Here is a 48,565-nt window from a genome sequence, read left to right on the forward strand (position 1 = left end):
GCACATAAGAAGGAGAACAAAGAAAATATCAAGGAGAGACTTTTTAGTCAGCCCCCGAACCAGATACGGACCGGACCCGGTCTTGATAAGATGATATCCTACTCAACGAAAAAAAGAAAAAGAAGTAAATTATACCTCTGTAGGGGACTTCCCGAAGTACTTTTTAAACACTGTACTAAAGTAACTGATACTAGAATAACCACAAAGTTCGCTAACTTCCGTAATAGTGTGTTTACGTGATTGTAATAACTCTAACGCCCGATTTAATCGAATTGATTTAATGAAGTCGGTAGGTGACAGACCTGTCAACGCCTTTATCTTCTTATATAGAAGTGAAGAACTCACATGCATTTCCATAGCAAAACTTTCTTTATCAAAATTCAAGTTCTGTATATTACTATGAATAATCCCAACTGCTTTCTTCACAAAGAGATCATTGAGTTCATTGGATAGAATAACCTGTTTAGAGTCATTTTCTTGCTTATCCAACTTCAATGCTTTTTCTCTGACGATTTCCCTGTTCCGCACAAGCGACTTCATGCGCTGTTCTAGAAGAGAAACATCAAAAGGTTTTGTGATATAATCCTCTGCTCCTAAACCCAGACCTTCCAATTGATCGCTTTTATCGCAAAGTGAAGTTAACAAGATCACCGGAATATGTGAAGTTTCAAAAGTTGATTTAATCAATTTGCATAATTCAAAGCCATCCATGCCGGGCATCATTACATCAGAAATAATTAGCTCAGGAGATTCTTTCTGCAATAATTCCCATGCTTCAACTCCATCCTTAGCTTCTAATACACTATATTGATCCTCAAAAGAACACTTCAGGAAGTTGCGCAGATCTTTATTATCATCAACTATTAATATGGATTTTTTCTTTTCAGCTTGTTCATCTTCCTTTGTATTATTGGACTGATGCTCCGGACAGTCTTCAAATACAGCATTTTCTATATTCTCATGCTCAATTAGTCCGCTTTCTGCTTCCTCTTTATAAGGAATGGTTATTTTAAATGAAGATCCTTCATTCTCTTTACTATTCAGAGAAACCTCTCCACCATGCATTATAACATAGCTCTTTACCAGCAACAAACCTATCCCGGAACCTACCATACGGGAATTAATCTTATTATCCCCTCTATAAAACTCCTTGAATAGCTTCTTTTGAGCATTATCCGAAATACCTAATCCATAGTCTTTTACTTCTAAATTCCAATATTCTTCACCACAGTCAAGTATAAGTTCTACCTTACCATTGGCATGAGAATATTTTATAGCATTAGAAATCAGGTTATCAACTACTTTTTCGATTTTCAATTCATCAACCGCTGACATGTAGGATTCTTTATTAGAAGAAAATTCTAATATGATATTCCTTTTTCCGGCTGTCGATTTAAACATTGTTTTCCGTCTATATACTAAATTGACGATATCCGTCATCACCAAGAACAGTTGGCCTTTCCCCATATCAACCTTTTGAAAATCCAATAACTGAGTGGCAACATTAGATAAACGCTCGGACTGTTCTGTAGCCAGATTCAGATAATAATGCCCTTTCTCCGACAATTCTTTTTCTTTATTCAACTCCTGAATAGGTGCATTTATCAATGTAATCGATGTACGCAGATCATGGGCTGTATTTGTAAAAAAGCGAATTTTATCCTCTGCATGGCGCTGCTTCAAACGGTTTATATAGAATTTCAGTACAAAAGATATAATACTTATTATTATGATAGATATAATTAAACGGAACCACCATGTCTGCCAGTAAAGAGGAATAATGTGTATATCCAATGTACGTTCATCAACTACTTGAGAAAGTGAATTATCGTACATTCTGATTCTCAATTTAAAATCCCCGTTTGGAATATTAGTATAGGTTATGATCTGCTGATTGGATGGATGAGACCAATCTGTATCGAGCCCTTCCATTTTCCATGAAAACTTAATTTCTTTAGAAGAAACGCCAATAGGTAGTATCTCAAGTGCCAAGGTATTCTGGTCATACCTGAATGTGAGTTTCTTTTGTTCATTTACAGGTATTTCATGCAATAAGTCAGGATCTTCTTTAATAGAACGACCGGAAATATTGATATTCTGGAAAAATATTCGCCCATTAAGCTGAGAGCTATATAATTTATTGGGATCAAACATCACTGCTCCATTATTTGTACCCCACATTAATTCTCCGTTGTTTAATTTACAACCAGCATTTATATTAAACGAAACGCTGGAAAGAGCCAAAGTAGAATAATAAGTATGTACGGTACTATCAGCGGGATTATATCGGCATAATCCACTTTCGGTTCCTAACCATAAATAACCATTATCATACATGACACTATTTATATAATTAGAAGGGAGTCCTGATTCTGTAGTGATTTTCTGAATTTTACGAGTTTCATAATTACAATGTAAAAGACCATCGCCACAGGTTCCTACCCAAATATCATTACCCAGTACTAAAACATCTTGTGCAAGACATTCACCCAAATAACTGATCTTTTCAGTTTCCTTGTCCAACAAAAGCAGTCCGTATGTACAAGCCAGTAATATTTTACCTGGAGATAATTCCATAAATGTACGAACAGGTTGTGCTACATATGAGCGGAAACGTTTTTCTTTTGTCAAATAGCAAATCACATCCTGAATTCCTCCAATCCAGATATCACCTTCACTATCCTTATATATATTCATTATAAACTTACCATTAGACTTCAAATCGGCAGAATATTGAGGATAATGCGCCAATTCCCTGCCCGTATTTCGATCTAACACATAAAATCCCGAAGAAAAAGATCCAGCCCAGATATTACCTTCGTTATCTTCACACAAAGCCAGAAACACTTGAGCTTGTTCTTGCTTATTTTGATAGTAAACGTCCCATTCATTAGCAGTTACCCGCCATCTGCTTATACCATTATTAGTGGCAAACCATATATCACCCTTGCTGTCTTCTAATATCTTATTTACATTGTCATTCCCTAAAGAATTGGCATTATTCACCTGATGGGTAATTTGATTGATTAAGGGAGATTTACGATCAAAAAAAGAAAGCCCACCTGTATATGTAGCGACCCAAACTCTCTTATCACCATCGCAAAATATATCATAAACCCCATCACCACGAAGAGATGACGGATTATCAACATCTTCCTTAAAAATATTCAAAACAGATTTCTTATATTTATCCAGTTCCCATACTCCTTGCCCATCAATTCCAATAAATAGTGTTGAATCGGAACCTTGTTCTATAACTTCAATAGGCTGTTTGGGAAAGTTCCTTATAGGAAATGATAACAACTGATTCCTCTTCATATCATAACAAAATAGTCCATTAGTAGAAGTACCTATCCACAAAATGTTCATTCTTTCATCATAAAAAGTATTATTGATTTGAAGGGAGCCATTAATCTCATACAGGTTTTTACGTTCCAGTGTGTTGATATCCAATAAATCAATATAATCCCGGGTAGCAACAAACAAATGAGTTTCATTATAAAACTCTATAGATTGCATGTGTTTATCTTGTTTATCTATTTTTTCAAACTTCCCATCTTTATATCTACACAAACCAACAGATGTAGGTATCCACAAGGTTTGCTGATTATCAATAACAATTTTGCCAATACTCAAAAAGTTATTATTCAATGTAACCCTAAGATCGAAAAGTAAATCAAATCTATCATATACCTCATTATAACGAAACAATTGTCCATTATTTGCATAGGCGATTAAAAGTGAAGCATTGTATGTGAGCCTGACTGTCAGAATATTTGCGGTCTTATAAGGTAATGAATAGATTCGATAGTCACTTTCCGTTACTCTCAATACTCCTGTTTTTGATGATGACCAAATAAAGCCATTCCCATCTTTACAAACAGAAGCCATTTCTCTCATAGAAACTCCATATATAGAATTGATATTATAAAATTTGACATCTGAAGAATATACATTCAGAATCCAAATAAAAAGGAATGATATGATTAGTCGTGATTTCATAGAATCAATGGTTAATGACTGCAAATATAGCATATTTAGTCAAGAGTATACTAAATAGTAAGACTTTTCATTGCGAGTTTTACAACGAAAAATATAAAATGTAAAGCATATATGTTATATGTGCATTATTTTGTCTAATTTTGCACCTCGTTTTTTAAATTATTCAGATATAAGTAATGAAGGCGTTCGAATTCAAACCAAAGCTATATACAGCTTTGAAAAACTACTCGAAAGAATTATTCATGGCAGACCTGATGGCCGGTATCATTGTGGGTATCGTTGCTCTTCCGCTTGCCATTGCGTTTGGTATTGCATCCGGTGTATCACCCGAAAAAGGTATTATCACAGCTATCATTGCCGGATTCATCATCTCCATGTTGGGAGGTAGTAAAGTTCAGATAGGAGGTCCGACGGGAGCTTTTATCGTTATCATTTATGGTATCATCCAGCAATATGGAGAGGCAGGATTGATTGTTGCTACACTGATGGCAGGAGTTATTCTTATCCTCTTAGGGGTATTCAAGTTGGGAGCTGTTATTAAGTTCATCCCCTATCCTATTATCGTAGGGTTCACCAGCGGTATTGCCGTCACCATTTTTACAACACAAATTGCCGATATCTTCGGGCTGAATTTCGGTGGAGAGAAGGTGCCGGGAGATTTCGTCGGGAAATGGATGATTTATTTCCAGCATTTCGACACCATTAATTGGTGGAATACCATTGTCAGCATTGTCAGTATTGCAATTATTGCCATAACACCGAAGTTCTCGAAAAAGATACCCGGTTCGCTGATTGCCATTATTGTAGTGACGGTAGCGGTGTATCTGATGAAGACATACGGTGGTATTACTTGTATCGATACTATTGGCGACCGTTTCAGCATCAAAGCCGAACTTCCTGATGCAGTGATGCCTTCCTTAAATTGGGAAGCCATTAAAAATCTATTTCCTGTTGCCATTACCATTGCCGTATTGGGAGCTATTGAGTCATTGCTTTCTGCTACGGTAGCGGATGGTGTCATTGGCGACAAACATGATTCCAATACGGAATTGATTGCACAAGGAGCGGCCAATTTGGTTACACCTTTATTCGGCGGTATTCCTGCTACAGGTGCTATTGCACGCACGATGGCAAATATCAATAACGGTGGTAAGACGCCCGTGGCCGGTATGGTTCATGCAGTTGTGTTGTTACTTATCCTTCTGTTCCTTATGCCACTGGCACAATATATTCCAATGGCGTGTCTGGCAGGTGTATTGGTGATTGTCTCTTACAATATGAGCGGCTGGCGCACATTCAAGGCGTTACTGAAGAACCCGAAATCAGATGTGACCGTTCTGTTAATTACTTTCTTCCTGACAGTTATCTTCGATTTGACGATTGCCATTGAAGTTGGCCTGGTCATTGCTTGTGTACTCTTTATGCACCGTGTAATGGAAACTACCGAAATCTCTGTTATCAAAGATGAGATAAATTTGAATGCCGAATCAGATATTCAGGTAAATGAAGAAAATCTGATTATCCCGGAAGGGGTGGAAGTATACGAAATCAATGGTCCGTACTTTTTCGGCATGGCTACCAAGTTCGAAGAAATCATGTCCAGACTGGGCGACCGCCCCAAAGTACGCATTATCCGTATGAGGAAGGTGCCTTTCATTGATTCCACAGGTATTCACAACCTGACAAGCCTTTGTCAGATGGCTCAACGTGAGAAAACGACAATCGTACTTTCCGGAGTAAATGAGAAGGTGCACAAGGTATTGGAAAAGTCCGGTTTCTATGAGCTTTTGGGCGAAAAGAATATTTGTCCGAATATCAATGTAGCGCTGGAAAGGGCAAAGGAATTGATTGAATGAATGAGTGTATCAAAATAAAGATTAGCACACAAATTACCCGAATTACACAAATAAGGCGGTTTTTATACTTCTGATAATCAGAATTTATCTGGTTTATTATTTGTGTAATTCGGGTAATTTGCGTGCTTTTTTTCAGTTTTAATACATCATCCTCTTATCCATGCTCCGGTAATTTCCGCAACATAAATATGGTGCAAGCCGCCGTGAGCACCACCATACCATTGTTTGCATATAGCAGGATCTATGAAGCAATCTTCTTTCATCACATCCGTATAGAGCTTGCGGCATTCCAAGCTAAGGCGTCCCTGTTCAAAAAGAATATTTCCTTTCTCCGTAACAAGAGGTTTCAGCCCTGTTGCTTTCACCTTGTCTACTTCCCTACCCGACTTGCTTCCACAAATCTTATGAATAGCTTTGTTTTCTTCTCCCAGGAAAGAAAGTGTGAAGTACTCACTCCGTTCTATAAATTCAAATGTATAACGTTCCGGACGGATAAAAACATAAACCACCGGTTTATTCCACAGGAAGCCTATGCCGCCCCAACTGGCAGTCATAGTATTAAAACTCTCCTTTGTACCTGCCGTCACCAGCATCCATTCTTTACCGATAATCTCAAAAAAGTTGTCTGAAAGGTCTTTAATTGCAATAGGTTTCATATTACTACACTCATTTAATAATTGCTATATACTATTTTTTTAGTAGGAAACACTTACCGGAATATCCGTTTTTTTAATTAAAGCCGCAATACGGTCCAGTTCCTCATGAGTGGCTTTGCACAAATCATGATCAGGTGTTTCACGGTCGATGGTATAAATCATCACCTGACGGGGCTTTATTTCTTTCACAGCTTCCAGCCAGGGAAGCACATATTTATCTGAAATATTATCCACATCTTTTCCCTGATAACTGCCTTTCATAAACATAGTCTGAATGATGCAATTACCTTTAAAGGCTTTCATGTGTTCAATGATTTCAGATACCGAATAATGTGCATTAGGACGATCTACAGTACGAATGTATTCCTCATCTACCGTATCGAGTTTCAGAATATTGTTATCTATTTTATTCAATGCATCGAATACTGCGGGACGATAAATAAAAGTAGAATTACTCAATACGCTGACTTTGGCATTCGGAAAATACTTATCGCGAAGCATCAACGTATCTTCTATGATTTCAGGGAAATGCGGATGAGCCGTCGGTTCACCATTTCCGGCAAAGGTAAGCACATCGGGTTTGGGTCCGTTTTGCTGCATATCCAGAAGTCTGGCTTCAAGGGCAGTGCGAACTTCCTCACGGGTGGGAAGCGGCTTTTTGGCACGATGGTCGGCATTGAAGCCACATTCGCAATAAATACAGTCGAAAGAACACACTTTACCATCTTCCGGTAATAAGTTAATCCCTAAAGAAACTCCCAAACGGCGGGAATGAACAGGACCGAAGATGGGAGACGGATAAATAACAGTCATAATTCTCAAGGTTTATAACGGCAAAGTTAACTAAATCTTTATACGAAGCTGCATCTGCAAGTCAGCTTTTTTATTTCCTTTTATCAGATCATTACCCGAACCAATGGTTTCACGGTCCTGATAGATAGTTTGTCCGAACTTAACAAGAAGCATAAAAGCTTTGTTCATATCGTAACGGGCACAAGCTGAAAAGCGAAATCCCTGCCCGTAGAAAGACGGAGTATAAAAGGTGTAAAGCAATCCCTTTTCGGAAGCATAGACGCGGGAATCGTAATCGTCCGTATGGAAATAAGTACCTTGTAAATAGAGCTTTAACGGAAATGGAAAAGCGTAAGAACAGGATTGGGTAAACTGGTAGCCCTGACTCCCCTTCCGCCCTCGGGAATGAAAATGATTGTAATCCACTGTTGTTCGTAACTGAAGGTTATCCGGTGAATAAGTCAGCCGATAACGAAAACGATGATGATAGGTAGGAAGGATGACTTTCCCGTTTGTACCCGCTACGTCTCTTTCTTTCCGTTTATAGCGATAATTGATGTACATGAATAAATTCCGTTTGGGAGAATAGAGAGACTGAAACAGGGCATCTACTCCCTGGGACGGTTTACTGATACGGTATTTCCACCAGGGAAAGGAGAATAAATCCAGTGAAGCAAAGAATCTCCAATGGGCAAAGGGGACTGCTTCGGCAGCCAGATACCAACCGTTTTCATTCTGCGGCGTACTGCTTTCACCAAAGGAACGGGCAAACATAGCCCAATAATCGTGGGTATAATATCTATGAACAATTGATAGTTGATAACCGGTTAATATACTATATTTCAATTGATTTAGCAGTGCATAACCTTGCTTTCCCATAGCTGCTTCACCCGTCAGAGTAAAGCGATTCAAGCGGTATTTATAATCTATGCCTGCATTATAGAAGTTATTTCCCTGTATATTATACTTGGCATAGGTTCGTAACTCCGGTTGATAAGTATAGCTGAAAAAGTAGTAAATCCCTGTTAATCCTACTTTTAGGTTGTTCATTTCGTAGTTAATATTACCGCCCATCAGTTGTAAAGCAAAAGCGTTCATCTTTTCCGCTTCTTTCTCCGTACGATGCAGCCCGGTCTTATAAATGGAGGTAATTTCACCTTGTTCCACCACCCCATCCATGGAACGATGGGAATAGAAACCGGATATTTGAAACGCAGGGATAATCTCCACTGTTACCGCAACTCCCCGGAAATAGTTATATTCATCGGTGGAACTGTGTTTCCGGATACCACTACTACGATTATCAACCGTCGAAAGTGAATAAGTCTTTCCCAAACGGAAATCCGTACTAACTACCAGTCCTTGGCCGAAACTCAGTTTGTAATTGCCTACGGCCAACGTTTTTAACCTACCCAGATTATGGAGTAGAAAATAAATGGAATAGTAATCATATCCCTTCCTGTTGTGCAAGGCAAAAAGAGGTTCTCCGGCATCCTTTTCTGCCGTGACTCCCATCTGCAAATAGTCTCCATACCGATAACCATATCTCAGAGAATGGTACATCGAAGGTCCCAGATAATTCTTCCGATACCCTTTGCGGGTGTAGAAAGGTACATCCAAGCGGGTTAATATTTCCTGTTTACCATATTTCAACAGACTTTTCAACCGGGGGAAACCTTTCTTTTCAGTAACAGGAATTACACAAACGAAGGGTAACAGCAAATCAATGGTACGTTTATCCATTTCCTTCACCAGTTGCAGCTCATAGATGGTTTGCATCTGCCCATGTATGTATACATAGGCTAGAATATTTTCAATCTGAATATCCGTAAGGAAAGGAAATTGTTCCAATTCGCGTTTAGTGGTGACATTGATATTAACAGGTTCTTTCAGACGGTTGGAAAGTTCTTCGAGTTCATCTTCCCAGTTCTTTTCTTCTTCATCCATAGAGAGTTGCTCCATGTTTTCTTCCCAAAGGGACACACTTGTATTTTGAGCTTCAAGTACAGGAGTTATCAACAGCATACTTAGAAAAACTCCCGACTTGAGTAATTTCATTCGTGTAAATAAGTTTAATAGGCACGAAATTACCATAAATAAGTTAACAAGGCAAGGAAAACATCAACAATCGGATAAAATATGAAGATAAACACTTAATTTTGTAGCATGAACGCGCGACTTAACATATTAATAATAACTGTGTTTCTTCTGTTCGGTACCTCCCTCTGCCAGGCGCAGGAAACGAAGACGGAAGGATACCTGGTTCCTATGTGCGTTTACGAAGGCGATACCATTCCTTATGTAAAAATACCCATCGTTTATATTTTCAAACCCCTGAAATTCAAAAACAAGAAGCAACAAAACGAATACAACAGGCTGGTATATAACGTAAAGAAAGTATTGCCCATTTCCAAAGAAATTAACCGGGCGATTATTGAAACCTACGAGTACATGATAACTTTGCCCGATGAGAAGAGTCGCCAGAAACACATGAAGGCGGTAGAGAAAAGCTTGAAAGAACAATATACTCCACGTATGAAAAAGCTCTCTTTTTCTCAAGGTAAACTGTTGATAAAGTTAGTGGACCGCCAAACCAACTCTACAGGCTATGAATTGGTAAAAGCCTTCATGGGACCTTTCAAAGCTGGTTTCTACCAGACTTTTGCTGCGCTGTTCGGCGCCAGTCTGAAAAAGCAATACGATCCTACGGGAGATGATGCGCTTACCGAACGGGTTATTTTATTAGTGGAAAGCGGACAGTTATAAAGATAGTATAACTTATCATTTACTTCATTTCAAAATAGATTATTAGTAATAACTTGTTTATTATCTGTTGATAGCTTGTTAAGAACCTGTTATCAATAAAACTTATTATCAGAATAAAACAATGTATTTCAGCCTATTAAAGTTGTTTATAACTTATATGAACAGTTGTTTATTTCTCTATTGATAAAGGCACAGCAATGCCTGTTTGAACAGTGTTCTCACAACTTATCAACAGCCTGTTATTTCAGTTTCTTAAATAAATCCCAGATAACAATACCTGCCGTTACAGATACGTTCAACGAATGTTTGGTGCCATATTGAGGTATTTCAATGCACCCGTCAGAATGGTCAATAACTTCCTGCTGAACCCCTTTCACTTCATTTCCCATCACCACAGCATACTTCCCGGCCTTATCCAGCACCAGCTCATCCAGCATAATGCTACCTTCCGCCTGTTCTACCGAATAAACCATATATCCCTCTTTTTTGAGGTTATCAACCGCTTCAACACAGTTATCAACATACTTCCAGTCCACAGTGAATTCGGCTCCTAAAGCCGTTTTATGCATTTCAGGATGGGGTGGAGTAGCTGTAATGCCACACAAATAAATACATTCTACCCTGAAAGCATCCGAAGTACGGAACACGGAACCTATGTTATGAAGACTGCGGATATTATCCAATACTACCACCAAAGGCAGCTTTTCAGCTTCCTTGAACTCCTCTACACTAATACGGTTCAGTTCGGTTATCTTTAGTTTACGCATAACACTATATATTCAGCACAGTTTATCTATTATATACACTTCCCGTTGCAAAGATACTTCTTTCCGTTCACATCCCTGTTAATAACCGTTTAAAAGCTGTCAAAACAGGCGGGAAAGAAATTAAAAAATAATCCTTGCAATATTCAAAACAACGTATATGTACCCACCGGAATGAACATTCCAAAAAAGTTAAGGGAAACTTTCCGAGGTTATATAAACACATTTTTCAGCCCTATTACACCGGTTTATAACTATAAAGTTATTAACTTTGCACTTTATCAACAAGCTGTTAATGGAGTTTTGCAGAAGGCTTATTATCAAGAGATACATACCTTATTTACCCGTTGATAACGTACGAATAAAGTTTTATCTCATACTAATAACTTCTCCGGCAAGAAAAATCGTATTAACTTGTCGACACTATTAACAGGCTATCATCACCATCAAAGGATTTTTAAATTTAGAAAGAGAAATAAAAAATATAATTATGGATAATCTCATAGAAGCTATCAAGCAACTGAAAAAGGAAAAGAATGCGATTATTCTGGGGCACTACTACCAGAAGGGGGAAATACAAGACATAGCCGATTACGTCGGCGATAGTCTGGCATTGGCTCAATGGGCAGCCAAAACGGAAGCGGATATCATTGTGATGTGCGGTGTTCACTTTATGGGTGAAACGGCTAAGGTGCTTTGTCCGAATAAGAAAGTGCTGGTTCCTGATATGGCAGCCGGTTGTTCGTTGGCGGACAGTTGTCCGGCAGACAAGTTCAGTCAGTTTGTCAAAGAGCATCCCGGATATACGGTGATATCCTATGTGAATACAACGGCTGCCGTGAAAGCAGTGACGGATGTTGTGGTGACTTCCACCAATGCAAAGCAGATAGTGGAAAGCTTCCCCAAAGATGAGAAAATAATCTTTGGTCCGGACAGAAACCTGGGGAATTATATCAACTCTATCACCGGGCGCAATATGTTATTATGGGACGGCGCATGCCATGTACACGAACAATTCTCGGTTGAAAAGATTGTTGAATTAAAGGCTCAGTATCCCGATGCAGTGGTGTTGGCACATCCCGAATGTAAGAGTACGGTTCTGAAGTTGGCCGATGTGGTAGGTTCTACGGCAGCGCTGTTGAAATATGCGGTGAATCATCCCGAAAAGAAGTATATTGTTGCCACCGAATCGGGTATTCTTCATGAGATGCAGAAGAAATGTCCGCAGACAACGTTTATTCCGGCTCCTCCCAACGATAGTACGTGTGCTTGCAATGAGTGTAGCTTCATGAGATTAAATACGCTGGAAAAGCTTTATAATTGCTTGAGAAACGAATCACCGGAGATTATAGTAGATGCGGAGATTGCAGAGAAGGCGGTAAAGCCGATTAAGAGGATGCTGGAGATATCGGCAAAGTTGGGATTATAATCTCAAATCATACATACTTCTATTTAATATTCCATCTGTCATGCTTCGATTTCATTCGGCATGGCAGATGGAATATTTTTTTCCCGAATTTAGGTGTAGTTATCCTGAACCTGATGATTTATAATATACTGTTATATAGGTGTATATAGCAGTAGTGTAACGTACATTAATGTATTTGTTACATTTTTATTTAAAATGAGACCTCCTTAGAGATACATGCGACATGGATATGAATGTATAAAAAATCGAATCAATACATTTGCGGCGGGAGTGTGATTGGTATGCTATATGCCACATGGAAATGAATTTCCCTTCCCTTATATTAATCTTAAATAATTGAAAAGCTATGGAATGTATGTATGATGACAGTTAGGGAGCTATTGTGGTAATAGCTAATGATGGGAGAAAAAATACTATTAATTAATTCTTAAACTAATTATAATGAAAAATGTAACTAAGAAAATTCAGAAGATTCCTTTTCTGTTTATGCTTGTGCTTTTTACGTGTATATCAGCATCGGCACAAATTCAAGTCAAGGGTACTGTTGTCTCAGCTAATGATTCTGAGCCAATGATTGGTGTTGCTATTCTTGAAGAAGGAACCAACAACGGTTGTATTACCGATCTCAATGGTAATTATTCTATTCAGGTGAATAACAGTAATGCTACTCTTACCGTTTCTTTTATAGGCTACAAAACACAGACTGTTAAAGTCGACGGTCGTAGCATAATTAACTTTCGTTTGGAAGAAGATACAAAAATGCTTGATGAGGTTGTGGTTGTAGGTTATGGTGTTCAGCGCAAAAGTGACTTGACAGGCGCTGTTGCCTCTGTAAACTCTAAAGACCTTAAAGGTTTGGCTACAACCGATGCTGCTGCTGCTCTTCAGGGTAAAGCCGCAGGTATTCAAATATTGAACTCATCAGGCGCTCCGGGTAACGGTGCTGAAATCCGTGTACGTGGTTATTCTTCTAATTCTGGAAATATTGGTCCTCTCTTGATTGTAGATGGCTTGAAAGTTTCAAGCATCCAGTATCTTGATCCGAGCTTGATTGAGTCTATGGAAGTATTGAAAGATGCTGCTTCCGCAGCAATCTATGGTTCTGAAGCAGGTAATGGTGTAGTACTCATCACAACCAAAAATGGAGGAAACAAAGGTAGCGGTAAGATTACATATGATGCACGTTATACAATGAACCAACTTGGACATGTACCACAATTGCTGAATGCAGAAGAATTCAAGGACTGGATGGGCATGCAAGGATATAACGTCGAGGCTGCTATGTCGGATGCTATCCGCGACTATAATTGGAATCCAAATACAGATACAAATTGGTTTGATGAATTTATGGGTACTTCTTGGAGCAAACAGCACTCTTTTTCATTTCAGGGTGGTAACGACAAGGGGCAGTATTTTGCAAACCTCACATACGTTAATCAGGATGGTATCGTAAAAGGTAAAAACGACTACTATGAACGTTTAACTGCCCAGATCAATGCTGATTATAAAATAAAACCTTGGTTGCAGGTAGGTACCAATACTTCTATAGAGAAATGGCGTAGAGGCAGCGTATCAGAATATGGTTATGGTTCTGCTTTTGAAATGCTTCTTGTAATGGATCCTTTGACTCCTACACACTGGACAGACCGCAGCCAATATCTTGCTGCCACAGGTTCTACTTATGACGCAGTTCAGAATGGAACTTCTGATACAAATTATCGTTTCTATGGCGATGATAAAGGTATGTACGCTACTTCATACTTCAATACAGAACTTGCTGGTGGTACTCCATTTGCACAGCGCGATAAGAATGCTAATAATAAAAATGGCGGCATCAATGTACATAGTACATTCTTCGCAAACTTGACCCCATTTAAGGGCTTTACATTTACTTCTCGTTTTGGTACTCGCATTACTCAGGGTAATACTTACAGCTATGCAGAACCTTATTATGTCACCGGTCGTGTAAGTGATACCAAGTACTCTATCAGCCAGACTACAAGCACTGGTCTATACTATCAGTGGGAGAACTTTGCCAACTATATGACTTCAATTGGCAAGCACACCATTTCGGTAATGGCAGGTATGTCGTATATTCAGAGCGAAAGCAACGGTACGACAGCAGGTGCATCAGGTGAAGAATTGCTTTCTTCATACGAAGAAAATTTCCGTTACTTGGATTGTGTACTTGTATCAGATAAGGTTTCTCGTACATTCAGCGGAACACCAAGCAAGTCTTCAAGCATTTCATACTTTGGTCGCTTAGGATATACTTATGACAATCGCTATAGCTTACAAGCCAATTTCCGTGCTGACGCATTCGATACTTCAAAACTTCCGGCGGATAAACGTTGGGGATACTTCCCATCATTATCAGCAGGTTGGACACTCAGCAACGAGAAATTCTTTAAAGATTTAGTTCCTGATAACATTGTTTCATTTGCCAAGCTACGTGCCTCTTGGGGGCGTAACGGTAATATCAACGTACTTAACGGTTATAAATATTCTTCTTCTATTGCAACCGGCGGTCAGTGGTATCAATATGGTAATGGTACAACTGTTACAAATGGTTCTATGCCAAGCGGTTTGGCTAATCCTAACCTTACTTGGGAAACTTCTGACCAGTTGGACTTCGGGCTTGACTTACGTTTGTTCAATGATGCTTTGACAATAAGCATGGACTACTATAAAAAAACTACCAAAGACCTTCTTGTAGATGCTCCATGTTTGCCTGAGACAGGTGTATCTTCACAGATGATTAATGCAGGTGAGGTACAGAACAAAGGTTTTGAATTTGAAGCATCTTATAAAGGAAACATAGGTAAACTGAATTACTCAGTATCAGGTAATTTCGCAACATTGAAGAATGAAGTAACTTACCTTGATGATCGTATCACACGTATCTCGGGTGGAAGTATTTCAGGTGCAAACTCTACTATATACACTAACTTCGAACAAGGTATGCCGGTATGGTATATGCGTGGTTACAAATATGTAGGTAAGAATTCTGAAGGACAGCCTCTTTATCTCGACAAAGAAGGTAATGAGACATTAACTCCGGGTGATGAAGATCAATTCAATATCGGTAAAGGTATTCCTGATTTTACATACGGTATTACAATCAACCTTGAATACAAGGGTTTCGATTTCTCGGTATTCGGTACAGGTACAGTAGGAAATGATGTTTACTACGGTATGTATCGTACAGGCTACAACAATATCTCTAAGCATTTCTACGATGAAGCCAAGAAGGGGAATATGCCTAATCTTAACACAATTGCAGGTGATAAAATTTACTGGTCATCTTCTGCTCTTGTATTTGACGGATCATACTTCAAGATTAAGCAATTGCAGTTAGGATACACATTGCCAAAGTCTATCACAAAAAAGGTATTTATAGAGAACCTTCGTGCTTACGTGTCACTTGACGACTTCTTCACATTTACATCTTATCCGGGTCTTGACCCTGAAATTGCTTCAAGAAGTGGTAATAATGTAGGTCTTGATGCCGGTGCATATCCTACAATGCGCAAGATGACATTTGGTCTTAACGTAACATTCTAAACCAACCATTAATACTGATAAAAAATGAAAAAATATATATATTCATTTGCGGTATGTGCCGCACTGTTCTGTGCATCTTGCGATGAAAGTCGTTTGGATATTGAGCAGAAGGCTGTTAGTTCTACTGACAACTTCTATAAAACCGACCAAGATGCTGTTGATGCTATGACTGCTGCTTATGCACAGTTCCTTGATAATGTATGTGCATCTGTCGGAATCTATCAGCCACAGTTCACTTTACTCAATTATTCGGCAGATGATGTTTTCTCTGCTGGTACAAATTATACTGACCACATGGATATGCGTGTATTCGATGAGTTCCGCTATGATACAGGCAACGCTGCTTTAAAAGAACTATATCAGCGTTACTATAAATCTATTTATGCAAGTAACCTTGTAATAACATATGTAGATCCGGCTGTGAGTACAGTTATGGCTCGTTGTGTTGCAGAGGCTCGCGTATTACGTGCTTATTGTCATATGATGGCTGCTCTCACATTCCAATGTCCTCCAAAAGTCGACAAATTACTTGGTGCCGATGACAAACCAACAAATGTCGAAAGTCAAAAATCTCTGCTTGAGTGGTGTGCTACCGAGTGTGAAGAAGCTGTTAAGGATTTGGATGACCGTAAAGGTCCTAATGATGTAGAAGGCGCATTTAAAGTTACAAAGGGTTTTGCATATTTCGTAGCGGGTAAGTCTGCTGTATTCGCCGGCGATATGGCTCGTGCAGAGAAAGTTCTTAAGCCTTTGGTTGAATCTCCTAACTATGCACTTGTTCCGGGAAATCGTTTCCGTGACCTGTTCCATGTTGAAGGAAATGGTTGTGAGGAGAAAATTTTCGAAGCTAACTGTTTCGGAAATATCGATAAAGGTTTCTGGAATAATATTTATCGTGGAGGTTGGATGGTCAACAACGTATTGAATTGGCGTTATGATCGTTTGGGTTCTCGTGCTACTATCTGCGGTGCAAACGATGGTTGGGGTGGTGGAGCCATCAATTGGAAGTTTGCCGAGAAGATGTACAAAAACGATGGTGACGGTCCACGTCGCAAGGCTACCTTTCTGACTCCCGATGAGTTCTTGTATGACTCTAAGCTCTGTGGTTGGGAAAGTGATTTCGATGCCAACGGAAATGAGATATCTCTTGACGAGAAGAAGAAAGATCCGAAACGTGGTATTAAGAGTACAGATGGTTTGTTTTCACATGGTATATATATGGAAGTCAAGAATATAGAATCTCTTAATGACCGTAATATGTCTATCAGTGATACTCACAACTCCACATCATTCCGTATAGCCCGTTTAGCTGAAGCATATCTTCTTTATGCAGAGGCTTGTCTTGAAACAGGTAATGTGGCTGAAGGCAAAAAATATCTTAATGCCATTCAGAAACGTGCAGAAGCTCCTGAGACAGAACTTACAATTCAGACTCTTCGCGATGAAAAGCAGTACGAACTTTGGTTTGAGACTTGCCGTTTCCACGATATAGTTCGTTGGGGCATTGTTAAAGAGTGTCAGGATGCTGTTGTTGACCAAGTTCCGCAACTGTATGACGACTTCTTTATCCAAGGTACATCATACTATGGAAAAGAGCATCATCTACGTGCTGAGTTAACTCATCCTTTATCAGTAGACCAAAACTTACCTGCAAGTTCTTATGGCTTCGTAAAGGGTAAACATGAATACTTTCCATTTCCAAAAGATGTCATAGACTTAAACAAAGAACTTCATCAACTTAACGGATGGGCAACGAAGTAATTAAAGATTAATTGTTTGATAACACACATAAGTCTCAAGAAACAGAACTGTAATCAGAATGAGGCTTATGAAGGTTAGGTAGTTAGTGTTGTTCCAATAGGTATGTTATATAGTGAAAGGTGAGATTTTCGTCGTGAGATGAGAATCTTACTTTTCACTATATAGTTTCAATAGTAAAAGAACATAAAAAGTACATTCAAAATTGTATGAATTAGATTAAATTATTATGTTTATTGGAAATATGGAATCAGCATGAAAAATAAAAAACTTGTTATGGTTTTGTTGGCAGGTCTGTTCCTTACAAGCATAACTGGATTTGTGCAAGATGCAAACTTTTATATGTGTGAATGAATTTTTACCGAATTTATTTAAGAAATAATTTCTACTTTATATGAAGAAACAAATTTTATTTTGGAGTATGATGGTATGGACGTTAAGTGTAGGCTTACCATCTTTTGCACAGACGGTAGAGGATTTCGAACCTTCGGAGGTAAATCAGCCGGGAAGAATTTATCCTCAGGTCAATTCGGAACGTAGAGTTCGTGTACAAATTTCAGCACCTGAAGCAAAGAAAGTACAACTCGATTTAGGTGGGGTAAAGTATGATCTTGTCAAGGATGAAAAAGGTGTATGGATAGGAGAGTCTGCTCCGCAACAGGAGGGATTTCATTATTATCAATTGAATGTGGACGGGGCATCTGTTCCCGATCCGAGTACCATTTATTTCTATGGTGCAGGTCGTTGGGGGAGTGGTATAGAAATTCCGGCTCATGATGCTGATTTCTATGCTTTGAAAGATATTCCTCACGGTTTGTTGAGTGAAATGAATTATTATTCTGATCTGACAAAGACATGGAGACGTTGTTTTATTTATACTCCGGCAGAATATAATGATAATAAAGAAAAACGATACCCAGTACTTTATCTGCAACATGGCAGTTTTGAGGACGAAACGGGATGGGGGAGACAAGGAAAGGCCAATTTGATTTTGGATAATCTGATTGCTGCCAGGAAGGCAGTTCCTATGTTGGTGGTAATGGATAATGGATATGCCACAAAGTCTGGTGAAAAATCACCTTCTGGTGCTTCTATTTTTGAAGAGGTGCTGATGAACGAAGTTATTCCGATGATTGATATAAAATTTCGTACCTTATCCAATCGTGAGAATAGAGCTATTGCGGGATTATCGATGGGAGCTAACCAGACCATGCGTATTGCCATGAATCATCCTGATAATTTTGCCTATTATGGCGGTTTCAGTGGTACGTCGAATTATCCGAGCATTGAACCACTGGATGCAACTATTTTTCTCGATGGAAAGTTTAAAAGTGGTAAAGCTGTAAACGCTCAGTTTAAAGTTTTTTTTCTGGGACTTGGTACAGCCGAACCACATCCTTTCCCCGGAGTAGTGAAAGCCTTCCGGCAGATGCTGGACAAACAAGGGATTAAATATACGTATTACGAATCTCCTGATACGGCTCATGAATGGCTCACATGGCGCAGAGCGCTGAACGAGTTTGCTCAACTTATTTTTAAATAATCAGGAATTTACCTGATAAAGTGTGTGAATAGTGACCGGATATCTTTTGATAAGCAAACTTTTTAATAAACTGAAAAATATGAAATTTATTTTTGGATTTGTATGTGTACTGTTCTATTCTCTGATGTCTTTTGGACAGACTATGCAATGGATTGATATCAATTATGCTAATGACAGTCTGGAGGGACATAAACTTGATATTTATCTGCCCGGCGGAGAACAGTCTAAATATAAAGTGGTGGTTTTGATTTATGGCAGTGCTTGGTTTGCCAATAATATGAAGCAGATGGCCTTTCAGACAATGGGAAAGCCATTACTTGATGAGGGCTTTGCAGTGGTTTCTATGAATCATCGTTCCAGTAGTGATGCGAAGTTTCCGGCACAGATTAATGATGTGAAGGCGGTCGTGCGCTTTATCCGTGCTCATGCTGATGAGTATCGGTTTGATACTTCTTTTATCGGTATCACCGGATTTTCATCGGGTGGCCATTTGTCTTCACTGGCCGGTACTACTAATGGTGTCAAAATGTATAAGGTAGGTGATACGGAGATGGATATCGAAGGAAACGTAGGTGATTATACTTCTTTTAGCAGTCAAGTGGATGCAGTGGTTGATTGGTTCGGGCCGATAGACATGACCCGCATGGAAAACTGTGCTACGACCAAAGGAGCAGATTCACCTGAAGCTGCCTTGATAGGAGGAACACCGGCCGAGCATATGGATGTGCTGGCTCTTTTGAATCCGATGACTTATATTGACGAAAGAGATCCTAAGTTCCTGGTGATTCATGGAGATGCCGATCAGGTGGTTCCCTATTGTCAGAGTATTTTCTTCAAAGATGCCTTAAGTGCAAAAGGACGATTGGAGGAGTTTATCTCTGTACCTCAGGGACAGCATGGCCCTATAACTTTCAATGAGCAGACTTTCAAGAAAATGACGAAATTTTTTAGAAAGCAGGCTGCTATGGATAAATGATTCATTGTTGAGGCTGCCCGAAAAGTAATCAGACTTTTCGGGCAACTTAGATTATTGTATATTTGTATTCTTTTCATTTGTCGAAGACAGGGATGATTCTTTTCTTTCAATGTGATCTTTCATGTATACAGTTGGGTACATTCCGTATAATTCTTTAAAGGCAGTTGAAAAGTTGTTTGGATTTGCAAAACCAGTCAGTTCGGCTATTTTATTAATGGAGTAGCGTTTTTCTGATAGCATACTTGCGGCTTGTTTCAGCCGGGTATTACGGATAAAATCACGTGTTGTCTGGTTCGTGAGTTCCTTTAGTTTGCGATGCAAATGTCCGCGACTTATTCCTGCTTCCTTGGCTAATATTTCTACCGTGAAATCAGGATTTCCCAGATTCTTATTGATGACTTTCATAATCCGTTCTATTAGCTTTTCGTCAGGGGAGTCACATTCTATTTTTTTCAATAGCTCTTCTTGTATCTGTTGTCCATGTTGTGTGATATGTGGTATTTCTCGTCCATGTATTAAGTTAAATGCTGTCCTTTTTAAAATTTCAATGTTGAAAGGTTTAGTGATATATGCGTCAGCTCCGTTTTCCAAACCTTTCAGATTGTCTTCTTCCCTTATTCTGGCTGTGAGAAGGATAACGGGGATATGGTTCAGATTGACGTTTTGTTTTATTTTTCGACACAAGGTGAGGCCGTCCATATGCGGCATCATAACATCACTGATGATAAGATGAGGCACAAACTTGAACACCATGTCCAGTGCTTCCTTGCCGTTTTTGCTTTCGGCGGTATGGAACTCTGCTGATAGTTCTCTACAGATGTAATTGCGTATTTCATCATCATCTTCTACAATAAGGATACGATATGCAGTGCGGGATTTCTGCAGGGGAACTTTCCCTTGGGCAGTTACGGCAGGTGGCATTGGTACAACTGGATATTCATGTGAAAGTGCCGGAATATCGTTCTTGGTATTTTCCATTTCTTGAGGGAGTAGATGTCCGCATCCTATGGGTAGATGTATGATGAACCGGCATCCGGATTGACCTTCCGGATTGTTTTCCACATGAATGGTTCCATGGTGCAGCTCTACCAATGAACGGGTAAGATGCAACCCTATACCAGTTCCGGTATTCAGACTGTTCATACTGCCCCGTATTTGGTAGAAGCGGTCGAATATATGTTCGGCTTCTTGTGGAGGAATACCTATTCCGCTATCTGCTATGGTGATTTCCGCATAGTGTTGCAAAGGACCTGATGTATGTGGGTCTTTCTTTGTGTATAGGCTGATATCTACTTTCCCTCCTTCGGGAGTGAATTTGAAGGCATTAGATAGGATATTTAGAATAATCTTATCAAAATTAGTTGGATCTATCCATAATTCCTGTGTGTTGTTTTCCGGATGGTGGAAGTGAAGGGTAATTTTTTTCTCTTCTGCCAGTTGGGTAAAGGTATCGCACAGATCACTGATAAATGGGATAATATCCGTCCGTCGGAAAGTGAGTATCATCTGACCTTTATCTATCTTGCGGATATCCATTAGTTGGTTTATGAGTGTCAGAATCCGTTTGGCGTTGCGATAGATAATATGATAGTTTTTTTGCCGTTCGTTGTCAGGATCGTTATAGATTAGTTTCTGCAGTGGACTGATGATGAGCGACATCGGTGTACGAATTTCGTGTGATATATTGATGAAGAATTGTAGTTTAGCTTCATTTATTTGCTCTGCATGCATGTGTTTCATCATTTCCTGTCGGATACGGTAACGATGGTATATTTGTAGAATAATATAATAAATGCAGCTTGCTATGACTAAAAAGTAAAGTAGCCAAGCCCATCCTGTAGCCCACCATGCAGGTGAGATATATACAGTGATGGCTTTAACGTTCGATTCTGTCATGTAGTCTACAGCTTTTACACGAAATTGGTAAGTACCCGGTGACAAGTTACTGAAAGAAACCCGGTTAGTTCCTGCAGGCAGGCTGACCCATTTATCATCATTCATGGTATAGTGGTAAACAATTCGTTCAGGACAGTTCAATTCCAGAGTTGAGAACTCTATACTGAATGAATTATCTTTATGAGATAAATGGAAATTTTCCGTCTCAAACACCGGGCGGTCTATAATTTCATGTCTACCGGAAAACATGCCTTTTTTAACCGGACGGTTGTGCAAATAAAAGTCTGTGATGCGTATACTCCATTTTTGAGCAGGATTGGTGATTTCTTTTGGATTAAAATAAGTGACTCCGTTCATTCCACCGAACCACAGGGTGCCATCGGTATCTTTCAGTGAAGCGTTCTTATTAAATTCATTGCCTTGCAGTCCGTCACTTACATAATAGTTGATGAATTGATGGCTGTCTTTGTGAAACTGCGTAATACCGGCATTAGTACTTATCCACAGATATCCTTGCTCGTCACCTTGGATGGCATAAACTGTATTGCCGGGGAGGCCGTCCTTCACGGTATAGTTTATGAGTTTCTTGTTGTTGGGATCCCAACAGGACAGACCGTCGGAAGTCCCTATCCAAATCAATTTCTCTCTGTCCTCATATATCGAAAAAACGATGTGATGCTCCAGCAGGGTATGACTTTTGAATTTATCAGTAGCAAGATCTATGTAGGTCACTCCATCGTATGTGCCTGCATATAGTTTATTATCGCTGGATTGAAATAGGCAGTTGATCCATTTGCTAACATGTTCGTTTACTTCAGAAGGATAGTTTAATTGTTTGGCTTTTATATTATAATAAAATAGCCCGGCCCCCATAGTCGCTATCCACAAACGCTTGTCCTGGTCTTCAGCAAAACCATATACACGCTGCACAAATTTGCCGTTTTCGTCTGACAGCTCTTTTAGATAAGAGCACCTACCGGTCTGTCTGTCCAGTTTTCCCATGCCTTTGGTGAAGGAACCGAACCATAGATTATTGTCCGAATCCTCATACAAGTTGAGTATGGTGGAGGGAAGAGACCACTCATCATTAGTGGGAGAATAATGTACTTTTTGGGTGAGATTTTTGGTAATGCCATAAATACCGTCATTGTCTGTTCCAATCCATAATACGCCTTCATGGTCACGGCAGAACGAAGTAATACAACTGGATCCGATTATATTCTTGTTAATAGATTTGTGACCTATATACTTGAAACCGTTCGTCTGGGAAGGAATCATGATCACTCCTTTCTGATATATGGCAAGCCAGAGGTTTTGGGCATTGTCTTTTAGAATGGAATGTACTTTGGAGGTCTGGGGATTAAAATACGTATTGTCGAAAAGATAGTCTGTAATTTTTTGTTCGTTGTTATTGAAGAATTTAACTCCTTTACCGTCTGTTCCGATGTATAGTTCATCCGGACTAACGGAACAAAGTGTTTTGATGGGCAGGTTTTCTTCTCCTTTGCAGGGAATGGAAATAAATGAATCGGAGGTTCTATCATATTTTAACAGCCCTTTGCCCATAGCTCCTGCATAGATATTGTCGTTTTGGTCTCGGCATAGGTCAATGATAGTTATTCCTTTTTCCTGTGTCAGATAGTGTTTCACCTGGTTGTCGGGAGTAAGGCGGTAAATTCCATTTTCTCCTTTGCTCATCCAAATATTTTGATTACTATCTTCAATTATGTAATCAGTGGCATACATAGGGATAGGAAGGTTGAGACTATCTACGGTAAGTTCATCTTCATTGATGGAGAGCGAACATAACTGATTACCCGTGACCCATATCTCTCCATTCTTTCGTTCTAATATATCAATAATATTGCTATTGAATACTTCTCCATTTTTCCATTTGGCCTGAGGACTAAAGTTATCCCGTGCCGGATCGTACATTTGAATACCTGTATGAGTACCTACCAACAGGTGTCCCCGGCTATCTTCTGCCAATGTACGTACATAGTTGTGACACAGGGAGTGCTTGTCTTCTGTTTTGTGTTTGTAGACTGTGAATTTTGTTCCGTCATATCGGTTCAGACCGTCTTCTGTGGCAATCCATATCATCCCATTTTTGTCCTGGAATATTTCATTGATTAAGCTGCAGGACAGTTCTCTGTCTACGGTGAACAATTTGCAGGACTGCCCATAGATTATGATTGGAAATAATAAAAATAAAAAGCTGATTAGTGTGTTTTTCATCAAATTTGTTATTATAATTTGCAATGCAAAAATACTAAATAGAGCAGTTTTTTCCTATAAAAATAGAATATATTAAAATGTAAGTCGACGAATTGAAACTTTTATCTGATGAATTAGAACTTTTATCTGACAAATGCAATCTTCGTAACCACTCCCTCTTTTCCCTCACTATCTGCAGCAAGTACCATATATATTCCTGTAGATACTCTTTTACCTTGCCTGTTTCTTCCATTCCAGGTGAATTGTCCGCCTAAAGAAGTGCTTTGATAGACAAGATGTCCTGCGGCATCTACAATCTTCACATCACTGTCATAAACCATACCTGTTACGGTAATTATTCCATCATACTCCGGTCTTACAGGATTGGGATAAGCGCGTACATTGCTTTCTTTAAAGTTACTTTCAGCCTCTGTCGCGTCACTTTGGTAAGAAACCAACCCTTTGTTTGTTCCGATGAAGACTTCGCCTGTGCGGGGATGTATGGCGATAGATTCAATACTGTTGGAAAGCAACGGGCTGTTATCTTCCGTGAAGTGATGAACGGTTTCCATTCCGTCCGCACTCAACAGATAAATTCCATTGGTTGCCGTACCTATCCATTTACGGTTGGCGCCATCCACTGCAATGGCATTGATTGCTTCATTCACTAATAAGAAATCTGCCAGGTCACTCCCATCGTTGCGGGGGATTTTAATCTGTGTGCAATAGAAATTATCGTTGAAATAGCGCGAAGGATTATTCAGCACCAAAGGTCCTTTGTTAGTACCTATCCAAATGACGCTTTCCTTATCTTCGGCAATGCAATAAACTGCCAGTTGTTCTAAAATCGTTCCGTCTTGATTAGTGAACTGGGTGATGAATTTATGCTGGTCATCCGAAGTATCTTCTATCGTTCCATTATAATTCAGACAGAATACTCCTCCCGACTCTATACGCGAAGAGGTGGCCCATAGCCAGCCTCTTTTATCAAAGAGGGTGCGTCCGAAGTTACTTGCCTTTACTATTTCCGGGTAACGTAGACTCACCCAGTCACCATTTTTCGTTAAAACACTTACTGCATGTTGCGCTTCACAACTTACCATCCAAAGGTTATTTTCTTTGTCATAAATCAGTCCGTTGACGCGTACATAACTATCAGCCCACGGCTCATTAGGCAAAGCGCTTTCCAGTGGACTATTGTGCATACTGTACCAATTAATGAACTTCCCATCCTTAAATTCGTAAATTCCCTCTCCTGCCGATGCGGCAAAATGGTGGGTGGCATCCTGTGGGTCCTGTACTACACAGTTTATGTCATCATACCGATGTTTAGTTTGTTCACTGATGCCCTGTTCCTGAAAATTTTTCCAGGTATTGTTTTCAAATGTCATGATGGTTCCGGGACGGTCAAGCCTGTTTGCTATATGCCCGCCTCCGGCAATCAGCAACTTGTCACCGATGAAGTTCATATAATAGGGATAGTTCCGTACAGGACTATCAGGAGTAATGTTTTCCGGTACTTCTTCTTTGAAAGGGACATCCTGATGTTCAGAAAGAAAGTCAGATGTATCATCCGATACTTTGTTCCAGTTATTAATATCCAATAGATTGTCTGTCAGTAATCCGGCAAACAATCCTTCGGAAGTGGCAGCATAAAGATGATTATCAGAAACATTACAAGCCAGGACATTTTTATTTAAGGGATAGTAATTACTGATTTCCCGCTTTTTCAGATGAATACATAGAATGCCTGAGGCAGTGGACAAGTAAGCGTATTCTTTATAAAAACAAGTGTGGCGGACTGTCTTATCCTGTGTCATATTCTTGTTCTTGTAATCGGGAAGATTATAGACATCTTCTTCGTTCACTAATAAGTCTATATTTGCATTGGAGTAGACTATAATCAGCGTTTTGTATGCCGATTGATAAGCTATGTGATAGATTTCCGTATCACTTAATGGAAAAGATTTGGAATATGTACGTATGCTGGTATCCTCTTTATCATAAGAATATAAACCTCCATTGGCAAGAATAAAGAGTTTGCTTCCTACGACTTCGCTGCGGGTGGGATTGTGATAAGAAAGATAAGTCTGCCACTCTCCCACAGCATTTTGTGCATGGACAGGCAGAAGATAAATGAGACAGAGAAAAAGTATATATGAGAATCTCATGAAATCAGAGTTATATTAGTTTGTAAGCAACACACTTACAAACTAATAACTCTATATTTACGGGTTTATTGTATGCTATTGAGGAATTTGCAGAGTTTGTTTGTAGCTATAGCGCGATGGCTGATTTTATTTTTCAGTTCATTGCCCATCTCTGCAAAGGATTGTGAATAGCCTTCGGGAACAAATACCGGGTCGTATCCGAAACCGGAATTCCCTCTACGGGTCTTGATTATCTCTCCCTTTATAACACCTTCAAACAGATGTTCCTTTCCATCGATAATCAGTGCGAAAACCGTACGGAATTGTGCTTTGCGGTTCTCTATTCCTTCCATAGCGTGCAGGAGTTTCAGCATGTTTGCTTCCGCATTATGGCCGTCTCCGGCATAACGTGCGGAGTAAACTCCCGGTTCTCCGTTCAATGCTTCTACTTCCAGTCCGGTGTCATCGGCAAAACAATCCATTTGATAGTTTTCTTGAATGAACTGTGCTTTCAGTAAAGCATTTCCTTCCAGAGTGTCGGCTGTTTCAGGTATGTCTGTGTGGCAATTAATGTCTTTCAGACTAAGAAGTTCAATTCTGTTTCCTAAAATAGCTGTTACCTCTTCCAGCTTGTGTGCATTGTTTGTGGCGAATACAAATTTACGTTTCATATTTTGATAAGTTATTTCACTCTCAGTCGGTCAAACCCTTCCCCATACACTCCGATAACGGAACTTTGAGAAATAAATGCATTAGGATCAATGTCTTTCACCAAACGGAAAATGTCGATAGACTGGCGTTTATAGGCCAATACAACAAGGACTTTTACGTTATGCTTACTGTACCAGCCTATGCCATCCAGCACCGTTACACCACGGTGTGTCTCTTTGGTAATCCGGTCTGCAATCTTTTCATATTCTTTGGAGAAGATGAAGAACTGTACGGATTGGCGGGCACTGTTGACAATATAATCCAGCACAAAACCGATAACAAACAAAGTTACAAAACCAAATATCACCCGTCTCCAGTCATGGAACACGAAATAACAGGAGCTGATAATAACTACGTCGCAAAGCATCACCATACGTCCCAGCGTAACATCTTTATACTTGTGTATGATAGCGGCAATAATATCCGTTCCTCCCGTGCTTCCGTTGCAATTGAAAACAATTCCAAGACCTGCACCGCACATCACTGCACCTATCAGACAGGCCATAAAGTCCTGTCCCGGTCCCAAAATAAGCGGTGGAATGCCATCAGAACCGTTTACAAGTATCTGGAAAAACCATAAAAAGAACGTCAGCCCGAAGATGGCAAATGTAGTTTTAATACTGAACTTGGGACCCAGTATCTTGATAGCAAATGTCATTAAGACAGCATTGATGATGAAGTATGACCACTGGATAGGGAATCCGGTGGCATAATAGATGATGGCGCCAATACCGGTGGTTCCTCCCGTCGTTATCTGATAAGGAATCAGAAACGCGGCCCATCCCAAAGCATAGCTGATAAGACCGATAGTGATGAAGATATAGTCTCTCAACTCCCTCATCACTTCGGCTTTTGTTGGTTTTGTAATTTGCATATTAATTAGTTACAAGCTATAAGCTACGGGCTACAAGTGCAAGTAAATGAGACAGGCTGACTTGTCTCTTGTAGTTCGTAGCTCGTAACTTATTTATTTAACAACGATGTTTACAATCTTCTTCGGAACTACGATAACCTTCATTACCGACTTCCCTTCCATCCATTTGGCAGAACGTTCGTCTGCCAATACGGTGTTCTGGATAGCCTCCGATGTTTCATCAGCAGGGAATTCCATGTTGAAGCGTGCCTTACCGTTGAAGGATATAGTGTAGTTGATTGTATCTTCCACCAGATATTCTTCGTTGTAAGCCGGCCACTGAGCATCGCAAACCGAAGTTGAATGTCCCAGAGTATCCCACAACTCCTCACATACATGCGGAGCGAAAGGAGCCAGTGTGATGACAAGCTCATTCAGGATTTCCTTCTTGTTGCATTTCAGACTGAACAACTCGTTTACACAAATCATGAAAGCACTGACGGAAGTATTGTAAGAGAACTGTTCAATATCGCCCGTTACTTTCTTAATCAGTTTGTGCAAAGCTTTCAATTCCTCCTTGGTTGCAGGTTCATCCGTTACCATATAGTTTCCGTTACGGTCGTAGAACAGTGACCAGAACTTCTTAATGAAGCGATATACACCGTCGATGCCGTTCGTATCCCAAGGTTTGGATTGCTCTACAGGACCAAGGAACATCTCGTACATACGCAATGTATCAGCACCGTATTTCTCCACAATCATATCCGGATTAACGACGTTGAACATGGATTTACTCATCTTTTCTACGGCCCATCCGCAGATGTACTTGCCATCTTCCAGAATGAACTCGGCATTTGCATATTCGGGACGCCATGCCTTGAAGGCTTCCAGGTCTAATATGTCATTGGATACAATGTTCACATCCACGTGGAGTGGGGTAGTGTCGTATTGGTCCTTCAAATTAAGTGATACAAACTTATTGGTGTCCTTGATACGATAAACGAAATTGCTTCGTCCCTGTATCATACCTTGGTTAACCAACTTCTGGAACGGTTCTTCCACGGCAGATACACCTACATCGTGCAGGAATTTATTCCAGAAACGAGAGTAAATCAAGTGACCTGTGGCATGTTCCGTACCACCTACATAGAGGTCTACACTCTTCCAGTATTCATCCACTTTCTTATCAACCAATGCTTTGTGGTTGCGTGGGTCCATATAGCGCAAGTAGTAAGCGCTGGAACCTGCAAAGCCAGGCATGGTGTTGAGTTCCAGAGGAAATACGGTTACGTTATCAATCTTTTCGTTTTCTACCACGCATTTGTTCACGGTGTCCCAAGCCCACTTCGTTGCGTGTCCCAACGGTGGTTCTCCGGTTTCGGTAGGAAGGAATTTATCCACTTCCGGTAATTCGAGCGGTAAGCAGCTTTCATCAATGACGTAAGGCATGCCGTCTTTGTAGTAAACCGGGAACGGCTCACCCCAATAACGCTGGCGGGAGAAGATGGCATCACGCAGACGATAGTTCACCTTCACACGTCCCAGATTATTTTCTTCTACATATTTCTTGGTAGCTTCAATAGCTTCCTTGATGGTCAGTCCGTTCAGTGTAAGGTCACAATAAGGCTCTACACCGGGTCTTGGCGAGTTGCAAACAATACCTTCTTTGGCATCAAAACTCTCTTCGCTCACGTCGCAACCTTCTACCAACGGGCGGATTTCCAATCCGAAGTGTTTGGCAAAAGCGTAGTCACGGCTATCGTGTGCAGGTACAGCCATGATGGCGCCCGTACCATATCCTGCCAGTACGTAATCACTAATCCAGATGGGCACTGCTTCACCTGTGAAAGGATTGATGGCATAACTTCCGGAGAATACACCTGTAACACTACGGTCGACGATGCGTTCGCGTTCAGTACGCTTCTTGGTGCGTTCCAGATAAGCATTTACTTCATCTTTCTGTTTGGCAGTAGTCAACTGGGCTACCAGTTCACTTTCCGGTGCCAACACCATGAAAGTAACTCCGAACATGGTATCTGCACGAGTTGTGAAGATAGTGAATTCTATGTCGCTGTCTTTCACTTTGAACTGTACCTCAGCACCTTCGCTACGGCCTATCCAGTTTCTTTGAGTCTCTTTCAGAGAATCTGTCCAGTCGATGGTATCCATTCCGTCCAACAAACGTTGTGAGTAGGCGGATACGCGAAGACACCATTGGCGCATTTTCTTCTGGACTACAGGGAAGCCACCACGCTCGGATACACCGTCGATTACTTCATCGTTGGCAAGTACCGTACCCAACTGTGCACACCAGTTCACCATCGTTTCACCCAGGTAGGCGATACGATAGTTCATCAGGATTTCCTGTTTTTCTTTCTCGCTCTTTGCTTTCCATTCTTCGGCGGTGAAGCTGAGTTCTTCGCTGCAAGCAACGTTCATCCCATTGGTACCTATTTCTTCGAAAGCCTGTATCAGCTCTTCGATGGGGCGGGCCTGCTTTTCGTCATTGCAGTAGTAGCTGTTGAACATCTTCAGGAATGCCCATTGCGTCCAATGATAATATTCCGGGTCGCAGGTGCGAATTTCACGGCTCCAGTCGAAACAGAAACCTATCTTATCCAACTGTTCGCGATAGCGGTCTATATTGTTGATGGTAGTGATTGCAGGATGTTGTCCCGTCTGTATGGCATATTGCTCGGCGGGAAGTCCATAAGCATCATATCCCATAGGATTTAGTACATTGAAGCCCTGCAGTCGTTTGTAACGAGCATAAATGTCCGAAGCAATGTATCCCAGCGGGTGTCCTACGTGTAGGCCCGCACCGGATGGGTAGGGGAACATGTTTAGTACATAGTACTTTTGCTTCGTCTCGTCTTCCTTCACTTGGTAGGTTTTCTCTTCCACCCACCTTTGCTGCCACTTCTTTTCAATCTCCCTGAAATTGTACTCCATAATGGTTTTCTTTCGTTATTTTATGGTTGATACTTAGTTATATACTTTATTAAACGGTGCAAATTTACGGGTTTATTTTCAGATTCGTATCGTAGTACATCAAAAAAGCACCTTACTTATTTACTTTCTCCCGGTTAAGGTGCAATTATTAGAAATAAATTTCAGTTTCCCCTGATTTTCTATCAATTAGAAGAAACTGTAAAAAAAACAGGAGAAATGCTTGACAAATTAATTTTTATTCTTTATATTTGTGATGTGCTTATTAAAACTAATTCAAGTAATGTAATACAAAAAATGGCTAAGTTAATTCAATAGGATTTTACACAAAAGTGTTTTTAGGATATTTCAAGGGATGAAGTCTGAGAAGATTGCATCCCTTTTTGTTTACTTTTATGCCAACCTGCTAAAAAGGGCTGAAATCACGTTCTTAATAAACGCGGTCGAAGTTCTTAAAAAATGTCCCCCTTATTTATTAAAAACGTTTCTGACGTTTATTAAACCGCCTGTTTTATTGTGTAAAAAGAAGAAATGCCATATCTTTGCACTCAATTTATAGGTAGTGTATGAATGAGAAGAAAAATTACACCTATCATCTGATAGCAATCCTCACTGTAGGAATCTGGGGATTGACGTTTATCTCCACCAAAGTTTTAATAGCCAATGGACTTTCTCCGAAAGAAATCTTCCTGCTTCGTTTCTTGATTGCTTATGTGGGAATCTGGTTTATATCTCCCCGCAAGTTGTTTGCAAACTGCTGGAAGGATGAATTATGGTTGTTTTTGGGTGGTATCACAGGAGGCTCCTTTTATTTTCTGACAGAGAATATGGCATTAGGCATCACGCTGGCCACTAATGTTGCATTTATTGTTTGCACGGCTCCGTTGCTCACCACTATCTTTTCTTTGATGATTTATAAGAAGGAGAAGGCCACCCGCAGTTTGATAGGCGGTTCACTGATGGCATTGGTGGGAGTGGCAATGGTGGTTTATAATGGTAGTTTTGTTTTGAAAATATCACCGCTGGGCGATTTCTTGACTCTGTTAGCTGCTCTTTCTTGGGCGTTTTATAGTTTGATAATGAAGAAGATGACAGGACGATACAATACTATCTTTATTACCCGCAAGATATTTTTCTATGGGATATTGAGCATACTTCCTGCTTTCTTATTCCAGCCTTGGCAAGCAGACCTTTCCTTGCTCTTGGAACCTTCTATCTTGCTGAATCTGCTATTTTTGGGTGTGCTTGCTTCGCTGGTTTGTTTTGCAGTCTGGAATGTGGTACTGAAAAATCTCGGTACGGTGCGTGCCTCTAATTATATCTATCTCAATCCGCTGTTCACTTTGGTAGGGTCTGCAATTCTGCTGAATGAACATCTGACGATAATTGCACTGATTGGTGCAGGTTGCATTATGGGTGGGGTGTATATAGCAGGGAAGAAATAGGAGAAAAATAATCCGTTGAATACTTTGTTAATGGCATAAAAAGCATATTTCATAGATATTGTTTGAGGATTTTGCATATACCATAAAAAACTCAATATAAAAAGAGCTTTCTATGGTATATTGTACTTTTCATGCATTATACAATGTCTTAATCTTATTCTCTTACATTCATTGTATGGTAGTATTAGTATACTTCAAATTCATAGATACGTGTATCTTTTCCTCCTATGCTTTGAGAAGGACGGGTTATTAACAAACGGATATAGCGTACTTCGGCAGAGGTATTTATTTCACGTGAAATTGTGTTCCGCCGATTTCCGTCCACACTATCCAATGTTCTCCATTCTTCATTTAAAGTATTCTTCCCCAGCAAAAAGCAGCTACTGGTGATATAGCTATGATTTTCCTGACCAGCATTCAATAGTTTCCATCCATTAATTTTTTTAGTCTCTCCCAAATCAAAATCTACATAATTCGGAGTCTGACTGATGTCACACCATTTAGTGGAAACATCACCATCTATCATAAATTCTGGTTTTTCACGATCACTTATATAGCCTGAGTATGCTATGACTTTAGCCTCTTTTAAATAATTTTCTTCGAGTGTAATTTCAGTGGATTGAGCAGCTATATCCATTTCTTTAATAGCAGTATGAAAAAGCTCTGAAGCTCTGATAGCTTCTTTTTGTTCTTTCTGTACCAGAGTAGCTGCGAACAGAACAATTTTGTTATTCTCAGGAAGTATAAAGTGGGTTGCTCCTTCAGGAATATCGATGCCAAATTTAAACATATAAGTGAATTCATAAGCCTGATCACCGTCAGGAGTGTGACGATGCGTACCTACATAAGCTATTTCTGCATTTTTAAGATAACCTTTTGTATGGCCGGTATGTCCCCATTGTCCAATAAACTCAGAATATGACGGAATCATAAGTTCAGTCTTATTACGTCCACAACGGAAAGTAGCCAAATAGTCTCTATCCATGGAAGCAGCTATGAAATACAAACGATTATACTTTCTTCCCAACGGTAAATCAATTGTGTCTCCTTTACATATCATACCATTGGCTGCATCTTTCTCTCCAAGTTGAAATGGAATCTGGTTCACCGTAAGTGATGCAGGTAAAAGTTCAGCAGCATATGAATAACCGGATTCAAAATCAGTTTCTCCCCGGAATTCATTAAATGATGAGCATTTAAGATTATATGGCAATGGCAAATTTGCATATTGTACATGATAGGTCGGCTGACCGGAAGGTTTCAGACGAATTTTAAAGGTCTTGACAGAATATGGTTTTATATTCACAGATAATTTGTTGTTAGCAAAATCGGCTTCGTCTATTGTCTTTTCTGTACCATCTGCTTCATTGGCACTGATAATATCACCAACAAATGAGAGAGTTGCCCTCTGAGCCTTTTCACCTCCAACTTCATATACACGTACTATGTATTCATCAGAGTTTTCTGCCTTTTTTAATGCTTTGATGATCACATTTTGATTGTCAGAAGTAACAAAAGAAAACTCCCTTCCTAATGTACCTTTATGCTTATCAGTATGGAAAGCTTTCAGTTTTTGATTTAAAAGTTCAGCCTTCTTTATCGTAGATACCTTGTTCAGATTACCTACATGGCCAATCAGACTATATGTAAAACAATGATATCCATAATCTTGTCGGTTTTGATAAACGTAATTTTTATCAGTGGCGGGTGTATGTAATAAAGTTAATCGTAGTGTATTATTATCAGGCTTATCCCAACCATATTTGCTATCGCTAAGAATGGACGCGCCATAATGTTTGTCCTGATCTGTCAGGTCCGCCCAATATTGCGCATATACTTCATAAGCAGTTTTTGTATTATTGCTTCGTTTGATACTTCCTATTCCTAAATCATAAGTAGCCTCCTGATTTTCCAGATTAAGGGGGAATTCCGCTTTCAATAAAGCATTGGTTGACTGCCAGTCTATCTCATTATAGAAATCGATACGATCAGCTCTACTTCCTTCATAAAGACGGATATATTGTTTGAATGACGATTCACTGTGCCGCTTCTCAATGCAAAGAGATTTACGTAACTCCCCATTCTCTGCTAATGTGATTTTTACATCTTCCGTAATTGATACAGGATTTCTATCTATTGTTTCTTTTAAGATTTCCCAGGCAGGCCATGCATATGATTCATTTTGCGTGAAAAGAGCTAATCTGATGGTTTTGCCGGTCTTCACCAACTCTTTATTATTCTTTTTGTCAAACAGTGAAACGATATCTCCTTTTTTATCTAAAGTTATTTTATAAATAGAATTTTCCAATGTATTGGTACTTGTAGATGCTAAAGCATGATTGACAGGACCTGAGGTACGAACATCGTATACAGCATAACCGGTAGCAGGTACAACAGCTTCTATCAAAAACTTAGCTTTCCCGTTTGCATAAGAGAGTAATTGTGCTGCCACTTTTTTACCATTAGTGTCATATACAGTGATACCTTTAGGAGCATTTGGTAAATTAAGTTCAATTTCTGCAATATCAGTAACCTGAAATCCTAATGCATTGTATAATATTACAGGGATACCTTTCACCCTTGTATCCATATTTCTTGCAACGGCTCCAACAGAAGATGTCAATATGCTTGTGAATTGTTTGAGAGAGATAAACTCATCATTCCATGAGAATTCATAAGCTTGGGGTATACTTGTTCCGGTAAGGTCATCATGGAATTGGTGAAATATGAAACGCTTCCAAGCTTCAGTGAGCGTTTCGCCTGGATATGTTGCCTGATTTAGCCACTCAGCTACTACAGACGATCTTTCTGCCGCATCTCCCAGAAGTTCATTTTGACGGTTATACAATTTCATGGCAGCTTGTGAAGTATAACAGCCTGTTCCATGAACATCCATCAAAAGTTCTTCATTAAATACAGGTAATTCCGGATGATTCTTATATGGCCAGAAATCTTTGAATAACTGATCACTTGTTGCACTTATTATTTCCAGTGAACCATCCCCTTTTATCCCCTTTTCAACAGCACGTACAGATTCTATTGTAGGAGAACCTCCTATATCTCCTGTACCATAATAGCGATAAACCATATTAAGTGGAGTACGCGTAGTCAACTCCAGAAGTTCCCTATTTTTAGATAAATCCTCATCTTTCCAGCGCTGATTATAATCATAACCATGAGCTAACATAACGGAAGCACCATCAATTCCTTGCCACAACCCAATAGTAAACGGGTGCTTACCTGTTTTATAAAATGGGTTTGTACGCCAATCTAATTTTTGTGAAGAAAAGCCGATAAGACCACAGTGCGAGGCGATAGTTGGCAGTGTCCAACCAAAACCAAAACAGTCAGGCAAGAAAATATCCGTACTTTCTACTCCGAACTCTTTCCGGTAGAAGTCTTGTCCGAGCATTATATTTCGAATAGCAGATTCCGTAGAAGGCACAAGTACATCCGTTGCGTCCCAACTGGCTCCACTGACGTGCCAACGTCCTTCCCGTATATATTTTTTCATTTCTTCATATTGGGCAGGATAGTACTCTTTCATCCATGCATATTTTACTCCACCTTCAAAGTTGAAAATATAGTCGGGATATTGTTTTAGTAGAAATAGGTTCTGACTAATGGTATTCCATACATACTCTTTAATCGTAGTTTGGATATCCCAATTCCATTGTGTATCTAAATGCGCATCAGCCACCATATAAGCTTTCGCTCTTTGTGGTGCATCTTGGGTATAAGCATTGCTTCCTAACAGTGAAGCAAATGCCAATACGGTTATGTATCTTTTTGTAATTTTCATTATTTACTATTTTTGTATTAATCTTAATATAAAAAGAAGTACCTCCTTTGTTTTCTAATAATTAATAATCTAATGCCAAATCAGCACTCATTAGAAAGGTATTATAAGGCTCCCACATCGACATGATGAACCAAAGCTTATCATCGTTATCTTTGAGCGGATGCATATAAGCACAGTAAAGGGCAGGATATTTCTCTGCCGTAGCCAATACTTTAGGTGCTCCCCATTTTGTGATGTCATCTGTATCACAATATAGGATAGCATGTTTCTTAGTTAATGGAGCTTTATCGTGATTGGGGTCATAATTATATGTCAGTATCCAGCGCTTAAATTTCTTATGCCACATTAGAGATGCTTCACCTACAGGGCCACGCAAAATAGGTGTAGCGGCTGTTTCATCACCATGTACCCATTCACTACGATTGCTATTCCAATATTCATATGCCTGCATATTCAATATATCTTTTTCATGAAAACGTGCCAGATAAGCTGCATCGCCGCGCCCTGCTTGTGTACCAATCATATAAACCCAGCCATTACGTTTGGCATAGGCTACCTGTGAGAAATGACTTTCAGAAGAGAAAATAACCTCTTTACGCCGTATCCAGGTATGACCATCATCATCAGAAGTATAAAGGGATGAGTAATTTGTAAGCCAACGTCCATGTGGTGCTCCCCAATCATAAATATTCATATAATGGACACAATCCAATTTATCTGCACGAATTGCACTGGTTGGAATTGAAGTCTGGTAAACCTCCGGATTTGCTTTGGCGCCATCACACACTTCACGGGCCTTTCCTTCAGCATCCAATAGCATAGAATCTATTTTCAGCCCATCTTCAAGATTGGTATCTGTTGAAAAGGCAAGTACATTAGAACGCCAGTTTGCACCATTACCGCCATTCTTGTTAATAACAAACCCTTCTCCACTGGTATCACCGAAAAAAATTCCTACTCGATTCCCTTCTATATGCCACATTAATCCCAGATCAGTTCCATAAACATCAAAATCAGTCCCTGTATCATTAGGATTGAATAAGGTTTCACTTGGAAGGGAAGTGCCTGTAAGACGTGCTACCATACATACATTAGTGGCATTAAGAGTTCTTTTACCTGCTTTTTCTTGCTTATCAAGATTCACGTTACTGGCATATCCCGCAATATTACATAGCATAAAGCCGAATAATAAGCAGTATCTAATTTTCATCTCAACTAATCTAATCATATTCTACTTAATTTTTTCAAGAATGACTAAACCTAACTCAAATCATCCGGATTCCTCTATCAATGAATAGGAAGGCTGTTACCTCTGTTCCAACGCTCCAGTACAGCATACCAGCCACCATTATAATAATTTTCGGAACCAGTACCATGCAGTCTCATTTTTTTGGAAGGTTTTTCATATTATATAGTTGTTAGTAATTATTATTCATTTCCCCATATAGTTGCTTTGTTTCCCTTTGATTTGCGCCATGCATCTCTCCAGCGATGCATGTCCATATGGTTGATAAATGGTTTTGGAGCTCGTTGAGCCTTGGTTGGGGCAGCAGGCAGTGGTGCAGCCAAATCCTGATACCAATAGGCAACAGTAGCCAAGTCTAAAGTCAGATTATTATTAGAACCATGTTCAATGGTGCCCTTTATGCTCTTTTCAAAGAATATGGGATCTGTTATAAAGAACCTGTAGGCGTGTGTGCGTCCCAGCCAACCTACATCATTGTTTACCCGTGGATAGCCGAAGTATGGATGCGAGAAAGATTCTTTAGGGCACCAAGAAGTATTGAAAAAGTCTTCTGTACCTGTTCCTATTAATGAGGGATTCGTTTCTCCGTCGATGAACCACATATCATCTCCTTCACCATACCACATTGGAGTTGGGCAATGTACATAATAGTTAATGCCAACGAAATGTCCTTTTCCTTTCGTTTCAATAAAAACATAATTCCGCTCACCCGTTGTATTTGGGTGTTGTGCTCCAGTTAGCCCCCATTCGGTTTCTCCTTCGGGAAGAGCTTCCGTTAGGTTGTGGTTATACCATGCGTGGAATCTTCCCATATCTTTCGGGAGTTTATCCATTTCCAGATAATCAACATAGAAATAGAAAGCATTAATAGTCTTGTCAGTCTGGTTCTCAATCTCTATCCGCGCTCCTTCGGTATAAGGCATTGTAAAGTAGCTCGACATTCCCGTACCATTTTCCGGTCCTGCAGATAGTGGGAGTGATGCATAATTATATCTTTCATCCCAACCTTGTCCAAAGAAAGGACCGATAGGAGATTCCACAGAAGGGTAATCTTTTCCATCCCAGTACATGCGGATAATAATATCATTTCTGCTCAATTCATTAGGAGGAGGAGCAATGGTTATCCAGATATGATTGATGACTCCTGCTCCTTTGATCTCTGCAATAGTCCTTTTCTCTCCCGGTTGAAACGGTTCTAAGTGATCTCTATTACCGCCTGTTGGGTCAGTACTGGAAATGCGCTTGTTCTTTACTCCTGATTTCAATTTAGCCAAATCGAACATCTCATTGTTTATGCTTACTTGCGCAAAAACAATAGGGGAATACAATCTCAATACAAGGGATAATAGCAAACTAACTTTTGTAATCCTTTTCATAATATTTCAATTGATTTTAATTCATCGTCTTACCTGAAACATTGTAATGTTTTACATCAATGATTCCATACACAACATTCAAAGAAGGCTTTCCATGTTTCCATTCTATTGTACCGAAACCTGTTTCTGTACTGATAAAACTTCTGAAATCACCAATCTTAGAGTCTATATACATGGTCTTACTAACAGCATCATATCTGACCCCGGTAAGTCCCTGCAACATGCCGTAACTTGCCATAGCACGTGCATACCAATGACCACATTCTATTTCATCAAATGGATTTCTCACTCTCCCATCATATCTTTTGCGGCATTCACGAACGATATCCAACCCTTTTGCTACTTCACCTTTCATCATCAAATGACTGGCAACCTGATATTCAATGCCTGTCCAGACTTCATTGCTATACACAAAGGGCAATGACAACATACCACCTTTCGGCCAGGTACAGAGCAGTAATCCTCCCTCCTTGCCACAAGCATAAGCCGGTCTTTGGGGATTAAAGTGATCTACGAGATTATCCTTCAAATTATACTTGTGTACAGATACCAAATGACTCTTTACTTTTTCGTTATTAAGAACTTCATTCAATCCGCATACAGAAGCCATCCACATTCCTAGAATACCATCGGATAAACAACCACTGCCATACTGATATTTAGGACCTTCTTTTTTGAGCAATTTCATGGCTTCATCCGAATAGCCTCCTCCGAAAGAAAGTACATCTACCGGATTAGGTGCCTGAAGTCCCTCCCATTGAATCTTTTGTATGAAATACTCTCCATCAAAAAGAGTATTTTCCATATATTTCTTGCCCTTTGCCAGCAAAATATCGTACTTTTTTGTGGATTGTTTCAGTGCCTTACTCATCTCAATAAATGCAGTTAAGGCACCTAAATAAAAACTGGTACACATGCCATCCGGCCCCCAGAACTCAATGTCATAGGTATTATGATGCGGTTCTTCAAGATAGCCCTTCTGCAAGGGATCCCATGTACGGATACAATAGTCAAGACTTTTCTTTACAGCAGGGAAAAGGTCTTTCATCCATTGGGTGTTTCCACTTATCCGCCATTCACGATAGACTTTCATAATTCCACCCAACTGTCCGTCAGCAGCAGCATGAAAATCATGTGGTGGTGGAGAAATAGGCATGTTTACTCTGAAATTCTGATGCCCTTTCGCATTTTGAGCCACCCTAAACTCCGTTTCACGTAATGTTCTTTCTAAAGATGGGAATAAATGTGGCAGAGCCTGTGCATAGTTCCATACATGCGTACAACTTCCGTGGCAAGAGCCCCAAGAATCTTGGCATCCTTCCCAAGCCCAAAATCGTCCATCCCATTGGCGTAATACTGTTGGAGATTTCAATATGGTCAAATTAGCAGCAATAGCTTCCAAAACTTCATCAGGTAAGGTGGAATCATAGAATGCGTCGCTAAACAATTTGCTATTTTTCTTCAATGTCACATGGTTTGCATCCCAATAACCAATAACTTCATTCAAATTCTTAAAACGCTTGGAATACCAAGGCCGGTATGTGGTCTCAGTATCCTCTTCATTTATCAGAAATTGCTTTTCTTCTTCAGAAGAATCCATGACTTGCCAATCTTTCCAGCTATTATCTTCAAAGTCAGCAAGTACTGTTGCCGTAGAAGATAAATCATAAAGATTCTCATTCTCATCATTGGTCAATACAAACTGGTCGGCAAGGATATGTCCCCAAGGATATACATCCAAATCTATGACTTTCAAAATAGCCTTCTTTCCTTGGAAAAGTTTCAAATCCCAAACAACTTCATTCAGAATTTCAGACTGATTACCAGCCGCCGTTTGAACAATCTTTCCATCAATAACCAAATTAACAGAAGTACGGTCGGTCTGATTACCTCCACCTACCAGGAATTTCAAGTATCTTTTTTCAATATTAAACTCAGGAGATTGAATAATACCTACCAAGCCATCACCTCCTTTATCGAACGAATTCAACAACTGTTTACCAGCAAAGCCGCTTACAGATTGTTGATTAGGAGCAGTTCCTTTAGAAGGGCTTCCAATGTATGCCTTACCTGTTTTTCTGGCAAAGCCGATAGAAAGATTTGAATCAGGAAAGTACCAGCAGAAGTTTACTCTAACAGTTTTTGTCTCTCCTGGTTGCAATGCTACCGGGACATAAACAGATGCTCCTGGAGCAACTCCTTTAACGGGCTGATTATTGGCCATCCTTCCACAACGGATATTATCCCAGACCACAGTTTGGGAATCAAACCAACCACCACGAAACCAACAATAGTCTACCACTGCTTCATCATTGTCTACATAAATAGCCAGGCCACTATCATTTTGGTTAGATTCCAAAATAAACCCATTTTTTACCCCTTGGATAGTCCCCTGGTCATCAATAAAATTCTTTGCATTATAAGAAAAGACAGTCTCAAGAGTCTTATCAGAGACATTCGTAAGCTGATATTCCAGTACTCCTACCGGCAGACTGGAATTATCAGGATCTGTTGGAATAAAGGGGCTCCAACCTATAATTTTTGCCTGCAAAGGAAAAGTCTTATCTCTTAAATCTATAGTTGCAAAAGGGAAATGTGACTGAAAAGCTACTTCTTCAAAACGAGGCAAACCATATGTTTTATCCCCTCTACCTAAACTGCTCTGAACGGGTCCGAACAATTTCCAGGTCGGTATCTGACCTTCTAATACTTTTGCTCCCGACTCAAAGCCTTTTACATAAATAGCAGCAAAAGCATATGGTTCGTTCATTACATCTGGATGATGTCTGAGCGATACATGCGAGATAGCACCGGTTCCTTCCAAACAGAACATACCAGCGCCAATACCACCAATAGGAAATGCAATCCGATTCAGATTTTCTCCTTGATATATTCCATTAAACTTTCTTGAAAGAGCACCAGATGACACTTCGTTAGTCTGAGGTATAGTCTGCGCCACAGAGAGAGTCATTGTACCCAACAAGGCTGATATTGTCAATACTTTTTTTATCATAAGCTTGTATTTTATTTTGGAAAAAATAGAGAGCGGGCCTATTCAGAAAAACAACAATTAATTCTTGTTCCAATAAAAGCACACTCTCTATTTGTGAACACTCCTTTTGAGACTATTCTATTTTAGCAATTACACCCTCAGAAGTAACTTTGGAAGTACGTCCAGTTTCCTGAGCATCTTCGGTAAAAGTACCTACCAACTTGACGATATAGCGATATTTTCTTGTTGGATCAATAGTGAAATCATGGGATGTTTCTTCATTTACCAAGGTTATCCTATCTCTATAGATATCATTTTCCACCACTTGTATCTGCACTGCAATAGGACGTATAAATTCTTCGGGTATTTCGGTAGGGATTTTCCAAGTCAATGTAACTGTGGCATCATCCTGAGTATATTGTACATTTTCTGCTATCGGCATGAAGTAGTTCAAGCCTTTGTCATCAAGTACACTTCTATCATAGCAGCTGGATAGTGACAACACTGCCAGCAGCATTATAAAAACGGTTGCTATTTTTTTCATAATTTTCTTTTTAATAGTTAGACATCAATATCCAGGATTCTGCGTATAATTACCCTTTGCGTATTCCATCTGGGGTTGTGAAATTGGAAAGTACTCATCACGACCAGCAGTAAAGCGAGCACTATTGAACCACGGAAAACGAGTTCTTTCGATAGCAAAGTATTCATTCATAGTTTCTGCCAAAGTACCCCAACGCTGCAGATCGAAGAAACGATGGCCTTCACAAGCAAATTCTAAACGATTCTCCCACACTAGCGCTTGCCAAGCGTAGTCTCTGGTCCATGTGCAGTTTACGCCTGGTTGATAAGTAGCGACATGATAGTCCATTGTAGGCTGGTTATCGGCTTTTATCAAGCGAATTCTACTATTGGCTGCACGAGAACGAATCTGATTGATTAATGGCAGAGCTTCCATCTCTCTATCCAATTGAATCAGGATTTCAGCTTTCCACAACAAGACATCATCGTAACGAATCATCTTCTTGTTCATAGAGTTAAACTGCCATCCATCATACATCAAACAGCCACAATCTGGATCCGGCATATCTTTGATGGGCTTCAGAAAACTATAAGTAATCGGATCACGGCTGGCAGATGAGTGGAATATCAAGTCGGGGTTATACTTCCAGGGTTGACCAGGGGCTACGATAGTATGGCTGAAACGCGGATCCCATGTATATTTGTCAAAGTAATCTTTAGCACCACTGTTAACAATATCCAGATTGTACGAACCATCAGGATTCTTGATGTACTGACCATAGTCGTCGTCGTTATAATCTTCGAAACGAGGTAAACCATTTTGATCCGTCTTGAAGGCATTGGTCAGAGTGTAGCTGGCATGATTGAAGTCGCAGCATTGGAATTTGGCATTACCATTTTCATCCTTGGGCCACATATAAGGATGATTCAAACCTTCGGCACGGTTGATTCGGCCACCGGATGAAAGACCGTCGTTGATAGAGAACTGCAACTCCCAAATGGATTCTTTGGTAGCGTTGTCGTATTGTAACAGGAAGTTGTTGGCGAAGTCGGGTTCCAAACCTACACGGTCGCCTTCCTGAGCAATAATCTTATCAATATAAGGCAAGGCCTCTTCAAGCATTTGTTTATTAATGCCTACCACTTGATGCCGGTTATCCTGTTCGTATGCCATATTCAGCATTGTTCTGGCAATCATAGCAGTAGCAGCATTGCGACTCACACGACCTTTGTCTTTTTGATCCAAAGGGAGCAGGCTTTCGGCTTTCTTGAAATCGTCGAGAATACGTTGCCATAAATAAAGATCATTATCCTGTCCGGATTCACGATTAGGCACAGCTTCAAAAGCCTCGGACGTACCTGTCACGTTCTCATCAATGTAGGGTACATACTTCCAAAGTTTCTTCAGTCGATACAGTGTAAACGAACGGATAAAGAGCATCTCGCCCATATAGCTGTTTTTCTCCGGTAGTTCTTCTTCCGTGAAGTTTGCCATCCTCTGGATAGCTGTGTTACATCTCTGAATGACTTGATAAGATACATACCAAGTTCCGTCCAATCCACCCGTATCAGAGGTCACATTAGTAAAAAGTGACATATTACCGAAAGAACCGATAGCATCTGCAACGCCACCACCACCTTTATAAACGTCATCCGAACGCATGGAACCGGACCACCAATACATGTAAACAGACTCAAACGAACCGATCTCGCACATACGAGCATAAGCAGCCGTTACAAAACCTTCAATATCACTAGGTTTGCTAAGTATATTTTCATCCAACACTTGCTTGGGATTGACATTCAGGTACGAATCGCAACTGCAAACTCCCAATAATGAAAGTAAAGCGATCGATAAAGAATATATTCTTTTCATAATTTGTTCTTTTTATTTAGTTTAGAAAGTAACGTTAATACCGAAGCTGAAAGTAAACGGTGTCAAATAAGCGTAAGAAGGCCATTCAGGGTCAAAACTGGTATACTTATCAGCTCCCCAGAATTTCTTCAACGTAAAAACATTATCAGCAGAAACATACAGACGCAGATTCTTCATATACATCTTCTCAGTAAGGTGAGCAGGGAAAGTATACCCCAGCTCTATATTTCTCAATTTAATGTACGAACCATCTTCTACAAAATAAGAAGAGAAGCGCTGCTCATTGTTAGAGGTATTGTTTGTAATGGCTGGAATATCGGAACCTGAGTTGCTGGGTGACCAAGCGCCCAACATGCGGGTAGCATGATTCTTCCAAGCCGGATTCGTATAAAGCCAAATGTCGCTTTCCTTTTTCCAGTCACTGTTCACGTCGTTACCAAACAATCCTTCGAAAAACAAATTTAAGTCAAAGCCTTTGTAAGCGAAGTCAAAGTTAAGCCCACCGAAGAAATCTGGATCAGAACAGCCTATCCAGGTTCTATCATATGTTTCGTTGATTACGCCGTCACCGTCCAAGTCTTTATAACGAATACGTCCGATTGCTTTGCCTGGCTGATCAGCATGAGCGTCGACTTCTTCCTGTGTGCGGAAGATACCATCGGCAACCAGACCATACATAGTGTTTGGTGAGCGTCCCAGAATCAAATCATGCACACCGTCACCTGCATATTTGTTGATTACATTGGAGGGGAGTTCAGTCAACTCTGTTTTGTATGTACCAATGTTAGCCGTAATTGCCCATTGGAAATCATTAGTAGGTTCACTTCTGAAAGTCAAAGCAAATTCTACACCCTGGTTGTTCATACTTGCACCGTTAATCCATGGCTCACCACCTTCACCCATTGCAGCAATGTATGGAGTCTGTACAAGAATATCTTTAGTTTTCTTGTTGTAATAATCGAAAGAACCCGTCAAGCGTTGATTGAAAAAACCGAAATCAATACCAACGTTAGTTTGCTTTGTAGTCTCCCACTTCAAATCAGGATTGCCGAGCCAAGTTCTTCTATAGCCCGATTGTAGATTACCGGTTTCTTGGCCTTCAATGGGGTAAGCTGTATCAAAATAACTGGTAGTAAACGGAGTCGTTGTATAACCACGAGGTAATCCTTGTACACTACCGTTAGCACCCCAACTGAGGCGTAGCTTCAAATCGGACAGCCAGTCGGTCTCTTCCATAAAAGCTTCATCCTTGATTCTCCAGCCGACCGAAAATGCAGGAAATACAGCATAGCGATTGTTAGCACCGAATAAAGAAGAACCATCACGACGCACTGTAGCAGACAGTAAATACTTGCCAGCGTATGAGTAATTAGCCTTAGCGAAGAGTGAGAAATAAGCATATTCGTCAGCCGAGCTACCTAGGGTAATTTCACTACCAGTAGCTACACCAAGATGGGCGAAATCACGATCTTCCAAATAAAGACCTTCTCTTTTAGCAGAAAACCCTTCCTGTACATATCGGGTGAATTCAGTACCCAACACAGCATCAATGTGGTGCTTACCCAAACTTTGATTATAAGATAAAGTATTGGTCCATACGTAACTCAACGGGTGAGACTGATTGTTACTTACATAATTTTTAGTATTACCTCTGAAACCTGTCTCTACAAAGGCGCCATCTATTGCCCTGCTGTAGGAGTTGCCATAATCCACCCCGAACTGGGTTCTGGCCGAGATTCCGTTCCAAATATTTACATCCATAAAGATATCACCGACGATTTTTACGTAGTTGCTGATGTTATCCTTACCCATTGTCATCATACGAACCGGATTATTGATATCATCAAGTCCAGCTGGGCCAGCCCAGTTACCATTTACATCGTAAACAGGAACAATGGACGGCATGATCATAGCATTAAAAGTTTGATATTGGTCTTTATACTGCAAATAAGATATAGCTAGGTTTTCGCCTACTTTTACACGGTCTTTAATCAGACTGTATTCTGTGTTGGCACGTACAGAATATTTTTTAAAAAAGGAATGTATCTGCGTACCTTGATTGTTGGAGTACCCCAATGAAAATAAGCTCTTAGCCTTTTCAGTGCCATTGGAAATCGTGATTTGGTGATTGGTCAACAAAGCAGTGCGAAATATTTCATCCATCCAATCCGTATCAGCAGTTCTCACCAAATGGTCGTTATCCAAAAAATCTTTTGTCCGCATGCCGTCCATCACTAGCATACCATTTTCACCCCTATGATAGTCATACTCGTAGCCATTTGGAAAAAGTAGGGCCGATCCGTAAGCCCATTCGTCATAGGCAGCAGCGCGGAAAGCAGCGATACCAAATTGTTCCGTGTTCATCATCTCTGGTTTATTCAGTATCTTGCTGACAGAAACGCTACCATTATAATCGATGGTAGTCTTGCCAACCTTACCTTTCTTGGTCTGAATTAAGATTACACCGCCAGAAGCTCGTGCGCCATAAATAGAAGCGGAAGCAGCATCCTTCAAGACCTGGATGGACTCAATATCACCCGAGTTGATATCACGAAGATTCAGGTTCTGCGTCGGCATACCATCCAATACGATCAGAGGGGTCACAGCACCAGATAAAGAAGATAGCCCACGAATCTGGATACCTACACTTTCGGCTGGGTTACCACCATTGGTCGTAATCTTTACACCGGCCATCTTACCTTGCAAAGACTTCATGGCATTGGCAGAAGTATTCTTGATATCTTTTGCATCGGCCATAGATACGGAACCTGTCAGGTCTGCCTTTCTCTGACTCATGTAGCCAGTATATACTACAACTTCAGAAAGCATTGTAGCATCACTCTTCATAACAACATCCAAACTCTTCAGACCTTTAACAGGATGTTCTTCTGTGCTCTGACCGATATAAGAAAATACCAATATTGCATCATCAGAAGGTATTCTTATTGAATATCTTCCTTCCACATCAGTTGTAGTACCTATAGCAGTTCCTTTAACAATGACATTCACTCCAATAAGAGGCTCATTAGTACCTTCTTCTAACACAGTTCCTTGTATTATTCTCGCTTGTTGGATCTCATTGGATGTATTGATGCCGTGTTCAGATACTTGAGTAGATTCATTTGCCAACTTAGCAGTTGCAGGAAATACATTGTCTCCCGCATACACTGCTAATGATAACATTGATGCCAATGCTATGAAACCATTTCTTTTAAAAGAAATTCTCATAATACTTTGATTTAATAGTTAATAAAAATTCATTGTGATTGTATATATCAAGTATACGCTGTTCTTACCATCTTGGAATTTCTAAATCATCTTTGCTTGGCAAGATTGGAAACTTAACATGTGGTTCAGTTTGATACCAAAAAGAAGTTGATGAAATATCAGATTTTTGATTGTTATAACGACCATCATGGCGCCAACCTAAATCCTGTATTGTAACTTTCAAATCTTTATCAAAGCGTATGGGGTCCAAAATATGCCAGCGATAGAGTCCAAAGGCAGTAACTGCACGATAGAGTCCATCTGGACGGATGACCTGATGCATTCCGGCATAAGGAGTAGTAAACTCTTGGTATTGGCGAGTTTTGGGATTTTCAAAGTTGTATGAACCACAGAAATAATCTTCTGCTCCAGTTCCGCAAATAGTAGGATATTCTTTATCACCGTCCATGTAGAATTTTATCTCGCCTTCGCCCCACCAGCAATTATCATTCACACGCCAAGCCAAATAAGTGCCTACATACTGGCCTTTGCCTTTTACGCCATCTATCAATGTGTGCAATGAACCTTTAGTGGGATTAGAACGACGGAATTGTGCATGGAAATAAGCTTCATCTTCAGGAATATCGGTTAATGTGTAGTTAATTTGGTAGTACAAACGCATTTCTTCAGCAGTATTTATATTTTCCAATGTGATGCGTGCTTTTTTACGGAAAGGCATTTTCCAGTAGCAGTTGAAAGCACTACCTGGATTTACGCAAACGGCCAAAGAAGATAGTTGTGCATATTCATTATATGCGCTACAAAAGAAGTCGCCTACCGGACATTCAACAGATGGTTCTTTCTCATCATCCCAATACATTCTGATAATAGAAAAGCGCCAATTACCTGTTGGTGTCATCCAAATTTGCTGAATAGCTCCAGGGCCTTCGATTTCAGCAATTGTCATTGTTTCGCCGGGCTTTACAATAATGAATGGATTTACTTTCCAGCCTTTGCCTAAATCTTTAGCCGCATGATGCGCATTAGCTTGATTAGGTTTATCTTTATCCCTTACCGGATCGGCCATACTACCCTTGCCTTTTTCGCCGGTAAAGTTTTCAGGACTGATGGAGCGGGTTTTTGCATTAGATAATCTCGACAGATTACCCATATTCATGTCAAGTCCATTGAAGTTTTGAGCATAAACGCTCACTGCA

Annotated in this window: 26 protein-coding genes; 8 read left to right on the top strand and 18 right to left on the bottom strand. The window is 40.0% G+C overall.

What is annotated here, in order from left to right; genetic code table 11:
• Positions 1-129 precede the first annotated feature (129 nt).
• On the bottom strand, positions 130-4,002 hold the full coding sequence (locus QZ135_RS14335; RefSeq protein WP_294610571.1) for a response regulator: 3,873 nt from the start codon (positions 4,000-4,002) through the stop codon (positions 130-132).
• A 176-nt stretch (positions 4,003-4,178) separates the two neighbouring features.
• Between QZ135_RS14335 and sulP the strand changes: the two genes are divergently transcribed.
• The gene (sulP, locus tag QZ135_RS14340) at positions 4,179-5,858 is read left to right on the top strand and encodes a sulfate permease (protein WP_294610574.1); all 1,680 of its coding nucleotides are present in this window, start codon (positions 4,179-4,181) and stop codon (positions 5,856-5,858) included.
• Between the two features lie 146 nt (positions 5,859-6,004).
• Here sulP and QZ135_RS14345 read toward each other — a convergent pair whose 3' ends face one another.
• Genes QZ135_RS14345 through QZ135_RS14355 form a run of 3 tightly spaced genes read right to left on the bottom strand, consistent with a single transcriptional unit; the run spans position 6,005 to position 9,364 of the window.
• A complete protein-coding gene (locus QZ135_RS14345; protein ID WP_294610577.1) occupies positions 6,005-6,514 on the bottom strand; it encodes a flavin reductase family protein in 510 nt (169 codons plus the stop codon).
• Between the two features lie 39 nt (positions 6,515-6,553).
• Complete coding sequence (locus tag QZ135_RS14350; RefSeq protein ID WP_294610580.1) at positions 6,554-7,327, bottom strand: radical SAM protein; 774 nt, start codon at positions 7,325-7,327, stop codon at positions 6,554-6,556.
• 30 nt (positions 7,328-7,357) lie between these two features.
• Positions 7,358-9,364 carry a helix-hairpin-helix domain-containing protein gene (locus QZ135_RS14355; RefSeq protein WP_294610583.1) on the bottom strand — a complete coding sequence of 669 codons (2,007 nt, stop codon included), beginning with the start codon at positions 9,362-9,364 and terminating at the stop codon, positions 7,358-7,360.
• A gap of 108 nt (positions 9,365-9,472) precedes the next feature.
• Here QZ135_RS14355 and QZ135_RS14360 point away from each other — a divergent pair, with 108 nt between their 5' ends.
• Positions 9,473-10,072, top strand: coding sequence for a DUF4294 domain-containing protein (locus tag QZ135_RS14360; RefSeq protein WP_009130003.1), 600 nt, complete (start codon positions 9,473-9,475; stop codon positions 10,070-10,072).
• 239 nt (positions 10,073-10,311) lie between these two features.
• Here QZ135_RS14360 and QZ135_RS14365 read toward each other — a convergent pair whose 3' ends face one another.
• Positions 10,312-10,839 (bottom strand): RNA methyltransferase, encoded by a 528-nt coding sequence (locus tag QZ135_RS14365; RefSeq protein ID WP_294610588.1) that lies wholly within the window; start codon positions 10,837-10,839, stop codon positions 10,312-10,314.
• 487 nt (positions 10,840-11,326) lie between these two features.
• Between QZ135_RS14365 and nadA the strand changes: the two genes are divergently transcribed.
• The 5 genes from nadA to QZ135_RS14390 all read left to right on the top strand — a co-directional run bounded on the left by nadA (position 11,327) and on the right by QZ135_RS14390 (position 20,106).
• Positions 11,327-12,265, top strand: coding sequence for a quinolinate synthase NadA (nadA, locus tag QZ135_RS14370; protein WP_294610591.1), 939 nt, complete (start codon positions 11,327-11,329; stop codon positions 12,263-12,265).
• 441 nt (positions 12,266-12,706) lie between these two features.
• Complete coding sequence (locus QZ135_RS14375) at positions 12,707-15,829, top strand: TonB-dependent receptor (RefSeq protein WP_294610594.1); 3,123 nt, start codon at positions 12,707-12,709, stop codon at positions 15,827-15,829.
• A gap of 24 nt (positions 15,830-15,853) precedes the next feature.
• Positions 15,854-17,590 carry a RagB/SusD family nutrient uptake outer membrane protein gene (locus QZ135_RS14380; protein WP_294610597.1) on the top strand — a complete coding sequence of 579 codons (1,737 nt, stop codon included), beginning with the start codon at positions 15,854-15,856 and terminating at the stop codon, positions 17,588-17,590.
• 391 nt (positions 17,591-17,981) lie between these two features.
• Complete coding sequence (locus tag QZ135_RS14385) at positions 17,982-19,130, top strand: alpha/beta hydrolase-fold protein (protein ID WP_294610600.1); 1,149 nt, start codon at positions 17,982-17,984, stop codon at positions 19,128-19,130.
• Between the two features lie 79 nt (positions 19,131-19,209).
• Complete coding sequence (locus QZ135_RS14390; RefSeq protein WP_294610603.1) at positions 19,210-20,106, top strand: alpha/beta hydrolase; 897 nt, start codon at positions 19,210-19,212, stop codon at positions 20,104-20,106.
• Between the two features lie 51 nt (positions 20,107-20,157).
• Here QZ135_RS14390 and QZ135_RS14395 read toward each other — a convergent pair whose 3' ends face one another.
• The 5 genes from QZ135_RS14395 to leuS all read right to left on the bottom strand — a co-directional run bounded on the left by QZ135_RS14395 (position 20,158) and on the right by leuS (position 30,885).
• The gene (locus QZ135_RS14395; RefSeq protein ID WP_294610606.1) at positions 20,158-24,240 is read right to left on the bottom strand and encodes a hybrid sensor histidine kinase/response regulator transcription factor; all 4,083 of its coding nucleotides are present in this window, start codon (positions 24,238-24,240) and stop codon (positions 20,158-20,160) included.
• A 122-nt stretch (positions 24,241-24,362) separates the two neighbouring features.
• Positions 24,363-26,390 carry a two-component regulator propeller domain-containing protein gene (locus tag QZ135_RS14400; RefSeq protein ID WP_294610609.1) on the bottom strand — a complete coding sequence of 676 codons (2,028 nt, stop codon included), beginning with the start codon at positions 26,388-26,390 and terminating at the stop codon, positions 24,363-24,365.
• A gap of 65 nt (positions 26,391-26,455) precedes the next feature.
• Positions 26,456-27,040, bottom strand: a complete 585-nt coding sequence (locus tag QZ135_RS14405) for a non-canonical purine NTP diphosphatase (protein ID WP_294610612.1) — start codon at positions 27,038-27,040, stop codon at positions 26,456-26,458.
• An 11-nt stretch (positions 27,041-27,051) separates the two neighbouring features.
• A complete protein-coding gene (locus QZ135_RS14410; protein WP_294610614.1) occupies positions 27,052-27,954 on the bottom strand; it encodes a YitT family protein in 903 nt (300 codons plus the stop codon).
• Positions 27,955-28,047: 93 nt separating this feature from the next.
• Entirely contained in the window at positions 28,048-30,885 is a 2,838-nt protein-coding gene (leuS, locus tag QZ135_RS14415) for a leucine--tRNA ligase (protein ID WP_294610616.1), read from the bottom strand.
• Positions 30,886-31,448: 563 nt separating this feature from the next.
• On the opposite strand from leuS, the gene QZ135_RS14420 reads away from it, so the two are divergent.
• Positions 31,449-32,327: a DMT family transporter gene (locus QZ135_RS14420; RefSeq protein ID WP_294610618.1), complete on the top strand. Its 879-nt coding sequence runs from the start codon at positions 31,449-31,451 to the stop codon at positions 32,325-32,327.
• 184 nt (positions 32,328-32,511) lie between these two features.
• Here the strand turns inward: QZ135_RS14420 and QZ135_RS14425 are convergent, their stop codons facing one another.
• The 8 genes from QZ135_RS14425 to QZ135_RS14465 all read right to left on the bottom strand — a co-directional run bounded on the left by QZ135_RS14425 (position 32,512) and on the right by QZ135_RS14465 (position 48,561).
• Entirely contained in the window at positions 32,512-36,030 is a 3,519-nt protein-coding gene (locus QZ135_RS14425; RefSeq protein ID WP_294610631.1) for a glycoside hydrolase family 38 C-terminal domain-containing protein, read from the bottom strand.
• Positions 36,031-36,190: 160 nt separating this feature from the next.
• Positions 36,191-37,306, bottom strand: a complete 1,116-nt coding sequence (locus QZ135_RS14430; RefSeq protein WP_294610619.1) for a DUF4185 domain-containing protein — start codon at positions 37,304-37,306, stop codon at positions 36,191-36,193.
• 251 nt (positions 37,307-37,557) lie between these two features.
• The gene (locus QZ135_RS14440) at positions 37,558-38,751 is read right to left on the bottom strand and encodes a glycoside hydrolase family 172 protein (protein ID WP_294610621.1); all 1,194 of its coding nucleotides are present in this window, start codon (positions 38,749-38,751) and stop codon (positions 37,558-37,560) included.
• A 16-nt stretch (positions 38,752-38,767) separates the two neighbouring features.
• Entirely contained in the window at positions 38,768-41,764 is a 2,997-nt protein-coding gene (locus QZ135_RS14445; RefSeq protein WP_294610623.1) for a GH116 family glycosyl hydrolase, read from the bottom strand.
• Between the two features lie 112 nt (positions 41,765-41,876).
• Positions 41,877-42,287: a DUF4945 domain-containing protein gene (locus QZ135_RS14450; protein WP_294610625.1), complete on the bottom strand. Its 411-nt coding sequence runs from the start codon at positions 42,285-42,287 to the stop codon at positions 41,877-41,879.
• 24 nt (positions 42,288-42,311) lie between these two features.
• Complete coding sequence (locus tag QZ135_RS14455; RefSeq protein ID WP_294610627.1) at positions 42,312-44,141, bottom strand: RagB/SusD family nutrient uptake outer membrane protein; 1,830 nt, start codon at positions 44,139-44,141, stop codon at positions 42,312-42,314.
• Between the two features lie 21 nt (positions 44,142-44,162).
• Positions 44,163-47,369 carry a TonB-dependent receptor gene (locus QZ135_RS14460; RefSeq protein ID WP_294610629.1) on the bottom strand — a complete coding sequence of 1,069 codons (3,207 nt, stop codon included), beginning with the start codon at positions 47,367-47,369 and terminating at the stop codon, positions 44,163-44,165.
• 64 nt (positions 47,370-47,433) lie between these two features.
• Positions 47,434-48,561, bottom strand: coding sequence for a glycoside hydrolase family 172 protein (locus QZ135_RS14465; protein ID WP_294610634.1), 1,128 nt, complete (start codon positions 48,559-48,561; stop codon positions 47,434-47,436).
• Positions 48,562-48,565: the final 4 nt, after the last annotated feature.

The sequence above is a fragment of the uncultured Bacteroides sp. genome, assembly GCF_905207245.1.
GTDB lineage: Bacteria > Bacteroidota > Bacteroidia > Bacteroidales > Bacteroidaceae > Bacteroides.

Bases quoted from the DNA above. Each gene is read 5' to 3' on its own strand.
- QZ135_RS14335 (WP_294610571.1), bottom strand. From the start codon at position 4,002: ATGAAATCACGACTAATCATATCATTCCTTTTTATTTGGATTCTGAAT.
- sulP (WP_294610574.1), top strand. From the start codon at position 4,179: ATGAAGGCGTTCGAATTCAAACCAAAGCTATATACAGCTTTGAAAAAC.
- QZ135_RS14345 (WP_294610577.1), bottom strand. From the start codon at position 6,514: ATGAAACCTATTGCAATTAAAGACCTTTCAGACAACTTTTTTGAGATT.
- QZ135_RS14350 (WP_294610580.1), bottom strand. From the start codon at position 7,327: ATGACTGTTATTTATCCGTCTCCCATCTTCGGTCCTGTTCATTCCCGC.
- QZ135_RS14355 (WP_294610583.1), bottom strand. From the start codon at position 9,364: ATGAAATTACTCAAGTCGGGAGTTTTTCTAAGTATGCTGTTGATAACT.
- QZ135_RS14360 (WP_009130003.1), top strand. From the start codon at position 9,473: ATGAACGCGCGACTTAACATATTAATAATAACTGTGTTTCTTCTGTTC.
- QZ135_RS14365 (WP_294610588.1), bottom strand. From the start codon at position 10,839: ATGCGTAAACTAAAGATAACCGAACTGAACCGTATTAGTGTAGAGGAG.
- nadA (WP_294610591.1), top strand. From the start codon at position 11,327: ATGGATAATCTCATAGAAGCTATCAAGCAACTGAAAAAGGAAAAGAAT.
- QZ135_RS14375 (WP_294610594.1), top strand. From the start codon at position 12,707: ATGAAAAATGTAACTAAGAAAATTCAGAAGATTCCTTTTCTGTTTATG.
- QZ135_RS14380 (WP_294610597.1), top strand. From the start codon at position 15,854: ATGAAAAAATATATATATTCATTTGCGGTATGTGCCGCACTGTTCTGT.
- QZ135_RS14385 (WP_294610600.1), top strand. From the start codon at position 17,982: ATGAAGAAACAAATTTTATTTTGGAGTATGATGGTATGGACGTTAAGT.
- QZ135_RS14390 (WP_294610603.1), top strand. From the start codon at position 19,210: ATGAAATTTATTTTTGGATTTGTATGTGTACTGTTCTATTCTCTGATG.
- QZ135_RS14395 (WP_294610606.1), bottom strand. From the start codon at position 24,240: ATGAAAAACACACTAATCAGCTTTTTATTTTTATTATTTCCAATCATA.
- QZ135_RS14400 (WP_294610609.1), bottom strand. From the start codon at position 26,390: ATGAGATTCTCATATATACTTTTTCTCTGTCTCATTTATCTTCTGCCT.
- QZ135_RS14405 (WP_294610612.1), bottom strand. From the start codon at position 27,040: ATGAAACGTAAATTTGTATTCGCCACAAACAATGCACACAAGCTGGAA.
- QZ135_RS14410 (WP_294610614.1), bottom strand. From the start codon at position 27,954: ATGCAAATTACAAAACCAACAAAAGCCGAAGTGATGAGGGAGTTGAGA.
- leuS (WP_294610616.1), bottom strand. From the start codon at position 30,885: ATGGAGTACAATTTCAGGGAGATTGAAAAGAAGTGGCAGCAAAGGTGG.
- QZ135_RS14420 (WP_294610618.1), top strand. From the start codon at position 31,449: ATGAATGAGAAGAAAAATTACACCTATCATCTGATAGCAATCCTCACT.
- QZ135_RS14425 (WP_294610631.1), bottom strand. From the start codon at position 36,030: ATGGTGGCTGATGCGCATTTAGATACACAATGGAATTGGGATATCCAA.
- QZ135_RS14430 (WP_294610619.1), bottom strand. From the start codon at position 37,306: ATGCTATGTAATATTGCGGGATATGCCAGTAACGTGAATCTTGATAAG.
- QZ135_RS14440 (WP_294610621.1), bottom strand. From the start codon at position 38,751: ATGAAAAGGATTACAAAAGTTAGTTTGCTATTATCCCTTGTATTGAGA.
- QZ135_RS14445 (WP_294610623.1), bottom strand. From the start codon at position 41,764: ATGATAAAAAAAGTATTGACAATATCAGCCTTGTTGGGTACAATGACT.
- QZ135_RS14450 (WP_294610625.1), bottom strand. From the start codon at position 42,287: ATGAAAAAAATAGCAACCGTTTTTATAATGCTGCTGGCAGTGTTGTCA.
- QZ135_RS14455 (WP_294610627.1), bottom strand. From the start codon at position 44,141: ATGAAAAGAATATATTCTTTATCGATCGCTTTACTTTCATTATTGGGA.
- QZ135_RS14460 (WP_294610629.1), bottom strand. From the start codon at position 47,369: ATGAGAATTTCTTTTAAAAGAAATGGTTTCATAGCATTGGCATCAATG.